The sequence below is a fragment of the Opitutales bacterium genome (genome assembly GCA_013215165.1).
Taxonomy (GTDB): domain Bacteria; phylum Verrucomicrobiota; class Verrucomicrobiia; order Opitutales; family JABSRG01; genus JABSRG01.
In genome coordinates this window covers 1-57671 of record JABSRG010000010.1, presented here as the reverse complement: position 1 = coordinate 57671, position 57671 = coordinate 1, and the positions used below count along the sequence as shown (strand labels likewise).

The following is a 57671-nucleotide window of genomic DNA, read 5'->3' as shown; positions in this document are numbered from 1 at the left end:
TTCCTTCAACATTATGGATCAAGACGACGCTCACGGCCTACTCTCTGCCGTCATCAAGGATCTCGATAAAGACTTTCTGAAAAACAAGAGCAATCCGAAGCCCGCCGTCATCCACAGCTTGATCAGCTATGCGCGCAATACCGGGCAAGACCCAGCCATACTCGCCCAAGAGCGCTACGGACTCTTTTCTCCGCAATTGCCAGGATCCATCAAACTGTTTGCTGAAGCCTATGAAAAACAGAAAAAAGCGGATCAGGTAGCCGATTATGATGACCTCTTGACCGAATGGCTACGGCTCCTCAAGGAGGACGAGACGGCACGGGTGTATTGTCAGAATCAATTTCGCTACGTGCTCGTCGATGAGTATCAAGACACCAACTATCTCCAATCGGCAATCGTAGACACCGTTGCTGGCGAGCACAACATCATGGCCGTTGGAGACGATGCACAATGCATCTACACATGGCGTGGAGCGGATTTTGATAACATCCTCACGTTCCCGCAGCGCCATCCAGAAACACGTATCATCAAGATCGAAACCAACTACCGGAGCACACCGGAGATCCTGAAAATGGCGAATGCCGTACTCGCCAATCAGCCGGCCGGCTCGGGCTATGCCAAAACGCTCGTCCCCGTTCGTGAGGCGAACATGACTCCCGTTATCATGCCTTTCGTGGACACCCAGCAGCAAGCGCGTTGGGTCATTCACCGCCTATCAGCGCTCCATGAGGAAGGACGGTCATTAGGAGATGTTGCCATCCTCTATCGTTCGCATTTCCACGCGATGGAACTTCAAATGGAACTATCCAAGGCAGGCGTCCCCTTCATCATAACCAGCGGCGTGCGCTTCTTCGAACAGGCTCATGTGCGCGATCTCACAGCTCAACTCCGTTTCATTGTAAACCCCCTCGATTACACAGCATTCCTCCGCTTTATCAAACTGTTGCCGAAGGTCGGCGACGTCTCTGCTCGAAAACTTCATACCCTCATTCGCGAACTCGCGGAGAAAAACGAGGTCTCCGGCGCATCAATACTACTCAATAATGCAATCATCGCCAAAGCACCCAAAGATGCTCGCGAGGAGTATATCCAACTGGCGCAGACGCTCACCGATGCGTATCACATGATGCAAGAAGGCGAGGATCCTTCTGCGATCACTGCAGCCATCCATCACGGCTGGTATGCGGACTATCTCATTCGCTCCTATGACAATGCCGACCAGCGTCAGGAAGACCTCGAGTCGCTTGCTCAGTTCGCTCGGCAATATGAGAATATAAACGAACTGCTCGCAGAGCTCGTTTTACTCTCATCAGAAACCGGTGATAAATCGTCAGATGACTCAGATGAAGACAAGGTTCGACTCACAACAATCCACCAAGCAAAGGGCCTGGAATATCCCGTCGTGATCGTCATCGGGTGTGCGGACTCCCTATTTCCGACACGCCGCTCCATCGAAGAAGACAATATGGATGAGGAACGCCGACTTTTTTATGTGGCCCTTACGCGTGCTATGGATGAGTTATACCTTACTTATCCACTCCTCTCTCTCGGTCGCGGTCCGGCTACCCGTCTTGCTCCGTCTCGTTTTATCGAAGAACTTCCGTCCTATACTTTCGAGTTTATCCGTCAACGTCCTACCCGATCACCATGGTAAGATTTATATTCACTGCCTTGTTCATCATCGTGTCAGCCCCTATCCTTCAAGCAAAGGAGCCGATTTCCATCAACCGCGTCTCCCAAGGTTACAAAGAAACTGAGGTTTACAAAACGGTCCGCTCGTATTTTTCGAAAGGTGAGGCGGAACAGCGCAGATACATCGTGCGCACCCAAGAAGAGCACTCTGAAGGCTTCTATTTTATAGCGGAGTTAGAGGGGTCGGTCACCACTCTGCCTGAAGGATCACGCCTCCAGCTCGAAGTCATCACACCCTACTCTGCGGAACCGCGCAGTTATAGCTTCATCCTGCCCAAACACGATAAACACACTTGGGAAATTCACGCCGGACTGACTGGCTCCGATTGGCCAGATGCTGATGCGCGCCCCCTCGCTTGGAAGCTTACGCTTGTCGATCAGGCCGGAACAGAGCTGAGTGAATTTAAGAGCTTTCTCTGGGAGTAAATACAGCGATGAGAATAGGGATCGCCCAGATCAATACAATCGTTGGGGACCTCGCGGGCAACTGCGAGAAAATGACGCAGGCCTACCTAGATCTGGTAGCGCAAGGCGCGGCCATCGTTGTCTTCCCCGAGCTGGTAACCTGTGGCTATCCTCCGCGGGATTTACTGTTTAAATCTCGCTTCATTCAGGATGTAGAGACCTACACAGCACAGTTTCAACAGGTCGTTGGAGACATACCCGCCGCAGTAGGCACGGTAATAAGAAACCGAACAAAGCAGGGTCGTCCCTGCCACAACGCAGTGCTCATGATGCAGAACGGCACGGTCATCAACACCACCTGTAAATCGCTCTTACCCACTTATGATGTCTTCGACGAGGACCGCTATTTTGAGCCGGGCACAGAAAACCCTATAATCACACTCGATGGTAAACGCATCGGAATTACCATTTGCGAAGACATCTGGAAGCACCCTGACATCCCCACGTCGCAGAGATATCAAACCGACCCCGTCCAGAGACTTGCCGATGCTAAGGTCGATTTAATCATCAACTGTTCCGCCAGCCCCTGGCACCTGGCAAAGGATCGCTTCCGGGTCGACTTGGTAAAGGATGCTGCTCAAAAGGCTAGAGCGTCTCTCGTGTATTGTAATGCTGTAGGCGGTAACGATGAGCTCATTTTCGACGGCAAGAGTTTCGTCGTCGACGCCCAAGGCAAATTACTCGGATCCGCTCCCGCTTTCTCGGAAGCACTTACGGTGATCGACACCGAGGAACCTAGCGAAGACTACGGACACGTAACAGCTCCTGACGACATGGAAGATCTCTTAGCAGCACTGACGCTCGGCCTCCTTGATTATGCGCACAAGACCGGTTTTTCGAAAGCGTTGATCGGCCTGAGTGGCGGTATCGATTCCGCACTCACCGCTGCGATCGCCGCGCGCGCATTAGGCCCAGAAAATGTCATTGGCATCAGCCTCCCCTCTTCCATTTCTAGCCAGCACAGCCGAGACGACGCGGCAGCATTGGCGAAAAACCTGGGCATCGAATACCATCCTGTGCCTATCACTGATCTGGTGAAATCGGCTACCACTGCTCTTCAGCCCTTGTTCGCTGGACTGGAAGCGGACGTAACAGAGGAAAATATCCAGGCACGCTCCAGGGGGTTGTTATTGATGGCGATGTCGAATAAGTTCCGCGCCCTGTTGCTCACGACCGGAAACAAGTCAGAACTCGCTGTGGGATACTGCACGCTCTACGGAGATATGTGTGGTGGCCTCGCTGTGATATCCGACGTTCCTAAAACTATCGTGTTTGAGCTGTCGCGCCATGTGAACAGGGAAAGAGAGATCATACCCTGGAATACCATAACCAAGCCCCCGTCGGCAGAATTACGCCCTGATCAAAAAGATGAGGATAGCTTACCGGCTTACGACATCCTTGACGCAATATTAGAGCGCTATGTGGAAAGCGGTTTGAGTACAGAGGAAATCATTGCAGATGGCTACGATACTGAGGTGGTCAAAGACGTGGTCCGAAAAGTCGATTTAAATGAATATAAACGGAAACAGGCAGCCCCGGGGCTTAAAGTAACCCCACTGGCTTTCGGTGTGGGACGACGCATACCGATCGTTCAGAAATACGTTTCGTAGATGAGATTCTCCTATTTCGTCTTTCTATTCACGACCCTCTTTGCCTTCTGTGCTGCGGCGCGCGCGGACATCCGTTCGGCCTTCTACACCACGGAGATTTCCGATTTGAGCTTCCTTGATCGTCCCGTGCCTCACGTCGTAGAGGTTATTTTTGACGAGGTAAAACGCACCCACCCGAATGTAGAGATCCCTGCCGTAACGTTCGCAGAGCCAAGCGACTCTCAAACAAAAATCAGCGTACGGTTACGCCAGACCAATGCTTACTTGGCCATAGAGTTTGTGGCGCGACGAGCTGGCTTGCAGGCTTACTTCCTTCCCGGTCGTATCGAGTTTTTGGGGACATCTGGACGTGCAGCAGCACGACAGCGCGTCGCCGCGGCGATGGAGATGCGGAAACAGCTCATGCGCCATGTAGCTCAAGCAGAAAACGGAGCTATATCGCCTAAACTGCATACGTTCGCGATAAATCAAATCATTAAAAGTGCGGTATTTCGCCCTAGCTTGGGGACACATGAAATCCCGCCAGTTGAATGGTTTGCCCTCATACTTTTAAAACGCCAAGGATTGGGACAGAATCTGTTCGATGACCTATTTAAAAAAGCCTCGGGTGCAGGACGTTGTTATTTGATGGCCCAATTCCCAGAGCTTACAAACGAACGGCATGTTCTGTCTGGCCGCGTCTCGTTTCATCCTGGAGGCAATGAACTGATTAGATTAGTCCCATCAGGAGACGTGTACGAAGAACACATTGCGTCTGGAGGCTTCATTCAATCATTGGCTAGTATAATCCCTTGATCCTTCCCGCACTGGACTTTACTTCACCTCTGGATCACCTACATTTAAATCATGTCATTGGAGCGTAATACTGTCGTCTTCGTCTGCACGGGCAATGTCTGCCGCAGTCCCATGGCTGAACGGCTGCTCGCTCACGCTCTAGACGCAGAGCCTGAGCCACTCAAATCCATCCAGGTGCGCTCGGCAGGGGTGGCCGCCTATCCAGGAGATCCGGCTTCGGAAAATTCTGTAGTCGCCCTCAAGAAAGTGGGGATTCCGCTCGAAGACTTCCGCAGCTCTCCATTGAGCGATCAGCTGATCGATGAGGCCCTGGTTATATTTGGGATGACGGAGAGCCACAAAGCGGCCCTCACACAAGCGCTGGCTAACGTTCCTGATGCCCCCCCCGTCATGCTAATGCGTGAACTTATTTCGGATGTGAACGATGAGTCGGCACAAATCCCAGATCCCTTTGGCGGCCCACTCCCGCTTTATGAAGCCTCTCGTGACAGCATGGTCGAGGCAATTCCGTCGATCATAGATTACTTGCGCCGAAAAACCTAAAACCACACCCTTTAACACGAATTTCCCAATGAGCACCATCATATCGCCACTCACCCTCAATCCAGCTTCCCTCGCCGAAATTGATCCAGAGATTTTCTCTGCAATCGAATCCGAGCGGAGTAGACAGCAAAGCCATATCGAATTAATCGCATCGGAGAATTTCACACTCCCAGCAGTGATCGAAGCGACCGGCAGCATCCTCACCAACAAGTATGCTGAAGGCTATCCTGGTAAGCGCTATTATGGCGGTTGCGAATTTGCGGACCATGTCGAAGACCTCGCGCGTGATCGTGCCAAAGAGCTGTTTGGAGCTGCGTTTGCCAACGTTCAACCACACTCGGGCAGTCAGGCAAATGCGGCCGTCTATCTGGCAGCGATTAAACCGGGCGACAAAATCCTCACCATGCGTCTCGAAGACGGAGGACACCTCACTCATGGACATCCCATGAATTTTTCCGGCAACTTCTACGATGTTGTGCACTACGGTGTGGATCCAGAAACCGGACTGATCGACTACGATCAAATCGAAGCAGTGGCCAAGAAAGAACAGCCCAAGATGATCACAGTCGGGGCTTCGGCGTATTCGCGCATTATCGATTTTGAAAGGATGGGGGAAATCGCCCAAAGTGTCGGCGCGTATCTCCTCGCCGATATCGCTCACATCGCAGGTCTAGTTGCAGCGGGGGAACACCCCTCGCCCATCGATCATGCTGATTTTGTCACTACGACAACCCACAAGACACTGCGTGGACCGCGAGGCGGATTGATTTTATCGCGGGATGAGGAATTAGGAAAAAAAGTCGACACGGCCGCATTCCCTGGAACTCAAGGAGGCCCACTGATGCATGTGATTGCTGCTAAGGCCGTGTGCTTCCTTGAAGCATTAAAACCAGAGTTTAAAGAGTATCAGGCTCAAGTGCGCCTCAACGCAGTGGAGTTAGCACAATCCATGATCAACCGAGGTTACTACGTAGTATCCGGCGGCACCGATAATCACCTTTGCTTGATCGACCTCCGCAAAAACCTGCCTGAACTAACTGGGAGCCTGGCCCAAAAATCTCTGGACAAAGCCCATATCACTCTGAACAAAAATACCGTTCCTGGTGAAGATCGTAGCCCGTTCAAGACCAGCGGTATTCGTATGGGCACGCCTGCGGTAACATCTCGTGGCATGACAGAGGGCGATATGCCCCAGATTGCCGAGGCGATCGATACAGTCCTTAAAGATCCAAAAAATCCTGAGGCAATCGAAGAAGCCAGAAGCATAGCCACCCGCCTCGCATCTTCTTATCCACTCCCTTATTAACCTTGCAAATCAACCGTTGAACAAGCTTAATCTAACAGATCCCTTTCACCCCTCATCACCTCAAAACATCCTATCCATGAAGTCACCCCAAAAACCATCACACCGCCAAGGCTTTACCCTTGTTGAGCTCCTGACTGTTATCGCGGTCATCGGTATCCTTGCTGCGATTTTAATCCCGACCATCGGCGCTGTGCAAGAAACCGCTCAGCAGACACAGTCTGCAAGTAATCTAAAGCAAATAGCCACCTCCTACCAAACCTACTCCACATCTGGTTCACGTGCTCGAAACATCCCATCAGCTGCTGCTCCAGACATACAAAATTGGGCAGCGGTTCTTGCTGCTAATGTGGACCTCAACGATCCAAATTTGTATTTTATTGGTTTCTCAGACGACGTAGCCGCAGACGTAGTCCAGTATACAACGATTGTTGATGCAGCGGGTGCTATTGACGGAAATTTTGCAGCAGCCCCAGTATCTTATTCGGCTGTCGCTGGCCTCAGCCTCACTTCTCCTGCGACACAGACGCCACTCATCTGGACAAAGGGCCTCGAAGCAGGGGGGTTTTGGACAGCCGCGGCCTCTCCCTGGGGTTCAAACACAGGCCACATAGCTTACCTGGATAGTCACGTGACAAAATTTTCTGGAAATAACGAAGAAGTGATTGTGAACCTAGTTTCCCATCCTCGCTCTGCTTCTCCGAGCACTGCCACCACCAATGTTAGTGATGCGGTTAATGCAGGGGCCACGACGGTTATTGTTGAAGGTCCAGCAATCAATTAATCGACCAGCACTCTTTTTCAAAAACAGAAAAGCCCGGCTATATGCCGGGCTTTTCTGTTTTCAAATCCCAGTATTGAAGCAGCCTTAGCTACGTGATCAGTCTGAACGATAACACCACTCCTCAAGCGTCGGTAGATATCGTGGGCTTAGTGGAGCAAATATTCGCTTCGGACGGCTATCTCGTGAGCCGGAACGGTTTAGAATACCGCCCGCAACAGGAGATCATGTCCATCAAGACAGCTCAGTCTTTTACTACTGATACGTCTCTACTCTTCGAAGCAGGAACAGGAACTGGGAAGAGTTTGGCTTATCTAGTTCCTGGGATCATCAAGGCAGTGTCTCAGCAAAGACCCCTGGTTATCTCGTCCCATACCATCGCGCTCCAGGAACAACTGCAAAAGAAAGACCTGGAGCACTGCCGCGCTCTTTTCGAATCGATACCGGAGCTGAAAGCTTTTGCGGGTTTTAAGACCGCACTTCTTGTCGGACGAGGAAACTACTTATGCACCACCCGACTACAACGCGCTATCGAGCAAATCGGTAGCATGGCGGTCGACTCTGAATCGCAAGAGTTACAACGCATCGCGGCCTGGGCACAGTCGTCCAAAACGGGACTGAGGCACGAACTCACTCCGCCCGTTACACCCGACATCTGGGACATGGTAAGCGCCGAGTCGTCCACCTGTTCGCGCACGAATTGCTCACCCGAGGTATGCTTTTACCAAAAAGCAAAAAAAGAAGTGCTCTCCAGCGACATTCGAATCGTCAACCACAGCCTGCTATTCGCTTTGCTCAACGCGGGTATGAGCGCCCCAGCCGATCAAAAAGGCATCCTCTTCGCCGAGGACAGCGTTGTGCTCGACGAAGCACACACCGTCCCCGATATCGCCACCGAGCACTTTGGAAATGCGATCTCTTCTTACGCAGTCAGTCTAGCCCTCAATCGCCTTTATAATCCCACAAAGGATCGTGGCTTCCTAAAGAAACACGGAGACCCGCGCACCCTGGACTTGGCAAGTCATGCCATCCTTGCTGCGGATAATTACTTTAACGAGATCCATGTGCGCTTCCTCGATGAACGCTCTATCGCACGTCTACACGAGCCGCATTGGTCCCCTATCGATGAGCTACTTCCTATAGCTAGACTCGTCGATGCACTCGGCACACTGGAAAACCGCATCCAGGACGAAAGACAAATACCTGAGCTTAAAGATCATCGCAAACGACTATTCAGCCTCTACCAGGGACTTATTGCCTGTAACGAGTTCAAAGCTGACGACCATGTTTATTGGGTCGAGCGCAGCGGCAAGCGGGGGACCAATACCCAAGTGCGCTCCGCACCCATCCACGTGGCTCCCTATCTACGCGACTATCTATTCAATGGAGAAACATCTCTCCTACTCACCAGTGCCACGCTCAGTGCAGGCAAACGCCTAGATCGCTTCGCCTCCAAGGTCGGAGGGGACGGATCCGAATCTCAACGAGTCGACTCGCCATTCGATTACGAAACGAACTGCACTGTTCAGGTGTTTCGGCAGCCTCTGATTGAGCGCAATGACGGCCGCAACGAACGGTCTTTGTCTCAAATCGATACTTTATCTGACCAGATCATTCATTGGGCAGAACAAACGAACGGAGGCGTCCTCGTGCTGTTCACCAGTTACGCGGAGCTCCAAAAGGCTACTCAAAGCTGCGAATTTCCAATTGAGCGCATGGGACGAGAATTATTCGTGCAAGGTAAAGACCTTTCCCGCACCGACATGGTCGCCGCCTTTAAGAATGCCGGGAACGCCGTCATGTTCGGAACGGATTCTTTTTGGACTGGCATCGATATACCTGGCCCGGCCCTCGAACACCTCATCATCACACGTCTACCCTTCGAAAATCCCTCCCACCCTATCCACGAGGCGCGCGTCGAATGGATTCAAAAACAGGGCGGCAACCCTTTCATGGAAATGATCGTTCCGGACGCCCTCATTAAATTTCGTCAGGGCCTCGGACGCCTCATTCGGAACCAAAGTGATACTGGCACCATCACCATCCTTGACAACCGCATCCTCACAAAGCCCTACGGTAAATACTTCCTAGCCGCACTCCCCAAAAAAACCTACGAAGTGTATGGCTAATTCATGAACACAGTCGACGCCTACCTCAATGCTTTGAAGTCTCCTTTTCAGGTGGCGGATGTCCCCGACCTCAGTGGCCTAGCGAAAACAGGCCCAAAAGTCCTTCTCTTCTCACCCCATCCAGATGATGAAGTGATAGTCGGCGCGCTCCCGTTACGCATACGGCGTGAACTCAAGGCCCATGTCATCAATGTCGCCGTAACTCTGGGCAGCGACCCCGAACGGCGCGATGCTCGACGCAATGAGCTGAAACGCGCCTGTGCTATCGTCGACTTCGATTTACATGAATTAGGCTACATCGGCGTCACCAGCGATACGCGGGTGCAGGAGCCGAAAGACGGACGACCCACTACTTGGCAAATCTGGTGCAAAGAGGTCGTAGAGTTGATCTACCTGCACAAACCGAACGCCATTTTCCTCCCACATGAACATGACGGGCATCCTGCACACGAGGGAACATATCGTTTGGTTATGGACGCCCTCAACGCCGTTGAGAATGGCTTGCCAAGACCCCACCTATTCAAAACCGAGTTTTGGCATCCCAACACTTATCCCAACCTCATGATTGAATCGTCGAAGGGTGATCTAGCTCTGCTCTTAAAGGCCCTTGCCGAGCACCGGGGAGAAATCGAGCGAAATCCCTATCACCTGCGCCTTCCAGCGTGGATGATGGATAATACACGACGCGGCGCTGAGCGCGTCCAAATGCATGGGGCCTCGGCTCCGAACTTTGCTTTCAGTACACTGTATCATCATATCTTGCCAGATAGGACATCGGCAAATGCTAAACTGATTGGCCAAAATGACCCCATCGATTCACTCGTGGAAAGTAGCTTAGATTGAGGCCAACTTTAGAGCCAAGAATAGCCACACTTCTCTAGTAGATTTTCGGTGCAAATGAGTTGATGGGCCTACATCGATAGGGAAATGGATTCTGGTCTATCAGAACGTTTCCAACACTTCGGCGAAAAAGAATGTCCGGAGAGTTCACCCCTATATGCTGCGCTTGCTTTAGAGATCGCTAAAGACACGGAGATGTTGGCGCTGGTAGCCGAGTGTTGTCGTCCTGAGCAGCCGCCGGCTAATATGCTCTTCGGTGCTACTCAGTATGTGTTGGCCAAATATCCGGGGAATAAGCTCGCTGAATATTTTCCCTGGCTCAGTAAACCTGCGAAATCGCCTGATGGAGCTTATAGCGCGTTTCGCTCGTTCATTTTTGAGTATCGAGAGTCAGTTGCCACCTGCCTGCAAAACCGTCGGGTTCAGACAAATGAAGTCCGGCGATGTGTTTACCTATTACCCATTTTTCTCAGCGCCACACAGGGCTTCGATAACCGCTCTATCGCTTTGATCGAAATCGGCTGTAGTGCCGGGCTCAACCTTTTCTGGGATCAGTATGCGTATGACTACGGCAATGGCGTCGGTTGGGGAAATACAAGTTCTCCAATCACTCTAGAGTCCAGATTCGAAGGAGAGACACCAGATATATTTAGTAGACCAGCTCCGATGATTTCTCATCGCATCGGCCTGGACCTCAATACCATATCAGCCACTGACGATGACGAGCGGGCCTGGCTGATGGCTCTCGTTTGGCCTGAACTTATCGAGCGTCGTTCGCGGTTAGAGGCTGCGCTCTACTTTACTTCAGAACAGCAATTAGACCTCCGCGAGGGCGATGGGTTCGTAGAAGTGGACGATATCATCACCAGCCTGCCGGATAATGTGATCCCAGCGATTTACCACACACATGTCGCAAATCAAATCAGCCAAGATGCGCGCAAAGCCTTCCTTCAAAAAATTGAAAGAATCGGACGGACACGTGATCTAATCCATATTCACAATAACATTAAACCGGGCCTCAATCTCAGCATTTTCAAAGGCGGTGAGGAACATTCAAGCATGATAGCTCGAGCTCAACCCCATGGAGAATGGGTGAAATGGCTGGGATAAGCCAGATATCGAAGGCGTCACCTATCTATGAACGGCACGATCGATATGCTCGACAGCTTCCTTTGGAGTCGTAACGAACTGCCAATAGTCTAGAAAATCCTCAGCCATAAAGCCCTCCTGGACCGAGTGATCAAATAAGGCCTTAAGGCCGTTATAGTATCCATCCTGGTTCACGACAACGATGGGCTTGTCAATCAAGTCGAGCCGCTTCCAGGTAAATGCTTCCAGGAGTTCTTCGAATGTGCCGCAACCTCCGGGAAGCGCCACGATAGCGTCGCATTGTGCCACCATGGCCGTCTTGCGTTCATGCATGGTATTCACCAGCTCCAAATCCTTGACCTTGGGGTGAGCCCATTCGCGATCGATCATAAAGTTTGGGATCACACCACGCACCTTGCCCCCAGCATTTAAGACTGCATCAGCCAGCGCCCCCATAAGACCGCGCCCACCGCCGCCATACACCAACTCCATCCCTTGCGATACCAATTCATTACCGAGTGCTTCAGCAAATTGGTAGTATTTCTTATCTAGGCTCGGGCTTGCGGCACAGTAAACTGTAACACGAATCGGTGGATTTGCTGCATGCGACATGGCATCGAGTGTGAGCGATTCTTATGCCGTCACAATAAAACCACGCTTCAGTCTTCCAAAAGTTTGCACAGACGCCAGACAGCGCTTCTTCTCGTATAATGCCGCCTTCTTCGCTTTACTCGGACCGCGATTGCGAACGCTGGATGCCTGATACATCTCATTCAAGGAAATCCCAACGCTCGGGAGATCCGAGAACTCCGTTCCAGATTGATCGAGACCGCATAACATTTTCCTACGCATTTCGTCGGCTACAATCAAAGACCCAGGTCTTTCAATCGGGAGACTATGACTTTTACCGCACGCGTCTCACTCACTCGATCGAAGTAGCAAAGATTGGCCGGTCGATTGTGGAACGCATGAATTATGAGCTGGCTGAAACATCTTCGGGTCTCGGCCTGATCGATGTCGATCTGGTTGAAGCTGCATGCCTAGCCCACGACCTGGGGCACCCGCCGTTTGGACATATTGGTGAACGCACACTTAACGCCTGCATGGCACCCCATGGCGGATTTGAGGGCAATGCTCAGACTCTACGCATTCTGACCCACTTAATTTTCGAGAGGCCAGATCGCCCTGTGGGCATGAACCCGACGCGCGCCTTTGTGGATGCGACATTAAAATATAAAACCACATTTTCCTCGCTAGTCCGCACCACAGAGGCGGGGAAAGCCACCTATCCCAAAAATCACTTTATCTATGACGAACAGGAATCGGTCCTAAATTGGGTGCAAGAGACAGGCCCAGGTTTCGAAAAATCCCTCGAATGCCAAATCATGGACTGGGCAGATGATACAGCCTACTCACTCAACGATCTGTCTGATGGCATCCAAGCAGGCTACCTCACGAGCACCCGCATCCATCAATGGATGGAGCAGCAAGAGGATCTCGATGAGGCAGATGTCCAGGATCTCGATAAGCTTCGAGAGCGCATTAACGACGGGACCTACGAACGCCGACATGCTGCCAAAGTGGGACAATTCATCTCCGCTCTAAGTCTCGAAACGGACGATTTGAACGATCGCTCAGCATGGCGTTTGAAAGTAGACGGTGACATTGCTCGCCAGTGCTCGCTCTACAAGCGCATCGCCGTGGATCTAATTTTTCGATCGCCTCAGATACAGCAGAATGAATTTCGCGGCCGGCATTTACTGATTGAGTTGTTTGATGCCGTCATGGATGCCTACTTATCTGAGACACATGACCGACTGAGCATCCTCCCCTCAAGTTGGGACCTACGCATCAGGCAAGCTGACTCCGACACTCTGCGCATCCGCTACATTTGCGACGCCTTATCAGCACTCACGGACGGAGAGGCCATTCGTCTTTATCAGAAATTATTCCGGGCAGACTACGGCTCCTTGAGCGACCTTGCCTAGCTTTCCGAGGGCGGCGATTTTAATGACGCCTTTTCAATTTCGGCCATGTGAGCCTCCATGGCTTCACGAGTTACAATATACTTGGCCGCACAACGCGGACATTGAACCGTTACGGATGGATCTTCCTGGAAAAGCTCTTCCATACCATGCGCGACCACGTTTTCCAAAACCTGGAAAATTCGACGGTCGTTGCATCCGCAAAACCAGCCATAGTCACGCGACTCGATATCGACGAGCGTTTCGGTGGCTTCCAATGCCTCGACATCTTCGTGAGTGAGCGCACTAAACCAGTCTTCTTCGAAATCTGGATGTGCACCCAACATCACAAAACGACTATCAGACAATTGGAAAAAACGCGCGGGTCGCTGTTCGGAGCGTGCATAGTAGGTCTCTGCAGCAATCAATGGATCATGCCCTTCGAATTCCACAAAACTCCGGTGCAGGGGTTTTCCGCGAACCACGAGCTCTTGATAGAAACTGTTGTATGACTCCACCTTTACGTTCTCAATGAATACACGACCCACGACATTCCCATCTTGAGTGTCGCCTCCGAGGAATACATTCAGCAATGGGTCTTGAAAACTAAGTGTCCAAGCGAGCGTCTCATTCCGAGGGTGCGAAGCACAATGTAAGGTGAATGCAGCCAGGCAGCTTTGAAAAATCTCGCGGTGCGACGCGTCTATTTCTTGACCATATTGGCGCAGGTGTCTGTCAAATTCAGAAAACAAGGGCGCAAAATCCGCCTCAGATAACAAGACGTTACGGTAGCGAATAAACCGATTTCTTACGCGAATGCTCTCCTGCTCACTCATGTCCACATTGACCCAAATTTAACCGCTCAAACGTTGAAGACGGTTAAAAGCGCTTATCACTGCATATATACTTGCTGCTTCGGTGTTTGAATCCAGTGCTGCTCCAAAAACGGAACAGTCCGAAGTGCCAGATTTACCGAGGTTTATGTAGCATGCCGCACGGGTTCCGGATCCAACACCCACAGCGTGCTGGCGGTAGTCAAGCAGCTGGAAGTCCTTCCAACCCTGTCGCTCGATGGCATTGACCAATGAACTGATCGGACCGTTCCCTTTACCTGAGATTTTTTGCTGCTCTCCTTTAAAGATTACATCCGCCTCAAAACTCACATCGTCCACATCTGAGCTGCTATGCCTGACGGCATACTGAGTCACACGAAGCGGTTCGCGTATATCGAGATAAGCTTTTTGGAACACTGCATAAATTTCATCAGCATTCAGTTCGCGGCTGAGCGAGTCGGCGCGTAGATTTACTAATTGTCCTACTTCCGGGTGCATTTTCTTCGGCAACTCAAGACCAAACTCTTGTTCCAGAATGAATGCTACGCCGCCTTTCCCGCTCTGGCTATTGATTCGAATAATAGCATCATAGCTGCGCCCAATGTCTTCCGGGTCGATCGGGAGATAAGGGACACGCCACAGATCCTGCTCGTCGACCTGCATGCGATCCATTCCCTTTTTAATCGCATCTTGGTGTGAGCCTGAGAATGCAGTAAAGACGAGATCACCAGCATAAGGATGACGCTCGTGAACAGACATCCGCGTCACCTTCTCATACAAATTACGAATTTTCGGCAGATCTGAAAAATCGAGCCCTGGGTCTACACCCTGGGTATACATATTCAGAGCTACCTGAATAATATCGAGATTCCCAGTCCGCTCCCCGTTGCCAAAGAGCGTACCCTCGACGCGGTCGGCACCAGCCATTAACGCCAACTCTGTCGCTGCAGTCCCCGTGCCCCTGTCATTATGCGTGTGCAGGCTGATAATAGCTCGATCACGGCGCTTCATATGACGACAAAACCACTCAATTTGGTCAGCGTGAACATTGGGAGTCGCCCATTCAACAGTCGCAGGCAAATTTAAAATCGCTGGCCTCTCAGGAGTGGGCTGCCACACATCTAAGACCGCCTCGCATACTTCCAGAGCATACTCCGTTTCGGTGTCAGAAAAGCTCTCTGGACTGTATTGTAAAATTACGGAAGTCCCTTCGAGTCGGGGCAATCGATTTTGAATCCACTGAGCTCCTTGAACAGCGATCGCCTTGATTTCAGATTTGTCCTTATTGAAGGTAATATCTCGCTGGAGTGGATTGGTCGAATTGTAGACGTGGATGATAACACTCTTCGCGCCGATAAGGCTTTCGACGGTGCGTTCGATTAAGTGCTCACGGCATTGAACAAGAACCTGAATGGTTACATCGTCCGGTATGCGCTGCTCTTCTATTAAACGGCGTGTAAAGGCAAATTCTGTGTCGGAAGCAGAAGGAAATCCGATTTCGATTTGCTTAAATCCAACCCCTACTAAGAGATCGAAGAACTCCAGTTTTTCCTCAACACTCATGGGTTGGGCGAGGGCTTGGTTACCATCGCGCAGATCGACGCTGCACCAGATGGGTGCCGAAGATATTTGCTTATCCGGCCAGGTGCGGTCAGATAAGGACACTCCTGAAAATGGGCGATATTTGGAAATGGGATGATGTTGCATCAAAAGGATAATTTACGACTTTTATTTATGGATGTCTAATGACAGCGTCGCACTCGGCTCCGTTTGCAGATCTGCTAACCTATGCCGACGCACACAAAGGGTGGCTGAGATTATTATTTACCCCCGAAAGGGAGTCGAAGCCGTAAAAGCGTGCCAGATGGGGCCGAGTTCGCGTCAGAACTCAGCCTGCCGAAAACCTCCATTGGCTTAGCTCGCGCAAGATAAATCATCAGTCACAGTGTGCTCTGGCACCAATCTTTTTGTCAAGATTCAGATCGAGCCAAAGGTGCCCGTACATACGGGCTGATAAAATGCCGTAAAAGCGGCTGCCATAAAGGCGCTTGACCCTTGAAAGGATATTCAGAATTACATTACTCACACATCACGTAACAATCCTTCAACCCTGCCCTCATATGATCCGATCTCTCTTTGGACACTCAAAGCACGAGGCAAGTCTGGCATCCGCAACATCTAGAGCTACCGCTTGGCGAGAACAGTGCCAGCGCACCGAGTTTGAAAAGCGCGAACTTGAGCACACGGCGATTCGTAACAAGGCGGAGATTGAGGAATTGCGCAAACAAAACGAATATATGCGCAATGCACTAGCAAAACATCACCGCCTCAAGGAAGTCTTCGCGACCACAGATAAAATTCGCCTGGAGGAACTTAGATCAGCGATCAGTAACGCAGAATCTTCTGACACAATTCTTCGAACCATCTTCTATTTGATCAATAAACGCCAGGAATCCTGCGAAATTGCCGAAAATGAAGTCGACGTTTCCAATGGGTTCAAAATGGCTTACAGCAATGGAGGTACTGCAATGCTTCGCAGACTGAAGGAAGATTTCCTTAGCCTCATTGCTGAAGCTGGTTCAGACAGGAAAGAACTTAAAGACACCAGATCTCCTTTCTCGAACCGTCGCGAAAAACGAAAAGCATCTAGCGACGTGGACCAGGCAATTTAGATAAAAACCTTTTCATACCCCTATCCCTGGAGACCACTCGGCGCGCAAAGCCCGGGTGGTCTTTGGTTTTGCGACCCGTAATAATTTGTAGCTGCATAAGCTCTGCCCTTTTCTTCAGACCTTGAAGTATAAGCATGAATTAAGGCTACCCCGACCAAACGAGCAACAGCGACGAGCTTCGAAGGCATTTTGTTCAAACCAGGTAGCATAGTCCGGTATACGTCGGGCACGGATATCAGTTACGTATTGGAAAAATTTATATAAGCAGCGCAGCCGAAGCCACTGATAATTCCGATTGAGAGGTTCGACATAATCCCCCACCCACACCCAACCTCCCGTGCTTAATCCACGTTTAGCTTCTTTCAAAACATGCCGCATGCCTCTGTCATCAAAGCAGTCTAGAAAACAGTGCATAACCACCCCATCAAATGCCTCATCACACTCCCAACCTATGACGTCAGCTTGATCGAACCTCACTCTCGACCCATACCCCATATCAATAATGCGACGCCGTGCCATCGAGATCATACCAGCACTTTGGTCCACAACTCTAAACTGCGCTTGCGGCCAGGCTTCGAGGGCCGCTTTTAGAAAACGCCCATCACCTTCCCCAAAAATCAACACTGAGCGTGAAGCGACCAAATCAGGGTCACCAAGAAAAGCTTCACGCATTTTCCGGAGTTCTCTTCCTGACCAAGCCATCTTGAGTAGGTGGTAGATACGGCCGAGGCGTCCAAACGGATCTCTCATATCAAATCAACAATACTAGACTGATTAAGAAAACGATCAGTACCGCGTCCAACTTCTGCCCATCCAAAGAATGGTTGGAAAGCCGAAGCCGCCGCGCCCAAACCAAGGTGGCCACAACAAAGAGAGCCATACCAAGGATCAAAATTATGGGGACCCAAAAAAGCGAGAAGAGCCACACCACAATCATTAACCACATAATTCTCCATCCGAAACGCTGATTAAAAATAGTGAAACTAAAAGCCGACGGCTCCTCGCGAGCGTTATCTTGATGCCTTTCCAAATACGCCATCACCAAGCAGTCAAAACTGCATAACAGGCCGAACAATAAGGCGGTCCACCATCCTGACATCTCCAACTCCCAAGGGCTCAGCCCTAATGCACCAAGGAAAAATAAGCCTCCGATACACACCTCCTTGCTCCCTCGACGCAGCTTCCCCCTTTGGGCAAAAATCGTATACGCCCCCACCCCTCCAGCGAAACATACACCGAGAGCAAGCTCTTGGGGTGAAAGACATGAAAACGCGATTATTAGATCTACAGTAAACAAAATACACCAAAGGCGAAAAAGCATGAAGCGGTGCCTCACATAAATACCATGCCGCGGCAACGTCATGGAAAACAGAGGCTGTCGCGAAGCATCCAGCCAACGATCACCCATGTAGGCCAATACGACTGTAATTAGGAGCACCCAGCCATATCCCAGATTTGCGGGCACATTCGCTACCCGGCACACCAACAAGTATCCCAAGAGCGCAACACACCCGGCATCGATGCCAAGCGCATGTATCCACCTGGAGAAATAGGACGCCATTTTTTCAGAGATACACCCGACGAGCATGGACTCAATTTTCGATCTGTTGATTTTTACCGACAGAAAGCTTAACTCATTGTCGTGCGTATTATTTTTCCGATATTTTGCAGCCTTTCATTTCTTTTGTTGTGCGCCTGCAGCGATAGCCAATTGGGCGAAAGTGCCGCGCGAGAACGCCTGCGCAATGACTACCTAAAAGCGGTTGCCCAGCAAGACTTCGAGGCAATGGTCGAGCTATATCATTGGGAACACGTCGAACCTAGATACAGGCAGCTGGTCCTCGTTGCTTTGCGTAATGAACTCCCAATGGAAGTACGTGACATTACCTTTCATGATCTTGAGCCCGGCGACGGGATCGATTTCGAATTCCAGGGAGAGCCCTACACTGGCAATCTTACGCCCCAACTCAGGATGGGAGTCGAATTCGAAACAGAAGATTTCTTTTCGACTTCCTATCTACTTGGATTTCACGTTGGACGATACAAGATTATCAATGCAGTCCCACGCAAATCATTGAAAACCAATGACTCCGATAACGCAACCGGTCATAGCCATGATTAGATTTTATCTATTTTTGTCTTTCAACAGTTTGATCACCCGATAAAAACATATCTTCTTTTCGAACGGAGGCCACAGATGAGCCGCCGCAAAACGACTTCGATTTCCGATCAACTAAAAGACCATGAAAATCAAAGCCTACCTAAAGCCGCAATGCGGATGGAGCATGGGTGTCCGTGCGATTTTTGACAAATATCAGCTTCAATACGAAGATCTCGATATTATCAACAACTCTGCGCTTTACCAAGAAATGGTTGAAAAATCAGGTCAGCCTCTCTCTCCATGTGTTGAACTTGATGGCATAATGCTCGCAGATGTGTCTGGAGAGGAAGTTGAGAACTACATGCTCTCAAATAACCTGGTTTCGCCCAACGAAAAAAAACCTTTCGCTCCGACTAATACAAATTGTAGTGGCATGAAGGCAGCCGAGGAAAATTCTAAAACGGTACGTTTCCTCTGAGTCCGAACAAGGGCAATGTGAATGATCCTTGACGTTGCCACCAAATCTGCAGAAAAAACCCGGCTTTTTCGCGGCGGTCTACTGCATCACTTTCGGGATCTTTCGGCCCGCGCCTCCTTCGAAAGCACTCTGCAAGCCTCACTATGGCAAACATTATACCTTCTCCTCTCTACCGCTCTGACTTTGAACATGACGCCTGCGGCGTCGGCTTCATCGCCAACATGCATGGCACCAAAAGCAATGACATACTGAGTCGCGCGGTTGTAGGGCTCAAAAACCTTGCGCACCGGGGTGCCATAGATGCAGATGCCATCACAGGCGATGGAGCGGGCATCCTGACTCAGATTCCTTATTCTATTTTCAGGAAAGAGCTGGAGAAAGTTGGTAAGAATCTATTTCGTGAAGAACATCTCGCCGTCTGCGCAGTATTTCTTCCCTTGGATGATGAATATGGCCAAGCACAAGGCCGTCGTATTATTGAGGAGTCCGTAAAAGCAGAAGGCCTCCACTTCGCGGGATGGCGCGAATGCCCTGTAGACAACTCTTGCTTAGGTAAGAAAGCAGAACTTACCCGCCCCCTTATTATGCACGGCATGATCATGCGTAACGAAGAGGACGACGCGACCTTCGAGCGAAAGCTACTTCTCGCTCAGAAAGCCTCAGCACGACGTGCCGAGGAGGATAAAGTGAAGGATTTCTACATTGTGAGTATGTCTCACAAAACCATCACCTATAAAGGACTACTCAACGCGCCTCAGGTAAGGAAATTTTTTCTCGATTTTCAGGACGAAAGCTACGAAACCGCATTTGCTATTTTCCATCAGCGCTTCGCAACCAATACGTTCCCAGACTGGACCAAGGCACAGCCTTACCGCATGCTCGCTCACAATGGTGAAATTAACACCATTCGTGGCAACCGTAACGCCATGCGGGCGCGTGAATACTCTAGCGAAGTCGGAGTGTGGGGAGACCGTTACAAAGACCTGTCCCCCATGGTGCAGCAAAACATGTCGGACTCCGCAAGCTTCGACAATGCGCTGCAAATTACGACAGCAGCAGGGCGCAGTGCCACCCATGGTGTGTCTATCATGATGCCCTCAGCTTGGGAAAATGATCGATCTCTAGACGACGAAGTGCGTGCTTTTTATAAATACCATGCCGTAATGATGGAGCCGTGGGATGGTCCAGCGGCTATCGTGTTTACTGATGGACGCTACGTCGCCGCCAGTTTGGATCGCAACGGTCTCCGCCCTGCTCGCTATAAGGTATATGAAGACGGCACGGTAATCCTTGCCTCTGAGGTGGGCCTGATTCCCGAATGGGGCTCTGTTCCCGTAAAAGCCGGGCGCCTCGGCCCTGGAAAAATGCTCGCAGTCGACCTCGAAGAAAACCGGTTGGTCGAGGATGATGAAATCAAAGGTAAATTCGCTGCAGATGAAAACTACAGCGAATGGTGCAGCCGATGTATTTCCAACCTCAGCGACATCACGAGCGACTCATTGGTTCACACGGACGTGGATGCGAGCGAAGCAGAACTCGTCCGAAAACGCGTCGCTTTCGGTTATGATATCGAAGAAGAAGAGCGCATCATCATCCCCATGGCAGATACAGGGGCTGAAGGAATCGGATCCATGGGCGATGACACCCCACTCGCTGTCATTTCGCGCAAACCTCGTCTCATATACACCTATTTTAAGCAACTCTTCGCACAGGTAACTAATCCACCTATCGACTCACTCCGTGAGCGTATGGTGATGTCCCTCAAAACCCACCTGGGTGGACGCATCAGTCTCTTCGAGGGCATGGTCAAAAACCATGAGTTTATTGCTCTGGAATCTCCGATCTTACTCGATCACGAGTTCGAGACCATCAGCCAAAATTCTTGCCTTTCGGATAATATAGCGGTTCTCAATGCAACCTTCCCCGTCTCAGAGGGAGAATCGGGCCTTGAGGTCGCTTTACTCGCTCTGCGCGGTGCAGCCCGAAAGGTAGTTGCCGAGAAACAGATTAAAGTGATCGTAGTGAGTGACCGGCACACCGATTCAGATCACGCTGCGATCCCGACTCTACTCGCTGTCGGCGCTGTCCATTCTGAACTCGTTCTAGCCGGCAAACGCATCAGCTGCGATATCATCGCAGAGACAGCGGAGGTTCGCGACGTCCACCAGACCGCAACTGTCCTCGGATTTGGGGCCAACGCGATTTATCCTTATTTAGCTCTGGACTTGATTCGCTCGCTGTCAAAGGCCGATAAACTGGACGCCTCAGTCTCAATCGAGCAAGCCCAGTTGAATTACCGTTACGCGATCGATAAAGGCATCCTCAAAATCATGTCCAAAATGGGCATCAGCACTTTATTTAGCTATCAAGGCGCAGGAATATTTGAGGCGGTCGGTATCAGCCAAAAGGTAATTGATGACTGTTTTTCTGGAACCGCCTGCCCTATCGACGGAATTGGCTATGCTGAGATTGCTTCTGAGGCTATCCGCCGACACACCGCCGGATTTGAGGTAACTGACGAAAATCCAGCAATCACCAGTGATGGATACTTCAGCGTCGTAAAAAAAGGGGAAGGCGAATTCCACGGCTGGAATCCCAAAGTCGTATCTGGAATGAATCGCTTTAACCGTAAGGGAGGCGACTATGAGGCTTTTCAACCTTACAAAGACGCGGCTGACGACCACCAACCCGTCTCTGTAAAAGACCTGCTCAAAATCAACTATCCCGAGCAAGGTGTAGACATCGATAAGGTAGAACCCATCGACGATATCCGTAGCCGCTTCACCACTGCGGGGATGAGTCTTGGAGCTCTCTCTCCCGAGATGCACGAGTCTCTCGCTATAGCGATGAATAGCATCGGTGGTAAGTCGAACTCGGGCGAAGGCGGTGAAGATCCTAAGCGATTTTCACCCTACGACAATGGTGATAATGCCAATAGTGCAATCAAGCAGGTGGCTTCTGGCCGCTTTGGCGTCTCAGCCGAGTACTTGGCGAATGCTCGTGAAATCGAAATCAAGATCGCTCAAGGTGCAAAGCCCGGTGAGGGGGGCCAGCTCCCTGGCCACAAGGTCTCGCCCCTTATTGCATCGCTGCGCTATTCGGTTCCCGGCGTAACACTTATCTCGCCCCCTCCTCACCACGACATTTACTCGATTGAAGACTTGGCTCAGTTGATCTTTGACCTCAAAGAGGTCAACCCACGCGCTAAGGTCTGTGTTAAACTTGTATCCAGCTCAGGTGTGGGCACGATTGCGGCTGGAGTTGCGAAAGCCTACTCCGATGTGATTTTGATCTCAGGTCACGATGGTGGAACAGGAGCCTCCCCTCTTTCTTCGATCAAGCATGCAGGATCAGCATGGGAAATTGGCCTCGCTGAGACGCACCAAACGCTCATGATGAACGACCTGCGTGGCCGTGTCACACTGCGCACAGATGGCGGCATGAAGACCGGACGCGACATCGTCATCGCTGCCCTCTTAGGAGCTGAAGAATTCAATTTCGGCACCTCAGCGCTGATAGCGGGTGGCTGTGCCATGTTCCGCGTCTGTCACCTCAATAGCTGCCCAGTCGGTGTTGCAACTCAACGCGACGATCTGCGGGCTAAATTCCGAGGCAAACCCGAGTATATCGTCAATTACTTCAATGCTGTAGCGGAAGATGTGCGCCGTATTCTTGCTAAACTTGGAGCGCGCACGCTCAACGACATCATCGGCCGCACTGAATTTCTCGAACAAATCGAGGATCCGGAAAATCCGAAAACTTCGAAAATCGATTTCAAGGGACTCCTTCACAACCCAGACCCGGTGGGTGAAATGCCACGCTATCATACACGTGAGCGCAATGATCGCTTTGGGAGTGATGGCTCCTTGGATGATCGTGTCATGCAGGAAGCTAAGGAAAGCATCGTTCACATGAAAAAGCCCTTCCGCGGTTCTTTCAAAGTGAATAACATCTCGCGCAATGTGGGCACCCATCTTGCCGGAGAGATTGCTTACCTCCACGGTAACAAGGGCATGAAATCTGGCACTATCACGCTAGATCTCAAAGGTAGTGCAGGACAAAGCTTTGGCACCTTCTTAGTCCAGGGTCTCCGCCTCAATTTGACGGGTGAGGCTAATGACTACGTCGGAAAGGGTATGAACGGTGGAGAGATCATCATCCGCCCGAAAGCCGAAGATAATATCGTCTGGTCAGAGAACGTCATCATCGGAAATACCTGCCTCTATGGAGCCACCGGCGGACATTTGTTTGCAGCTGGCACAGCCGGTGAACGCTTCGGTGTGCGCAACTCAGGCGGCACCGCTGTCGTTGAAGGTGTCGGTGATCACGGCTGCGAATATATGACTGGCGGCACAATAATTATTCTTGGCGAAACCGGACGCAACTTCGGTGCTGGAATGAGCGGTGGCCTCGCCTTCATCTATGACGAGAACGACGCTATGGCAGAGCGCATCAATCCTGAGATGGTTGAACTCAAATCCATCGAAGATGTCGATGAGAGCATTGCCTTGAAGGCAATCACTAAACGGCATGCAGAGCTGACTGGTAGTCCCAAAGCGAAGGATATCATAAACAATTGGGAACGATCATTGGGCTTATTTAAGCGGGTCACACCTTTCGCCGCAGCTGACGTCACGCCTCCAGTCTTCCGGGTGGAAGAAGGACTCAACGCTATAACGGTTTAACAAATCTGCCGGAGCACCGTTGCTCCGGCTTTTTTGCATCTATGGACTACGCTCGCTCCCGGAACATTTTCGAACGCGCAGAGCAGGTCATCCCAGGAGGCATTTATGGCCATGTGAGCCCCGCTGCAGTGCTGCCAGGCCGCAGTCCCTATTTCGCAGCACGCGGCGAAGGGCCCTATTATTGGGACGCAGATGGAAACCGATACATCGATTTTGTATGTGGCTATGGCCCCATGGTCTTGGGTTATCACCACCCGGGAGTAGAAGCTGCAGCAGCAGAGCAACGTAGCCAAGGGGCAGTTTTCAACCACCCCACCGAGACGAGTATCCAGCTCGCCGAAAAACTAGTGAGTTTAATCGACTTCGCAGACTGGGCTGTCTTCGCGCGCAATGGCTCAGATGTTACCACCTGGGCCACCATGGTTGCCCGGGAGCACACGCAGAAACGAAAGATCATAAAAGTAGGTGATGCCTATCATGGCGTCGATCCCTGGTGTACCCCAGGGACAGGGGGGCTCATTGAGGAAGATCGTTCGCAGATTGTGAACATCCGCTGGAATGATCTTGAATCGGTCCAAAAAGCTTTCGCTGAGAATCAAAACGATATAGCAGCGGTGATCCTCACCCCGTATCACCACCCAGTATTCGCACACCAAGTCTTTGGCGAATCTGCATTCTTCCAAGGCATTCGCACACTCTGTGACGCGGAGAATGCTCTCCTCATACTCGATGACATCCGGGCAGGTTTTCGGACGAGCATTAACGGCTCCCATTCAGTGTTCGGTATCCAGCCCGATATGGCCTGTTACTGCAAAGCGCTCGCTAACGGCTATCCGATATCCGCTGCTGTCGGAACATCTGCCCTCAAAGAAGCTGCATCGCGCGTATTTCTGACGGGTAGCTACTGGAACGATGCTGTAGCGCATGCCGCCTGCCTTGCCTGCCTCCAAATACTCGAGGAAGCAGGTGTTCCTGAACACCTCGATAGAATCGGCACACTATGGACTGGCGAATTGTCAAGACTCGCGTCAGATTGCGGCATATCCTTAAAAACATCGGGCCCAATGGCAGCTCCCTATGTGAGTGTCGATGATGATCCGAACCTGACGCATACCCAGAGTCTCTTTGGAGAATTGATCAATGCAGGTCTTTTCATGCATCCACATCACAACGGATTTATGTCATTTGCCCACACAGATTCCGTGGTCGACGAAGCCCTGGAAATCGCATCGGCTGTATTCAAAAATTACACTCCATAACCCATGCGTATCCTAGCAGTCGCTGCCTTCCTTTTATTCGCCTCCATCTCCTTTGCGCGCATTGAGTTGGGGGTCGATGTCCTCCAGCAGACAGGCTTCGATGTACTCTCTGGCCAACGCGTGGGCCTATTGACGCACCCGGCTGGTGTAAATCGTTTTGGCACGCCGACGGTCGACGTGTTGCGACGTGCGCCGATGGTAGAATTAGTCGCTCTGTTTGGTTCCGAGCATGGCATCTATGGCAATGAGGAGGCGAGTCAGCCCGTGGACGACAAGATCGACTCGCGCACCGGGTTACCTGTCTACTCGCTTTATGGCAAATACCGAAAACCGACGCCCAAGATGCTCGCAAACATCGATACCCTGGTCATCGACCTCCAGGATATCGGCGTGCGTTCTTACACCTATGTGAGTTGTATGCGTTTGGCGCTTGAGGCCTGTTTTGAAGAGGGAAAGAGCGTAGTAATCCTAGATCGACCTAACCCCTTGGGCGGCTTGAAAGTCGACGGTCCATCGATGGATGAGGAATGGCGCAGCTATGTGGGCACATTTCCCACTCCTTATGTTCATGGCATGACGATAGGAGAGCTAGCCCGCATGGCTGTGGCAACACCGAGCTGGCTTGATTTGACACCAGAGCAAATACGAGCGGGTGAACTCATAATAGTTCCCATGCGCGGCTGGAATCGCTCCATGCTCTGGCCCGACACAGGACTCGAATTTGTCGCCACCTCACCGAACATTCCAGACGTATCAGCGGTTCTCGGTTATTCAATGACTGGCTTGGGCGCGCAGCTGGGTAATTTTTCACATGGTATCGGCACCCCCTACCCCTTCCGCTTCCTGCGCTTTAAAGGTAAATCACCAGAAGAGATACAAGGGGCATTGAATAGAGAACAGCTTCCCGGACTATCGTTTCCAATTATTGAGACACGCACCCAAGCAGGCATAGTCATCCGCGGTGTGTATGCGCGCGTGGATAATTGGGCGGTGCTTAATCCCACCCAGATCAGTTTCGCGATGATGAAACTTACCGGCTTGTGGCAGCCAGAGGCATTTCAAAATGCGAAGGATCTGGATATTGGCTTATTCAATAAGCACGTCGGTTCATCTGCTTGGTGGGACGAAATTTTTAATCGCACGCGACAGCCCAACGTGGACAAGTTTCTGCGCGCTTGGGAGACTCGTGCGCTTGCATTTCAAAAACAGTCTAAGCCCTATTGGCTCTACCCGTAATCCGGTCTTATATTATGAAAGCACTCCTCCTAGAAGATGTAGGCGGTAATCCAGTTATAAAAACTGTGAATATGCCTGAGTTGATAGCGGGCAACATCCGCATCTGCATCAAAGCCGCGGCCTTGAACCATAGAGATGTCTGGATTCAGAAAGGACTCTACCCCGCTATGAAACTCCCTATGATTCTCGGCTCGGACGGAGCCGGTGTAGTCGATGAGATTGGCGACGGCGTGGATTCTAGATGGGTGGGAAAAAACGTGGTGATCAATCCCTCCTTCGAATGGGGCACCAATTCCAAGGCTCAAGGCAATGATTTTAAAATCCTGGGTATGCCGCGACCAGGGACCTTTGCCGAGTACATCGTGGTTCCACAAGAGCAGGTGATAGAAGCACCCGAGCATCTGAATTTTAACCAAGCTGCTTCGCTCCCTCTTGCTGGGCTCACGGCTTACCGCGCACTGTTCACGCGCGCAGATCTCCAAGCCGGGGAAAAAGTTCTTATCACTGGAATCGGTGGCGGTGTCGCTCTTTTTGCGATGCAATTCGCCTCAGCTGCCGGGTGCCGTGTCTGGGGCACCTCATCTTCTCATCAGAAAATAAAAAGCGCCAAGAAATTGGGTCTCGAAGGTGGCTATAACTATCAAGACGAAAGTTGGTCAATCGAAGCCTTCGCTGAGACAGGAGGATTTGATGTGATCATTGACGGCGCGGCAGGAAAACAATACGGCGAGCTCATCGACGCAGCAGCCCCCGGTGGGCGTATCGTCCACTATGGAGGCACTGCTGGGGAGCCAGACAACCTACCCATCCGCAAAATGTTTTGGAAGCAACTCAACATTCTCGGCACCACGATGGGAACTGCTGAAGATTTCGCGCATATGATTCACTTTGTATCTGAAAAACAAATCGCGCCCATCATTGATTCGGCAATTCCTCTATCTAATGCCGCAGATGCTTTTGCTCGCATGGACTCCGGTGAACAATTCGGAAAACTTGTCTTGTCGGTATAGAGATTTAGACGGTTTCAGCACCCCGAATCTGCCGCAGCGCTTCGTAGGTGGCGATTCCTGCAGCGGTCGCTAGATTCAAGCTGCGCAAAGCATCCCCCCATTGAGGGATCTTTAGGCGATCGACACCTGGCTCATTATGTAGCCAATCGGGTGCCCCATGCCCTTCGTTGCCAAAGATGAGCCCATCCTCATCAGAAAATTGTGCATCCCAATAGCTGCGTGCCCCCTGAGTTGTGAATAAAAACAGATTACCCTTGGGCCCCTTGTCACTATCTATAAACGCTCGCCAGTCTACATGCTCGAAGACATCTAAACGCGTCCAATAGTCCATGCCAGCCCGTTTGAGGCTGCGGTCACTAATTTCGAATCCGAGTGGATGGATCAGATGGAGCCGCGTTTCCGTGATCGCACACATACGACCGATGTTTCCGGTGTTCTGAGGAATTTCTGGCTGGAAGAGTATGATTTGCAGCATGATCGTATCTGAGAGTATGTCGCGGAATCGCGCCCTGCTTCAAGAGTTGACACTTGCCAAAAATATTCGGCCAAGCCTATCTCGTTTAGATGAGCTCAGACCGTCCTGTTGTCCTCACTTGCGCCCAACCTACCAACACGCTGACGCTTGGTAATTACCTAGGTGCCTTGGGCCAATGGGCGAGAATGATCAATAACTGCGATTGCTATTTCGGCCTGGTCGATCTGCACGCGATCACAGCTGATTACAATCCAGCCGATCTCCGTAAAAACACCTTTGATTGCGCCGCACAATACATCGCCTGTGGCCTAAATCCTGAGAAAAGCCATCTGTTTGTTCAGTCTCACGTAACCGGGCACACAGAATTAGCATGGGTCTTAGGCTCACTGACTCCTATTGGGGAACTCCAGCGCATGACACAGTTCAAGGAAAAGGCCGCAAAACTTGGCTTTCAATCCACCGAAGATTCAGAGAATGAATTAAAATTTACGCACGATGGCGCACGCGCTCAGGCTTCGGTTAACTCAGGCTTGCTTTACTATCCTGTGCTAATGGCTTCCGATATACTCCTCTACAATGCCGATGTAGTTCCCACTGGAGAAGACCAGAAACAACATCTCGAACTATGCCGAGATCTAGCACGTCGATTCAACCACCGCTATAGCGACACATTTACCATCCCAGAACCGCGCATCGCTAAAGAAGGTGCGCGTATTATGTCCCTCCAGGAGCCGACAAAAAAGATGAGTAAGTCAGATTCGGATGCTCTCGCTACAGTCTTCATCACCGACGAACCCAAGCTTATTCAGAAAAAGATTATGAGCGCTGTGACTGACTCGGGCTCAGATGTCCGTGCAGCTCCTGACAAACCAGGCATCACGAACTTGATGACTATCCTGAGTGTCTGCTCCAAGCAGAGTATGGAGAGCATAGAAACTGAATTTGCATCAAAGGGATATGGGGAATTCAAAAAGTCTGTAGCTGAGGCAGTCATAGCAACGTTGGATCCGATTCAGACGAAGTATCACGAGTTTCATGCGGACAAGACCTACATCCAGCAAGTGCTGAAGAAAGGTGCAGAAACAGCTCAAAAGCGTGCCTATAAAACACTGGCAAAGGTATACCGCAAAACTGGATTCATGGAACGCGTCCGCTAGAATCTTTAATTGAATGAATCATATCGAATCAGCACCTGAAGCATCGTGGACACGCCTCCGCAAATGGCCGTTCGTGGTTGCCGATGTGGTGCTGCTCGCCGCTGCCATCACCCTTCCTCTTTTCGCGGAGCAACCTCTCAGCCCCGGGGTTGTAGCTACATCTCTCTCGGCCTTGTTTATGGGCTGTCTTCTCTTAATCCTACCCTTTGCGATCGAATATGTCGTCAGGCTACGCTCAGAAGTCACTCGAAAGAATTTACAGCTTGCTACACTCCGCAGTGCGATTGAGTCGAATACCAGTAAATGGGAAAGCTTCACAAAAGAGGCTCAGAAGCTCTTTAATTCTACTCATCTAAATATTTCTGGCTATGAGGGGGTGCTCCAGCGATACGATAGCCGCTTTGGACAGCTAGAAGGAGCGATTCAGCAACTGAAAGATACGAGCGATGCCTATGTCGGAAGAGCGGATAAAGTCGAAGAAAGTGATTCTCTCTCCATCGAGACTCTTGAAGTCCAATTGGCGGAGATTAGCACCACGCTTCGCTCGCTCCAGGAGAACAACGGAAGTCAGGATCTTCAAGATCAGCCCGACTCAAAACTCACAGAGCGCATGCTCAGTTTAGAGCAGACTGTCGCTCAACTAGTCACTTCGCTAAAACCGCTTATTGAACCGTTAGAAGATCCAGACTTTGAGTGGTCTGATCCATCTGGTAAGCACGATTCGATGCTCGGAAAGGCTCTTGAGTCCAATTCAGCTTCCATCAGTCCGTCTGTTTTTGGCCTTGGAGACCCTGACCTACCCGATGCGGGCGATTCTGAACTGCAAGAGTTTGATGATCCAGATGTAGAAATACCCGAAGGTCTAGAGTCTGAGATCGATGACGAGGACTGGTTGATAGACGATGGCGATGAAGAAATAGATGTTGTAGATAGTTCCGAGCCAGATGAAGAGAACACCACGATTCCATTCCCAGTTCAGCAGTCGAACACCTCACCTCTCGTGGCAGAACCTGACCTAGAATCCAGCGAGCTTCCACAACACGCGTCAATAACTGCCAACATCCTCATGGGTATCGGCGACCAACTTATGATTCGTGGCAATGGCCCAGGGCTCTCGGATAAGCACGGCACACCCATGGAGCTCGTAGAGATCGGAGCCTATCGGTGGCAGTCTGATTTGGTAAACGAAGCGATCACCGTAGAGCTTTGGCTCAACGACGAGACGCCCGCTTTAGGCGGGGCGATCACTCTGCAGCCCGGTGAAACTGTAGACCTGACTCCCTATTTTCCGTAGCTTTCAGACACTGAGGAATTTTCACACCTGTATCTCTTCCAAACAGAATGGACCGCGCACAGCTGAAGGAAACCCATCCTGGCACTTTATTCATTGATGAGCTGGAGCCAGAAGCAATGGGTACACTGCTCGAGGAGCTCCTCGGACTTGAGTCTGTTAGCAGCTGCAGTATCACCCAGCTCGGTGACGGGAATATGAATCTTACTCGTCGCGTTCACATCGATGGCAAAGACTATGCCGTTAAACAGAGTGTGCCGTGGGTGGCTAAATACCCCCAAATCGATGCACCATGGGACCGCACCATCCGCGAAGCATCATTCTATCAAGCGTGCATCTCGAATAAAGCCGTGCGCTCACGTATGCCGCGTTTACTGGCAACGGATCTTGCGCGACGCATACTTGTATTTCAGTTCATCCCCAAAGCTACTGATGGGTCTGCCATATACGATCCTGAGGAAGTAATGGACCATGGCTTAGGAGAACAACTCGGACACTTCTTGGCTGCACTGCACCACACTCCAATCGATCCGAAAGTCTCTCCGATGCTCACAAACAGAGATATGCGCACGCTAAATTTTGAGCATATTTTTGATCTCCCCTTTCGGCCCGATATCGATCTAGAGCTCGATGCTCATTGCCCCGGTCTTCAAGATCTGGCTCGTCGTATTAAATCCGATGGACGTCTCCACCGCAAAGCAACTCAGCTGGGAAACGAGCTCTATCTGTCGGACGGGGCACAGTTGATCCACGGAGACTTCTTTCCAGGGAGCTGGCTTTTCACCGGTGACAAGGTCTGGATCATCGATGCCGAATTTGCTTTCCTAGGAAATGGGATTTTTGACCTCGCAGTCGCGAAAGCGCATCTGGAGTTGGCGGGAAAAAATGAACTATTCGGGCATCTCCTTGCTGGATATCTGAACGAAACAATCGAAACCCCAGATGAGAAGACACTCGAGACTCTATCAGCGATTGAAGTCCTACGACGTCTCATCGGTGTCGCCCAACTCGACTTAGACTATGATCTGAAACAACGGAGCAATATAGTGGAAGAAGCTGCGGAAAAAATTTGGTCCTACTAGCTCATGACAAATCTCTTCAGCGGCAAGTAATGATCCAATACGCTACGAAGTCGTGACAGCCTAACGGGCTTGGTAATATAATCACGCATTCCAGCTTCAATAGCTCTAGCCCTGTCATCATGAAAAGCGCTCGCGCTCACGCCAACAATTGGAGTCGGGTTCGTAATTTGGCACTCCTGGAAAAAGCTCAAAATCTTAACCGTAGCATCCAGGCCATTCATTATCGGCATCTGACAATCCATTAAAATCAAATCAAAGCAGTCCTGATCCAATATATCTAGGCACTCATATCCATTGTCAGCCGCGACCACCTCATGGACGCCCAAAGAATTCAATAAACGCACCATGACATGTTGGTTATCCTGGTTATCCTCTACGACAAGAACACGACCTCGATATTCCGAGATTACCTTTGATTGCTCATTAACGGACGGCATGACCTCCGATCTCGAGACTTTGCCACACGCCCGAATAAACCGCCTCAGGCTGAGTGGCTCAGGAATCCAATCATAGTTCACATGTTCCCATTTCGGAGGCTTGATGCCACCTACTTTGATAACTCTGCGACCCACAGCGCTACTGAGTGAAAAGACTTCTGGTAATCCTTCACCGCTAGATGGACCTGAACCACAGTTACCTAAAACTAAAAAATCAAAGCCAGGCAACCTGTTGGCTGCCTCATACTGATCTACAGATTCGAAGACAACGGCATCTCCCCGTATCGCTTCGATCGCCTTTCTTAGTGCTTCACGCCGCTGGCTACTTGACTCAATAATACAAACTTTTGCTCCGCGGATATCATTATCGCCTCCGAGCGACCATATCGGGCTCAATTCCCCCAATTCAGAAGGTTCATGAAGCGGAATGGACAATACAAAACAAGCGCCCTCTCCAACGCGGCTCTCAACTTCGATCCTTCCGCCCATTTTTGCCGCAAGCTTTTGTGAAATCGCTAAACCAAGACCAACTCCGTCAAACTCGCGTGACATTGAAACATCGACCTGAGAAAAAGGTTTGAATAAGCAATCTATCTTATCTTGAGGAATACCGATACCTGTATCTCGGACGGATACTTTCCATTCGCCATCCTCCAGACCAAGCTCAATGCAAACATGCCCTGCCGAGCTAAACTTAATAGCATTGCCAATCAGGTGCGCAATGATCTGCTTTATCCGGACTGGGTCTCCTCTAGTCAGGAAACTTGATGAAATTTCGAGATGAACGTTTAGTTCGAGCCCTTTATTCGATGCCTCTAGGTAACGCTCCTCAACCACCTGTTCAACACAATCTAAGATACAGAAGGTTCGACTTTCCAGTTCCAACTGTTCTGCTTCGATTTTGGTGTAATCCAAGACATCATTGATCGTCGATAGAAGCACCTCTCCGCTCATCAAAATCATACGAACAAACTCCATTTGCTCTGGAGACAAACTACTGCTTTCCAAGAGCTCAGTCGAACCGATGATTCCATTGAGTGGTGTACGAATCTCGTGACTCATTATCGCCAAAAAAGCATCTTTTGCCCTATTGGCTGCCTCGGCATCCTCCTTAGCTTCGATGAGTGCCTTTTCCGCCAGTTTACGTTCGTGGATATCCTGAAAAGCTCCCAATGCACGAACGGGTTTCCCATCCAGGAGTTCAAACTCCCCAACTGACCGCACCCAACGCACATTTCCCTTTGCGGTTACAATTTGGCACTCAATGTCAAAGGCTTCTCCCTGCTCGATGCCGCGACTAAAAACCTTTTTCAAAAGCTGTCGACTTTCGCCTTCGCGATAAAAGCCTACTGCTAGCTCGGCAGTCGGCACGAACCCCCCATCGACCTCATGGATCTGCTTCGTAACATCACTCCAAGTGATACGTCCCGATGACAAATCCATCTGCCAAGCACCCACGCGCGCGACCGTGTTTGTTCGATCCAAAAGGTATTTCTGCGTTTCCAATTGCTTGGTAGCCATATTGAGACGTTCATTCATCTCTAATTGAGCCATCTCGGTTACCTTCTCGTCCGAAATGCCATTCATCGTCCCCACAATCCGTGCAGGCTTACCATTATCGCCCCATTCAACAACTTGGCCACGAAAATGAACCCATAGATGAGCGCCAGATTTCGTGCGCATGCGGTGATGGTTATCATAAGAATCCGACGAGCCTTGCAGGATTCGCTCAATCGCATCGATATGTCGACGGCGATCCTCTGGATGCAAACAATTCGACCAATCCTGCAAATTCCCAACTTCTTTGCTAGCATCGTGGTCGAGCAACGCCCTCCAATAAGCAGGAAATGAGACCGTATTATAGACAGCATCCCAATCCCAAACCTCAGCCCCAGAGCGCTCTAACGCCGATCTCCAGCGCGATCCGTCCATTACGTTATCAGGAGCTGATGAGTCCACATAACACTAAAAGGAAAGCGATGCGGTCTTATCAAGGTTTAATGACGTTTTTATTGTTAGGTTTTTTGCGGAGAGAAACCATAAAAAAGGCCGTCCGAAAACTGGACGGCCTTTGATAGGTCCCTGAGTGTAGGGATTAGAAGTTATATTTGAACGAAAGACGTGCTTCGACACCTGGGTTCTTTGTGAGAATAGTGTTTGCCGCGAAGATCGGATCGGAACCAGCGAAGTTGTCTTCATCAGTTACGTTATCCACGGTAAGCATAATCTCATAGTCTTCTGCTTTGTAAAAAGCATTCAGGTTCACTACTGCTGAAGATGGCAGAGTCAAAGTGCGATCGTAGTTCTGAAAGTAGCTGTCCTGATAGACAACACCACCAGAAATTCCGAAACCATCAAAGAAGAGATTCTCATACACTGCAAACAGCTTGAAAGTGGTCTCAGGCGAACCACTTGAGATCAAATCCGGGTTACCACTTGGAGCGCCTCCTTCTGGTGTAAATCCACCAAAAGCATCAGCAAATTGGTTGAGGAGGCTGCCTGCATTGAGAGCCAGTCCGATCTCATCATCACCGGCACCAGTTGGGTCGGTAAGTCCAAATGGCATCGTGCGGAAACCAAGCGGTGTCAGCAGGCGAGTTTCACGCGCAGTGAATGAACCTATGAGAGTGAGATCTTCTGTTGCTTGATAGGTGACCTCGAACTCGAACCCTTCAGAATCGTATACATCCGAAGTCGCTGTTCGGTCATTGAATGATGACTGCTCCCACTTGAAGAAGGCAAGATTTGCAAAAAGGCGCCCCTCAAGAGCTTGAACCTTGAAACCCACCTCCTGTAATTCGCCTTGGCCAAAGTTGCCAGCATCCAATACTGCTCCACCTTGAACGGGGATGTATGTCAAAGACTCCTGAGCTACGTAATAAAAGCTCAGCCAGTCACCAAACGTTACGACTGGATTGACCGACCATGAAAACTCAGTACCAGAATCAGACCCTGTGTTTGGCGCAATATCCGTGGGTCCAGACGGCACAGATGTATCAAGGTCAAACTCATCATAGCGCATGCTGGCCAGGATGTTGATGTTGTCCCCAAAGCCAAGGTTACCCAAAGCAAACGCACCCGTCTGTGTTAACTCAGATTCAACAGCGTGTCCGCCAGGAGCGCCGGCACCGAAGCCCCCTCCCCAGAAATTGTTGCCAGAAGCCGGGTCGACTTGGGCACCGGCGAGAATGATTGAATTAGCAGAAATTTCGTCACGAGTGATATCGCGACGAGAGAAAGGCTCAGTCCAGAAGTCTTGGAGCTGTTGAGCCTCAGTGTATCTCACCTGGGCACCATAAGTGAGGTCCAGGGACATATTCTCTCCATCCCATTGATGCTCGAAAGAAACGCGTGCATCAATGACATCTTGCTCCGTTTGGATCGCATAGCCGTAAGATGAGAGCTTGTCGGTTTCGATCGATTCAAACAACACATCGAAGTGGATCTTGCTGTCAGGACTTACTGTATGCTCTAAATCGGCGAACAAGATAATGTCTTCTGAGTCCGCAAAATCAGTTGGATCAGAGAGAACGGTGCTGCCCTCAATATTCTCGGTGAATACAGTTCCACCGGCGGCAAAATAATCTGCAGTGTAGAGATAGCCAGAGGTCGATTGAACGACATTGCCAGGGAGACCATCGTAAATTGTAGCACGTGTCGCGGGATCACTCAGATCGAGTAGAGCCCCCATTTGCGCAGCTGTCAGTGAAGACCCAGCAATCACCTCCTCGGGAATGAGGAGTGAGCGGAACCATTGATTCTGCTCCGGAGTTCCGAGAAAATCGAAAACGGTTCCATCGATTAAACCACGATCCGCCACACCAATATCCTCACGGACCAAGCTGAGAGGTTCGCCGATTACGTATTCGCCGTTATCGATCAAATTTTGAGAAGGACGATTCCATCCAGCATTCTCGTTTGACTTGTAGTTAAAATACTCACCCCCGATGAAGAGCATGGTGTCTTTTGAGAGCTGAATTTTTGCAGAAGCGTAGATCGAAAGGAAATCATTATCCACATCGTCATAATAACTCCCTGCATCCTGTGCAGTCACAGAGACCCGGTAAGCCGCAGGTGTGGAGTCGCCGAGCAGGATCGGTCCACCCACATCTAACTGAGCCTTGTAAAAATCATTGGTCCCAATTTGGAGCTCAATGGATCCGCGAAACTCGTAAAAGTAAGGAGCTTTGGGAACCATATTGACATAACCACCCACGTGGGCAGGCATGAGGTGCGCTGGTGCCGGACCTTTAACGATCTCCATCGCGTCGAGAGCTCCAAACGATGTGGGCATTTCGTTCCGCTGGAATGCGCGCAGCATACCATTGTAATAGATACCACCTTGCCATCCGCGAATCACCGGCGCACCAGCGATACCATAAAAATTCACACGCTCAGTCGATGCACCAAATTTTGCGAGATCGTTGAAGTCAGCTATCCCGAACTGATCAAGTAATTCGGGACTAAGAACTGATACAGCTCGAGGTGTCTCGAATAGGCTCATCCCCTCCATGAACGCTCCACTGACCACCTGATCGGTAGGCAAAAGAGAATCCACAGGTTCATTAGCAGTCTGTTCCGCAATAAACGCCTCCAAGACCGGAAGGTCTTCCTCAGCCTCTTGTGCAGACAGGAAGCTTGAGGTCGCCGCTGCTGCGGCAAACACCATTGGCTTCCAGGATTTTGAGTGTAGTTGTGTAGTTTGCATCATATTGTTTGTGGTCGATCGATTGATCAAAAGACCACCCCAAGCAGATGCCATACCACAGGGGTACTCCGGCCGATCAAGAGTAAGCTGGACCGCAAATCGGTTTACGACTTACTTCCGAACGGTTATATCGATTAGTAGATCCCCACTCGCGGCGGCAACGGATCTGAACAGGCAGCAATACGGTCACTCAATTTAAGCAACAGCTGACTCTTGGTTTCTGCAGCTTGGGGGTCTTCCCATAAGTTTGTAAACTCTTTCGGATCGTGTTGCAGGTCATAGAGCTCGCCCTCTCCAGTCTCATGGGTAACCACCAGCTTGTGTGTTTCAGTACGCACCATACTGAGTGAAACAGGAGGCTTAGGGTTAGAATTACGATATTCGCAATACACTGAATCGCGTATATGATCCCCATCCTGATCTCCCATGAGAACGGGTAGTAACGACTGGCCCTGCATCCCTGGATTTCTCGGCTCACCGGCTGCCTCGAGCAATGTGGGAGCAATATCGGTCGCTTCAACCAAGCCCTTTGCCCGATAGCCCTCACGGATTTTACCCGGCCATGAAATAATCAAGGGCACCTTAATTGCGCCTTCGTATAAAAACGGTCCTTTTACGTAGCGCCCATGGTCTCCTAGCATCTCACCATGGTCGGAAGTGAAAATAACAATCGTGTTTTCTGCCTCTCCTGATTTTTCAAGGGCCTCCAAAAGTCTGCCGACCTGACGATCAATGACATCACACATCGCCCAATAAGCGGCCCGACACAGGCGATTTTCTTTATCTGAACGATTTAGGGACGAAACTTTGGTCCCTTTCTTACCGGCGGGCTTTTGGTGTGAAGGCTTATTTTCCAACTCACCTTCTCTGTAGTCAGGCAGAGGTATGTCATCCAGGATATCAAGATACCGCTCTAGAGCGTCTTCAGGCGGATCGAGTTGGAAGTGCGGATCAAAAATATTCACTGAAAACAACCAGGGATGGGGACGCGCACTGTAACCATTTATAAATTGGATCGCTTTTTCCACACACCAAGTCGTCTGGTGCAGATCTTCAGGGAGACCCTTTACTAAAAGTGGAGAATGCTCGGACTCTTCGTAGCTCAAAAACTGGCCCTTGTCCCGAAGCCATTGAGTGTAGGCGCTACTCGGATCGTCGACACGGGATGAATGATCCCAATGAAAAACATCATAGCCGTAATCAATTCGTTTCTCCACGCCTTTAAAAAAATGAGCGGAGTCGTATCGCCACCATTCTTCGCCTAACTTGAGGCGCGCGTCACAATTGCTTAGATGAAGCTTACCTGACAATCCACACACGTAGTCGGCCTGATCACGGAGCATCTTTGGCAGCGTAACAATGTCTTCTGGACACTCTTGACCATTGCGCGTCAAGCGAGTCGTTGATGGATAACGCCCAGTGAGAAAAGAACCGCGACTTGGGCTACAGAGCGGATTTTGAACAAATGCATTTTCGAACAGCACGCCTTGTTGGGCTAAGCGGTCAATATTTGGGGTGCGCACAAACGTGTTTCCATAACAGCCCAATGTGTCCCATCGTTGAGAATCCGTGCATATCCACAAAATATTGGGCTTTTTCCCTTTTCCTTTCAATTCCATAAAGTCATGAAAATGAGCAGCATATGAATTGCAATCATTATTTGATCACTACTGATCAATCTCGCTCACGGGTTCGCCGCAGGGATTGTCGTTCTGGACACCCATGCTCATGGCCATTTCGGTGATCAATCAGCCTGATCGACAAAAAAAGCTACAGCCGCGTAAACGACTGGAGCCTCAATAAAACTAATAGGTTCAACAATTAGCTGGCATTACATCATGCCGCCCATGCCACCCATGCCGCCCATGTCTCCACCTGGAGCCGCAGGCTTTTCCTCTTCAGGAATATCGGTGATCATGCACTCAGTGGTGAGGAGCAGGCCAGAAACAGAAGCCGCATTTTGCAGCGCAGAGCGCGTTACCTTTGCAGGGTCTACAACACCAGCCTTAACGAGGTCTTCATAAGTGTCCGTAGCGACATTGTAGCCTTCGCTGCCATCCTTCTTGAGGACTTCGGATACTACGAGTGATCCTTCAACTCCGGCGTTTTCACACAGCTGACGCAGAGGAGACTCGATCGCGCTGCGCACGATTTGAGCACCGAGCTTTTCGTCACCTTCGAGAGCTTCGACTACTTCGTCGATGGCAAAGGCAGAACGGAGGAGGGCTACACCCCCACCAGGAAGGATACCTTCCTCTACAGCAGCGCGTGTCGCGTGCAGAGCGTCTTCTACGCGTGCCTTCTTCTCTTTCATTTCAGGCTCAGTCGCAGCACCCACGTTGATGACGGCAACGCCACCAGCAAGCTTTGCCAAGCGCTCTTGGAGCTTTTCACGATCATAGTCAGAAGATGTCTCTTCGATCTGCTTGCGGATCTGCTTTACACGACCTTGGATGTCAGACGCTGAACCCGCACCTTCGACGATGACGGTGTTTTCCTTGTCGATAACTGCACGCTTGGCAACGCCGAGGTCAGAGATGTCGAGGTTTTCCAGCTTGATGCCGAGGTCTTCGGTGATGCAACGACCGCCCGTCAGGATAGCAATATCTTCGAGCATGGCTTTGCGGCGATCGCCGAAGCCAGGAGCCTTGACTGCGCAGACATTCAATGTGCCACGGATCTTATTCACGACGAGAGCTGCTAGAGCTTCACCTTCGATGTCTTCAGCGATTACGAGGAGAGGCTTTCCAGCCTTTGCGACGGTTTGAAGGATAGGAAGAATGTCGTTAAGAGCAGAGATCTTCTTCTCGTGGATCAGGATGTATGCGTCTTCGAGCACGGCTTCCATAGACTCCGCATTGGTCGTGAAGTATGGAGAGAGGTAACCCTTGTCGAACTGCATACCTTCAACGACTTCAAGAGTCGTTTCGATAGACTTGGCTTCTTCAACAGTGATAGTGCCGTCCTTGCCAACTTTGTCCATCGCGTCAGCAATGATCTCACCGATCTCAGTGTCCCAGTTTGCAGAAACTGTAGCAACCTGACGGACTTCCTCACGCTCAGATACTGCCTTTGAAGCAGAGGCGAAATAACCAACGGCCGCTGCTGCTGCCTTATCGATACCACGCTTTAGGTATACTGGATTTGCACCTGCAGAGACATACTTCAAGCCGCGGCGGTAGACACCTTCAGCCAGAACGGTCGCTGTGGTGGTTCCGTCACCTGCAGAGTCAGAAGTCTTTGAAGCCACTTCGCGCACCATTTGTGCACCCATGTTTTCATAAGGATCTTCCAGTTCGATTTCTTTAGCAACAGTGACACCATCCTTAGTGACATTTGGGCTACCGAACTTCTTGTCGATAAGGACATTGCGCCCCTTAGGTCCGAGTGTGGTCTTAACAGCCTTAGCGAGTTGCTCTACACCTGAGAGCACCTTCTTGCGAGCTACTTCGTCGAAGATAATTTGTTTAGCCATAATTTTGTTATGTGTGTTTTAAAGTTGTGGGGTTGAGAGAGAATTATCCAACGATGGCGATGATATCGTCTTCGCGTAGAACGGTGTATTCGATACCTTCTACTTTGACTTTGCTGCCACCATATTGGCTGACGAGCACTTTGTCTCCAACGCTGACTTCGAAGGGGACTTCAGAGCCATCGTCGTTTTTGCGACCTGTTCCAAGCGAGACTACCTCAGCTTCCTGAGACTTTTCCTTGGCAGCGTCGGGAATGATGATCCCTCCGCGGATTTGCTCGTCTTCCTCGATTGCTTTTACGAGGACGCGGTCACCGAGTGGTTTGATGTTAACAGCGACTGTTGTCATATGTGTATGTGGGTTGGTTTATGGGTTGAATGTATGAAAAAACCCAGAGGTTCGACGGCATCAACCGCTTCCCCCCTGGGTTTAAAGTCTATTTCTTGTCCTCGTCGACGACTTCGAAGTCTGCATCGACGACGTCGCCCTCTGCCTGCTTCGGCTCAGACTGCGCTGACGCGGCAGCTTCGGGTCCCGGCTGAGCATCTCCGGCGGTATCTGGAGCTGGAGCAGCTTGAGCAAGCTTTTGGAGCGCCGCCATGATGGCGTCGTTCGCGGTCTTGATCTCGTCTGCCGAAGCGTCTGATTTCTCGAGAACTTTCTTGGCCTCATCAATCACACCTTGGATCTCGCCCTTCACCTCTTCCGGGGCTTTATCTCCGAGCTCATCAAGTTGCTTCTGAGTCTGATAGACCATGTTGTCCAATTGGTTGCGAGACTCAACAGACTCCTTGGCTTGCTTGTCCTCTTCGGCATGCATCTCTGCCTCCTTTTTAAGTCGCTCGACCTCGTCCTTGTCTAGACCTGAAGAATTGCTGATTGTGATCTTTTGATCCTTACCGGTTTCTTGATCTTTTGCGGTGACGTGAAGGATGCCGTTAGAGTCGATGTCGAAAATCACCTCGATCTGAGGCAAGCCACGTGGTGCAGGCTTGATACCGTCGAGACGGAAATTACCCAAGGTCTTATTATCCTTAGCCATGGAACGCTCACCCTGGAGGACTTTGATGTCGACCGCAGTTTGATTGTCCGCATAAGTCGAGAAGACTTGGCTCTTCTTAGTTGGGATCGTCGTATTGCGATCGATCATCGGTGTCGAGACGCCACCCGCAGTCTCAATACCGAGGGTCAAAGGTGTCACATCAAGAAGGAGGACATCGCCCACCCCTTCATCTCCAGCGAGAACAGCACCTTGTATGGCAGCACCGATGGCAACCACTTCGTCGGGGTTGACGCCTTTATGCGGATCTTTGCCAGTCAGCTCGCGAGCAATCTCGGTTACCTTCGGAGAACGGGTCATGCCACCGACCAAAACAAGTTCATCGATGTCAGAAGCTGAAACCTCAGAATCCTCCATACATTTACGGACAGGCACTTTGGTGCGCTCGTAAAGTGTATCGGTGATTTGCTCGAGCTTTGGACGACTCAGCTGAACGTTGAGGTGTTTCGGCCCTGTCTGGTCTGCTGTAATGAAAGGAAGATTGATATCAGTTGATTGAGCCGAAGAGAGCGCGATCTTAGCTTTCTCTGCTTCCTCTTTGAGGCGTTGCAAAGCCATCGGGTCTTGGCGCAGGTCGATCTCATTTTCCTTCTTAAATTCAGCAACAAGCCAATTGATGATGGCTTCGTCCCAATTATCACCACCGAGGTGTGTGTCGCCATTGGTCGCCTTCACTTCGAAGACACCGTCAGCGATATCTAAGATAGAGACGTCAAAGGTCCCACCTCCAAGGTCATACACCGCAATCGTGCTTTCACCCTTCTTATCTAAACCGTAGGCAAGAGAAGCCGCAGTCGGCTCGTTGATGATACGGAGCACTTCAAGACCCGCAATAGCACCAGCATCTTTAGTGGCTTGGCGCTGAGCATCGTTAAAATAGGCAGGGACCGTGATAACAGCCTGAGTCACTGTTTCGCCAAGATAATCTTCGGCATCGGACTTCAATTTACCCAGGATCATCGATGAAATCTGCTCAGGCGCAAAAGACTGCGTCTCATCACCTACTTGGCATTCAATGTAAGCATCGCCATTTTTTCCGTCTACGATTTTGTAAGGGAGGTTGGATGCCTCCTCCTGAACCTCAGTACTTTTACGACCGATGAGGCGCTTTGCTGAAAAAATGGTGTTGTGGGGATTAGTGACCGCTTGGCGTTTAGCCGATTGGCCCACCAGACGCTCGCCTGACTTGGAGAAAGCGACTACGGACGGAGTCGTGCGTGCACCCTCTGAATTTGGGATTACGGTGACCTCGCCACTTTCCATGACAGCCATGCACGAATTTGTCGTTCCTAAATCGATACCTATGATTTTGCTCATTCGCCACGCTGAGTGCATTCATTTTGCCAACGAACACGATGGACTCATAATTTTTTAAATAAAAACGACTTACAAATTTCATAAAATTTGAGAACGCTGTCGCCTGCCTGAATTCAGGGAATAAAGCGGGACAGAGTGAGCCACCATGTCACACCGCACACTGTGACACTGTCTTCACTTCTGAGGATGTCACACCTATCTCGTCCGTCATCAATCCTCCAAAGATATAATCTCCGCGTTTACAAACAGGGGCGGTTTTGATTCAGTCCCGATTTATGAAAGCACTGATAGCTACTGTGATCGCCATCCTGGCTTTTCCACTTTCGCTCACACTGCTTTTTATCGGCTCACAGGTCCCCACTCATTTCACGGGAATTGCTCCAATACTATTGGAGTTTGTCGGAGAGGGCCGTCCAACCTCAAAAACTTATACGAATAGCTGGATCGATCGTGATAAAAGCGGTGTAGCTCGAACGCTGAGTTTGGGTCTTGGATTAAAGTCCACATCTTTGGATCTGAACAGCCCCGAATATCGCGTGTTGGGGGGAGGCGAACCGTATATGGCCTCTTTGATCAAAGCGGCTGATTTCAATCCGACCGACTCCCATCCACGCTACGGGGTTGCAGGCGTAATCATGAAAAACAGCGTCCGCGACACGCTCCTACGTATGCTTCAAGAGTCGCGTAATCGCTGGGTTGCTGAAATCCTTAGAGCACGCTCATTGAACGGCATGCCAAGATTTGCACCCGTCAACTCGGCAGCAGGAGCACCGCTTGAGGGCGCGATCCTAACCATAGCACTGCTCATCCAAGCCGATGCGCTTCCGACTACGCTCACCGAAGAATTGGGCTCCATGATTGAACAGGCCATTGAGAAGCAATCCAACCAGGCCTTAATCGAGCTTGACAGTGTATTTCTAAACATCGCCTCTCTGGCAAAGCGCTTGGACTGGGCGACCCTACGCGAAATGATCAGGCGCGCAGAAACCTGGAATGACATGGAATGGCTAGCAAGCACGTCGTTAAACCACGTTTCCGATGGACGCTCGGCATACCAACCTTTCGCGATCTGGCTAATGGCAGATCAACCTAGTGAGTATATAGCCTATGTGAATCGCTGGGGCGATCGTGCCTGGGAGGCTTTCGATACGGCAGGCTCTGTCAGTCCGGCAGCCGTTGATTTTTTGATAGAAGAATTTGTCCCTATTCATGAAAAACCAGAATGGCTCGCAGACATATATCCCGGTCTTGGGCGTAAGATAGAGCATTTCTTCTTAACTACCTTTTCGATTGATTCAGTGACGCTACGATGGGCCAAAGGTAGCCTCTTTGCTCTAGCGGGCGTTCTCGTCGCAGGGTCTCTGTTCATTTTCTCGGCGGCATTAGGACAACACGACCAGATACGGGGAAAAAGCATTGCAGGCTCTATTGCCAGCGGTGCCCTAGTCTGTCTCAGTAGCTGGATCTTAACGGAACCGTCCTTGCTTGCTCAAATGGAACATGACGCCGATGCCGTTCATCTCAACTTCTCAAACAGTGCTATCATCGCCAACATCAGCCCTCCTGTCATGAATTCTGGAGCAATTGATCAAGTCACCCTCCTCGTCCTTGGAGTCTTCTTGTTGATTCAACTCATCGTGTATGTCGTTTGCCTCGTCCGAGTGAGTGACATCAACCGCCAACCCCTAACGTCTGAGCTGAAAATAGACTTACTAAATAATGAGGAGAACCTCTTCGATCTCGGACTCTACATCGGCTTGAGCGGCACGGTGCTCTCTCTCATTCTCATATCACTGGGTATTGTTGAAGCGAGCCTTATGGCTGCGTATGCCTCGACTCTGTTTGGTATTTTATTCGTTGCGGTTTTGAAAGTATTCCACGTCCGGCCTATGAAACGGCGGCTTTTGATGGAACGCGGCTGACCCGGGCACACGCGTAATGAATCGAAGTATCCTCCTCGTCATCTGTGACTTCCTGCTCCTGAGCATGTTGGCCCTCGCTCGCTTCGATCAGTCCGAACCCGTAGAAACAGTCATAGACGACAACACCCAAGTAGCGGAAGAAAGCGCGACCGCAGAACTCTTAGAGCTGCTCGAAATGAGCTTGGAGGAGACTCAAAATAACACCGAATCCCTTGAGGAGAGCCTGCGCAGCAGACAAGAAGAGCTGGCGCAGCAAGCAGAGGCTCTCGCTGCTTCACAAGAAGCGATCACAGCAAAAGAAGCTGAGCTGGAACAAGCCCGCGCCTTGGCCGAGCAAGCAGCCTTAGCTCGCAAAGCAGCTATCGTCGAAGTAGAACGCGCGGAGACACAACTTGAGCAATCCGAGCAAATCGCCACCCAGTTGCGCTCAGAATTGAATGCGAACCAAGAGAGCAACCTGATTACCCTAGAGCGTCTCCGCCAGGCCGAAACATCTTTGCTAGATCAACAGGAGGCACTAGCCGAACTAGAACGTGAAAAAGCTGCTATGGCCGAGCGCGAACAAGCCACACGAGACAACTTACTTGAAACTCAGGCTGAACTCAGAGTAACCGCCGCAGAAAAACAGCTCCTGACTACCAACCTAGAGAACACCCAAATTCAATTGGAGACAGCACAGATCGAAAAACGACAGCTACAGAAGCAGACCGAGCGACTCACCGAAAATGTGGGCGCACTCGCTCAATCATCCCAGCAAATTAAAGAAGAAATCCAGCAGAGCCAACCGCTCTCACCCGCCAATATTTTTAACCGCTACCAAGAGAACCGACTCGCGCTAAAGTGGTCTTCCGTATTCACAGGCGTCTTCGGCACCCGCAGCCGAGATGAGGAAACCATCGCACTACGTCTCCAAACTGATGAGGGTGTCTTTGCTTTATTTAACGCTCAAGGCACGCCCCTTGATCCTTCGAGTAATCGAGGCATGCCGCTCACTCTCGAGCTCACCATCGAAAGCCGCAACGGCGATAGCTATACCCCGACGATGGTCGAATTTTTGGTAATCGACCCACGCATCATCAGAATTCGCCTTCCTGATACCTATGCTGTTCCCCGGCAAACAGGAGCAGTACGCCTCTCGCCCGATCCATTCCGCTTTGACAAAGCAACCCTTGTCCATCCGCCCAACGGCTACTACGGAGAATCTCCCTACCGCGTATCTGCACAGACGAGTCAAGTGCTTGAAATGAACTCACGCATTCTATCCAGCCTCTTTGGAGACTTTGATCCAAAGCGCGGAGACATGGTGTTTTCCATGGCGGGCAACCTCAACGGTTTCATGCTCAACGAACGATCCGCAGTCCGTCTCGAAAGCCTCGCTACAAGAGACGTGCTTGAGCTCGGTAAAAACTACTCATTTCAACGAGCAGAAATGCTCTTAAACGCTCAGAAAGAACGCTACCGCGGTCTGCCGACGAGCCTGCGCTAATTTCTGTCTCTTATGAGCAAGCTCTCTATCATTGTCCCCATTTTTGGAGCCTTCCGAGAAACCCGTGACCTCCTCCTGACATTAAGAGCCACCACGCGCCACAAAGACCCAGAGATTATTTTCGTCGACGACGCGACCCCCGACCCAAGGATGAAAGCCTGGTTGATCGACGTGGGGCAAACCGGCATCCGCCTACTGCGACACGACACCAATCAAGGCTTCGGACAGAGCTGTGCGACCGGCGTTGAGGCAGCAATCCACGACTGCATCGTTTTTCTAAATAGCGACCTGCTCCTTACCCATGGATGGCTCGAACCCTTGGTCGACGCTTTTGAATCGGATGATGATCTTGCTATTTTGGGAAACACCCAGATCGCGCACAGCGACGGACGAGTGGACCACTTAGGCAAATATTTCGACGAAGACGGGATTCCACGACACCTCGACAAGCGTTTACTACCAGACTGGCATCAAAGACACAGCAGTCCATCATCCCTGCCCTGCCCCACCATCACCGCCGCTTGCTGGATGCTGGAGAAATCGACCTTTGAACAACTCAATGGCTTCGATGAAGTGTTTGTGAATGGCTTCGAAGACGACGATTTCTGCCTGCGGGCTGATAGAGACTTGGGTGCTAAAACAGCATGCTCATCGTCAAGCATTGTCTATCATCACATCAGCCAAAGCCCCGGTAGAAAAGACAGCGAAGACGCGAATACGGCACACTTCATCGAGCGCTGGAGCGACTACACCAAGCAATGGCACAAAGACCACTTCGATTCCTGGTTGGAGGAAGCCCGTGCACGTATTTCTGAAAAACACCATGTCTTTACGTTAGAGAAAAACTTGCAGCGTTCATGAAAGGCTCACAGCTACACACTTTTACCCTTTGAGTGAGCCAGCCCTATGAAATTAAGGATATTTGAAGAAAACGACACCGAGGCAGTCATCGCGCTTTGGAATGAATGCGACCTGGTATGACCTTGGAATGACCCTTATAGAGATATTCAGCGAAAACTTTCTGAGCGGCCTGAGTTGTTCTTGGTGATGGAACAGAATGGGGAAATCATCGCGAGTGCTATGGCTGGTTATGATGGCCACCGGGGCTGGGTATATTACCTGGCCGTAGCGACCCCATTTCGGCGGCAAGGGATTGCCAGACGATTGATGCAAGCCTGTGAAGAGCGATTGATTGCCATAGGTTGCCCGAAAATCCAACTCATGGTTCGAAAGGATAATGAGGAGGTCATCGAGTTCTACGAGAATCTCGGCTATGCAGATGCATCTGTGGCGACATTGGGCAAACGGCTGATCCAGGACACATCAACTTCGCTATAGTTGCTTGCGAATCGCAGCGAGATGGGTGATGCCTTTATTCTCCCATTATCGAGAAACGCCTGCATGCACCGCACACACATCATCCAACTTCTAGAAGCCTACGAGCCCTTTCGCGATGAAGACCGTGAATCCTGTCAACGCACGCTCGAATTCGTAAAGGCGACACCCGATTGTTTTGAGCGCACCACCCTTCCCGGACACATTACAGGGAGTTGCTGGTTACTGGATCCCTCTCATCAGCACATTCTTCTAACACATCACCGCAAGCTCGACAAATGGCTTCAGCTCGGCGGCCATGTTGATGGAGAGTCCGACGTGATGGAGGCGGCGCTGCGCGAAGCTTACGAGGAGAGCGGCTTGCAAGAAATTCAGCCATTGGACGCAGCGATCTATGACATCGACATCCACAATTTTCCAGAAAAAGGCGCTATGCCAGCTCACCTTCACTTCGATATTCGTTTTGCCTTTGAGGCAATCGGATCGACCGCATTTTCTGTAAGCGAGGAGTCGCTGGACCTGCGCTGGGTGCCCATAGCAAAGGTTTCAGAAATGAATGCAGATCAGTCTGTGGTGCGCATGGCTGACAAATGGATGGCACGCCCGACCCATGCATAGTCTTGCCGAACAACCTCGGGCAGCGCTCCACACGCTCGGATGCCGTCTGAACCAATACGAAACGAAGCTGATCCGAGACAAACTCGAACTGGCGGGCTTTCGCATCGTCCCCTTTGATCAACCCGCAGATTTGGGCGTTATCAATACTTGCACGGTGACGAATCAAGCGGACGGTAAATCGCGGGCAGAGATTCGTAAGTTTATCCGGCGCAACCCCAAAGCGCGCACCGTTGTGGTCGGATGCTACTCCCAAATGGGTTACAAGGCTATTTCACAGATCGAGGGAGTGGATGTCATCATCGGCAATCAGGACAAACTCAACGTGCTCGATTATCTACCCGAGGAAAAGGCTGAGACACCCATCATCGTGCGGGACCGGATCGATAGGACCGACTTCACGATAAACTATGTCGGCGATTTACCCTTCACGCAGCGCGCCAACCTAAAGGTCCAAGACGGGTGTGATTTCGTGTGCTCATTTTGCATCATACCTCAGGCCAGAGGCCGAGCCCGCGCCCGAGACTTTGCTAATGTATTGGAGGAAGCCAGAGCGCTCGTCGAACGTGGCGTGGGTGAGCTCGTCATTACGGGTGTAAATATTGGCACCTACGAAAACTCCGGCAAAAGCTTCCTCGATCTAATGGATGCCCTCGACGCAATACCGGGTGTCAATCGCATCCGTATCAGCTCCATCGAGCCCACCACGATTCCCGAAAAACTCTTTGATCGCATGAACGACCCGGCGCATGCAGTCCTTCCTTATTTACACATTCCCCTACAGTCAGGAAGTGATGCGGTACTCACACACATGCGGCGGCGCTATTCGCTCCAGGAGTATGTAGATTTTATCAACATGGCAGAGTCGCGCGTAAGAGATCTTTGCATCGGCACAGACATCCTCGTTGGCTACCCGACTGAAACAGAGGCACATTTTGAGGAGACCTGTCAGACATTTCTCAATAATCCTTTCGCCTACTGCCACGTCTTTACTTTTTCGGAACGGGATGGCACTCGAGCCGGGCCCATTCCTCAGAGCGAGCAAGTCCCCACCCAAGAGCGTAATCGAAGATCAGCACACTTGAGAAGACTCAGCGCGAAAAAGCGACACGACTACTATAGCGCTCATGTAGGCCAAACGCTGCCAGTGCTCTTTGAGAACCCGCGCGAGGACACATGGCCAGGCTATACGGATAATTATATCCGCGTTGTCGCCAAAGACAGCCGTGACCTCAAAAACAAAATGGCACAAGTCCGCCTTGAGGGCGTCTCCGCCGATTTTGTTGAAGGCACGGTGGTAGCATTACTCTGAATAATTGGGCATAAAACACATATCCAAAAGAGCATGACAAAGCATCATGCCTTTACCGCCTTGACGCGTAGCCGTTATGAGGTCAAGACGCGCTGCTAGACGTTGTTTCAAGCAAAACTTAGCGACGTCTGAACAACAAACAAACACGCTACAGCTATGATATCCTCACTGCCAACCCTAAGCCGTCGCATCGGCCTATCTATCGCGGTTGCCCTCTTGGGCACATCGATTCTGGCAGCTCAAGACATACTTGTCATGAGCAACGGTGACACCCTCACCGGTAAATATGTCCAGACCACGGATGGAAAAATCGAATTTGAGTCCGATATGCTCGGGACGATTATGGTTCCTGAAGACAAGGCCACGGTTAAGACCGCGGAGGCAGTCGCTGAGGAGACAGCTGCTCCTCAGGCTGAACCTGCGACCATGCAATCCGCAATCACGGGCCAAGCCGCACCGGAAAAGCCAAAGGGTTGGCTACGCTCTTTGACACGTATGCCCGATAATATGGCGGGAAGTGTCACCCTCGGCATCTCAAGCCTAGAAGGAACGGCTGACGCCGAAAATTACGCATTCGCATTTACGCTGGGACAGACACTCGAAACTCAGGAATGGCAGATCTATTCCAACTATAATTACGGCGAATCCAACGACGTGAAGAACACTGACAATCAGCGCCACGGGGGTTGGTATAAATGGTATTTCGCCGGTGATGGTCGTTGGTTCCTTCATCTGCAGGCAAGCTGGCATCAAGACCGCATTCAGCGCCTCGAAGCTTAAATCGATGGCATTGCGGGAATCGGCTATTATTTCCTACGGACGCCTAAGTATCAATGGCAGTTCAGTCTGGGACTCAATTACGAGGAGCGTGAATACCTCGACCTGTCTGGTATTTCCATTCCCAGTGAAGATTCGACCAAAATTGGCTTCTTCGAGCAGTTCACTGCACAGCCACTCCCTTTCATCAACATTACCCACACCTTCTATTATGCAGTAGATGTGGATGACCAAGACATCTACGATTACATCTTGAGCTTCGGCATTTCTACTCCGATCACTCAAAATACATCCATTGGGCTAAAATATGATCGTCAGTATAACTCTTCAGTTCCGGACATTTTCCAGGCTTTTGGAATTGAGGAAGAAACTACGACCATAGCGGTTCAACTCGGCTATACCTTCTAAGAATTTACTATCTACAACCCCCGTAATCAAAAGAGTGTCATCGGAAGCGATGACGCTCTTTTTTGGAGTGATGCGCATGGATGAGTTTAGTTGATTTCGTCGTCTGAGCTAGTTTCGATCATGGATCACGACGAAGCGTGCCACTCCTATAATTCAGAAAACTGAGAAATCAGATAAGATATTTTACTCGGATTGCAATCGTACGCGTTGCAGGCCATTGGCGCGGCAGATGTCGATGATCCGAGTCAAGTCTTTGATGGAAATCTCCTCGTCCATCGCCAATAAGACAGGCGTTTCGGAATTGATTCCGGCCTGGGCCGTGACTGCGGCAATGAGGAATTCCTCAGTAACAGGTTCATTATTCAAATAAATCTGTTCCTCTAGATCCATCTGAATGATCATCGTATCCGTCACCGTATTCTCCCCGGCAGTCTCAATGTTCGGAAGAGAAATGTTGAGGGCTCTCAGATCTCCAAACTGCATCGAGAGGAGGAAGAAAAATAACAACACCATAAGTACGTCTACCATAGGCACTAGGTTGATCTGACTCGATCGACGGCGACGCGGCCGCAAACTCGTTTCCAGGCCCATGCTTAGCTGTCTTCCGGTTGCTTTTCACGTTGGTTCGCCAAATCAATGAGGCGCTCGACACCCACTTCCAGTCGGGCCGACAAAATATCTATGCGCCGGTGCAGGAAAGCATTGCCGATCAGCGCGGGTATGGCGACCGAAAGACCAAGGATCGTGGTAGTCAACGCTAGCGCGACTCCCTGAACAAAGCCCGTCGGATCGGGCAAACCAGTATCCACATTTACGTTTTCAAATACACGCACCAGTCCTGTTACTGTTCCCAAAAGCCCAAGAAGGGGCGCCGCCCCAATAACGACATCTAGGACAAACATCCCGCGTTCCATGCGCGCGACTTCCAGCCGCGCATAGGCCTTGATCCCTTCGGCATCTGGCTTGTTCGTGCGGAAAAAACTGGCAATTCTCCCTGAGACAGTGAGTGTTTCACTCGGGATCGACTCCAAATTTCCGTCGATGTAATGTTGCACCACGTTCCTCTGGATAATCCTCCCTGGCCTGAGAGCCAACAGACGCTCAAGTATGATGTAGATGGCGAGGACTGAACAGAGTCCGAGGGGCCAGGCAAAGATACCTGCATTTTCAATCAGTTCTTTCATGGAAAGGTTGTCTAGTAAGTAGACACGTCGCGTTCAGTAGTCAGCCAGTTACAAGAAGTGTTCAAATCAATTTCCAGTTTATAAAACCGGACGATTCAATAGGCAGCATAATCTGGGTTAAAGTAGGGGAACCCCCTTCTCTCCGAAAAACCGCCGTTACATCATAAAAAATAGCGACACTCCCTTTTTGCGAGTGGAGACCAAATTACCAGTATCCCCTTCTGAATCTTAGAAAGCCGATCGAGCGTCAGACTACAACGTCTTATCGTTGAATGCCGTAGCTTTCTTTTTGACATGACAATGAAGCCTTTTTTGCCTGCGATTTAGCGAAACTACTGAAGAAATCTATGGATACGGAAGACACTTTTACCTACCGCGTTGTTATCAATCACGAGGAACAATACTCGATTTGGCCAGACTTCAAAGAGATCCCGAACGGATGGAAGGCTGTGGGCCCCACTGGAGATAAGGCGACCTGCTTGGCATATATAAAAGAGAATTGGACCGATATGCGCCCACTTAGCCTACGTAAAGCGATGGCCGAGCAGGGAGCTTAATTTCGGCCATAGACTTCCTTTGGATATGTCACCTGTAGATAAGTGGCTAGCCATTCCGCAGCCGGTAACTAACGCCCGGCTCAATCTGCTCACCCTACCCTATGCAGGTTCTGGGGCCACCATATTCTACAAATGGGCCAAGCCGCTAGCAGTGCATGGCATCCAACTCGCGCCGATCATGCTCCCGGGACACGAAAGCCGGTTGGGCGAACCGCTTTATCGTGATGTCAAACGTTTGGCGAACGATTTGGCTGAGGCCTTGGCACCCGTAGCGAGCAAGCCGTGGGCACTCTACGGACATAGCATGGGCGCTGTCATTGCCTATGAATTTCTCTGCGCCTTGAGGGACCAGGGACTCCCCGGCCCTCAACACCTGTTTGTCTCGGGGCGCAACGCGCCGAATTTCCCTTGGAAACTCGGTGACATGGATGCGCTGAGCGACGCGGAATTTATTGAGAAAATAAATCACATGTTTGGGGCTATCCCGGACTCAGTGAAAAACTCACCAGAGCTCCTCGAGATCTTCGTTCCCATCCTCAAAGCAGACTTCGCTCTGTTGGAGAAATACGATTTTGAGGCGTCTACAGCACTGGAATGTCCCATCAGTGTGCTGGACGGGATCGATGACGATTGGACTCAATCTGAAAAAATCCATGCTTGGAAGAACTTCACGACCCAGTCTTTTGACTATCAGGTATTCGAAGGAGATCACTTCTTCATACAGTCGATGACCGACGAAGTCATTCAACACATGGTAGCTCGCCTCTCTGCATCAACACTCAGCCCCTAATCCGAGACTGACCCGATGGAGCAGCCGATCTTTATCCTCTGCCACCCGAAATCTGGCTCCACACTGTTGCGCATTATTATGAACGCGCATCCCGAAATAGCCTGCCCACCCGAGGCTCATCTATTGATCTACGGGGTCGCGATGCACCAGACGCTCAGTGTTACCGAACGAAACGCACTACCTGAGGCGTCTCTCGATGATTTCAATGAAGAGATCATCAGCCAAGTAAGAGAATCACTCAACACCATCATGGGGCGACATACCCAACGCAGTGGCAAACGCATATGGTGCGACAAGTCGGTGACATCCCTCTATGACACCGATTTTCTGAAAAAACTGTTTCCGGATGCCAAATTCGTCGTGCTCTACCGGCACTGCATGGACTTCATTCACTCTGCGCTCGAAGTCGCTCGCTACGGATGGGAAGAGATCGGAATCAAGGTGAACGATTCAGCCAATCATGTCGATAGCCTCGCACATTTTTGGGAGATAGAAACATCCAAGCTGCTTGATTTTCATGAGGAATACAGTGAGCAAACCCACATACTCTGCTATGAAAGGCTGGTCACTGAGCCCCAGCATGTGCTCCCTCAATTGTTCGAGTTCTTAGGGCTCGAATTTCCAGATAATATTATCGAGGCAACATTTTCCAACGACCACCAGTTTGGAGCCGGGGACGCAAAGGTACAATTCACCACCGGAATCGAGACCGAAAATCTCGGAAAAGGGCGCTTTGTCCCACGTGACAAAATAGAGCGTACCACCGAACGAAAAGTGAATGCGCTGCTAGGCCAACTCGATTACGAGACTATAGACGCACATTGGAATAGTCGGTCGCTTCCCATGGCAGCTAGAATCGATCAGCCGGGATCCGAAGAAGCAAAGGTCGTTGGTCAGGAGCTCGAGAGGTTATTTGGCCAAATGCTCCCTATCCGCCTTTCTGCTTTTAGCCAAAACGGAAGCCGTCAGGCGCGGACGGTAAAGCTGTCCATCCTCGATTGCACCGATCAGTCTTATATCTTGGATTTTCACTCAGGGAAGTGTATGGCAGTCGCTGCCGACGAACCTGCCGACACATCATTAAGTTTTCGTTACTCTACGTTAAGAGAGATTATCGAAGGAAAGACCAATCCGGGTAAAGCGGTGTCCGACGGAAAGATCATCATGAGCGGAGACGTGGAAGCGGCAGGCCTGGTGCCTCAATTATTCGAACACTGAGCCATGGATCGTGCAAACACTTGGTGGCAACGCTCCGACCTGCGTTATGTCGATGGAACGTTGCACTTGTCATACCTAGACCTCACTCAGATATGTAGCGTCGATTCGACACCCCAGTATGTATATTCGGGAGAGCGCATCCTTTCTAACCTCGCTCGTCTTGATAGAACGCTCAGTCAGCACGAGATCGATCATCGCATTTTCTATGCGATGAAGAGTAACCGTTTCCCTGATATACTCCGCCTGTTAAAGCACAGCGAACAGTGCGGCATTGATGCTTGCTCCCCTGGAGAGGTAGAACGGGCGCTGGAGTGCGGCTTTGACCCAAGCGAGATATCCTTCACTGCCACCGCCCTCTCCGAACGCGATCTCGATTATATTTCCAGTCTACCCGAATTGACCATTAATCTCGATTCACTCAGCGCTCTGCGACGCTGGGGTCAACGGTGCCCCGGAACAGGCGTCGGCCTACGGATCAATCCAGAAACCAGTATCGGCTATCGAGACAACGAGCAGCTTCAATATGCCAGTGAAGAAGAAACTAAATTCGGCATATATGCCAGTCAATGGGAGGAGGCCCTGGAGATTGCTGATTCTTTCGGGCTCAAGATCAATGGGATCCACTGTCATGCTGGGTGCGGGTTCACCGATCTTTCTCGCCTGCCCGAAGTCTTGAAGCGCGTGCTCAACTTTGCAGAGCAGGTTTCTGATCTGGCATACGTCAATCTGGGAGGTGGTTTGGGAATCCCATTAGACAGCGTTGATGCATCACTTGATTTGGATGCCTGGGCTCAATTGATCAAACCATTCCATGACGCTGTCAACTGCCCCATATACTTCGAACCGGGTGACTATATTGTTAAAGACAGTGGAGTCCTTTTGGCTACCGTAACTATGGTGGAACGCAAGAAGGAGACCCTCTTCGTTGGCCTCGACACTGGATTCAATGCCCACATGGAACCCGCATTCTACCATTTACCCCTAGAACCCATCCCACTGATCGAGCCCTCGATTCCAGGATCTAGCTGGGAACGTGTCACCCTTTCCGGGAATATAAATGAAGCCCTAGACATCTTCTACAGGGACATTCCATTACCCCCGATTCGAGAAGGAGAGCAACTTGCCCTAATCAATGCTGGCGGCTACGGGGCAAGCATGGCCTCCCAACACTGCCTACGTTCCATACCAACCGAACGATTAATTTCCTCACCCTAGTGGAAAACGGATTGAGCCGGTCTAGGCCTAAAAGATAAGGCCGTTCGACTCTCAGCTATAGCGGACAAGCTAAACATATTTCTTTGATGATAGGATCTTTTTGCTAATGCAACTCAATATCATCAAGGAATTTGATTTTTTTAAATCTACGACGAACGGCCTCAAACACGGTTAAAAGTCATCCCATAGGCACTCAAATTTTCACTGACCCACGGATCACTCGGATCTACACAGGTCGGCTTCGGAAACTTGGTGATCTAATACCAACCCACCAGTCTACCCCCCGGCTTCAACAGTGAAGCCCAACATCCAAAAAATTAGCGTCCATTCGCGGACCAAAAATGAAGTTTGTCAGATGATCGAGAAAACCATACACTGCTCAGCCGTTCGTCTTTAACCAATCTCGTGTTTCGCGCTTTAGACGTTTGAGCTTTTTTTCAAGCTTACCCAATGCCTTACGCTCCATTTGGTCGATAAAGAGGACCCCGTTGAGGTGATCGACTTCATGCTGGATACACCGAGCCAGAATGCCTTCACACTCGAGCACATGAGGATTGCCATCGATATCTTGATAGCTGACCCGAACGCGATCCGGCCGCTTTACAACCCCACGCATATCGGGAAATGAAAGGCAGCCTTCGTCGTAGTCTGAGTGAGTCATTGGAATCTCTTCCACCTGTGGGTTCGCCAAGGCCATCGGCATGAACATATCAAAGGGAATGCGCTTCCCATCCAACTCATAGAAATACTCGGGAGGATTTTCCGGGAAGTGAACATCGACTACGCAAAACTGAAGGGCTTTTCCGATTTGCTGAGCTGCCAGGCCAATCCCATCCGCCGCGTGCATCGTCTCTACCATATCATCAGCCAACTGCTTCAACTTTGGACCAAATTCGGTGACCTTCTCGCCTTTCTCCCGCAGGACCGGCTCTCCATATTGAGTGATTCTCAATTCCATCGCAAAAACCATTACCGTAGCCAGAAGCACAGGGAATCAACAAACTATAAATGTCGCACCCGATCCTATTGATTTAATTTCGTTACCGGCGTCCGGTGAGAATTCCACATCAGAGTAAAATGTTCTCTTGGATTTTTCCAAATTAAGTTAATGGCTGCGTTTGGGCTGAGGTAAGTCTAAAAATACCTGATCACGTTTTGTCGCATTTCTTTGATCTCCTCAGCCCCTAGGCGATCCAAAAGCATCAAGCTCTCATGGAGGCCATCGATACCATGAAAAGCGATACAATTGACTTGGTGCCGCAAGGGTGGATCGAAGTAGTTTGGGTATTCGAGAAGGGGTATGGTGCCGACCGACATGGATTCAACCACGTTATGACTCATAGGCATGTGCACACCTGGGGCAGCGACGAAAAACTCAGCGCGGGCGAGCGTCTGTAGCCACTGTTCATTCGCAACGGGGTGCTTCTTAAAATCCACTGTGGTGAAACCTTTTTTTACTCCTTGAGTCGGGGTATTCGGATCAACGAAGTGCGTAAGCTTAGGTCCATAGAATCCCTTGATGGATGAGATAAGTGCGACACGCGTCAACGTACCATGCGGTCCTAAGAACTCCGTTTTGTCGTATTTCTTTGGATCGCAGTTCCCTGCAAAAAAGAGTCTCCATGAACGCTGCTGGTCGCGAGCTTTGTTTACAGACCCAAAACCTCCATTCATCAAGTTCTCGGGGTGAATGCGGTAAGGCATCGCGACTTCGTCCCCTCGCTTGGGTTGCCGCGCTTCGTAATTGAGCTCAATCAGCTTTTTAGCTTTGATATTGAGTCGCGATGGATGATCGCGGATCCAAATATCTACTTTTAATAATCTAAGATTTTTGGGAATGATTGAGAAAATGGGGTCGACGAGCAGTACTTTCTTGTAGCGTTTGTTCCTGAATGACGCGAGAAAGTGGTGATTGGGTGCTACAACAATCTCGAATCCTGACATCTTAAAATAGTAGAATATCAAGGCGACATCTCGGCCTGCATCCGAGTCTGCAAGCGTCCTCTTTAGATCAATCAGAACAGTGGGCGACTCATTCTTGCGCGTAAAAACAAGTCGTCTCTTGAGCCTGGATACAAAGATCCAAGCTCTGGGGCTCACACGCTGCCTCAAAATACGCTGATACACTTCGAGCTGTTTGAATATTTTTCTGAACTGCATGTAGACAGCGGTTATTTCGACTTCACCGAGGCGTGCATTTCAAGCAACACTCTGGACTATTAGGCCATATCAAAAGCAATATAACAACTCAGGCCGCAACAAGCTCCAATAGAAAAAGCTAATTCTACAAGGTCTAGGTCGTGCAGCCGATCGCTCGACTGCACTCCTACAGACCCGTGCGAGCGCGATTAACGCACACGGTTCCTC

General features: G+C 50.5%; 48 protein-coding genes and 1 pseudogene (1 of these 49 running past the window's edge). 33 read left to right on the top strand and 16 right to left on the bottom strand.

Annotated features, from left to right (window positions below):
- The 10 genes from HRU10_03230 to HRU10_03185 form a co-directional block, all read left to right on the top strand.
- On the top strand, positions 1-1654 hold the 3' portion of the coding sequence (locus HRU10_03230; protein NRA26244.1) for an ATP-dependent helicase. Its footprint begins 374 nt before the window's first position; 1654 of the gene's 2028 nt are visible here — the last part of the coding sequence; the start codon falls outside the window, past its left edge; it ends in the stop codon at positions 1652-1654.
- The gene (locus tag HRU10_03225; protein ID NRA26243.1) at positions 1648-2118 is read left to right on the top strand and encodes a hypothetical protein; all 471 of its coding nucleotides are present in this window, start codon (positions 1648-1650) and stop codon (positions 2116-2118) included. The genes HRU10_03230 and HRU10_03225 overlap by 7 nt, the downstream gene beginning before the upstream one ends.
- Positions 2119-2126: 8 nt before the next feature.
- Entirely contained in the window at positions 2127-3767 is a 1641-nt protein-coding gene (locus HRU10_03220; protein ID NRA26242.1) for an NAD+ synthase, read from the top strand.
- The gene (locus HRU10_03215) at positions 3768-4562 is read left to right on the top strand and encodes a hypothetical protein (GenBank protein ID NRA26241.1); all 795 of its coding nucleotides are present in this window, start codon (positions 3768-3770) and stop codon (positions 4560-4562) included.
- Between the two features lie 51 nt (positions 4563-4613).
- Complete coding sequence (locus HRU10_03210; GenBank protein ID NRA26240.1) at positions 4614-5105, top strand: low molecular weight protein arginine phosphatase; 492 nt, start codon at positions 4614-4616, stop codon at positions 5103-5105.
- 28 nt (positions 5106-5133) lie between these two features.
- Complete coding sequence (locus tag HRU10_03205; GenBank protein NRA26239.1) at positions 5134-6411, top strand: serine hydroxymethyltransferase; 1278 nt, start codon at positions 5134-5136, stop codon at positions 6409-6411.
- A 76-nt stretch (positions 6412-6487) separates the two neighbouring features.
- On the top strand, positions 6488-7192 hold the full coding sequence (locus tag HRU10_03200) for a type II secretion system protein (protein ID NRA26238.1): 705 nt from the start codon (positions 6488-6490) through the stop codon (positions 7190-7192).
- 92 nt (positions 7193-7284) lie between these two features.
- Positions 7285-9318 carry an ATP-dependent DNA helicase gene (locus tag HRU10_03195; GenBank protein NRA26237.1) on the top strand — a complete coding sequence of 678 codons (2034 nt, stop codon included), beginning with the start codon at positions 7285-7287 and terminating at the stop codon, positions 9316-9318.
- A gap of 3 nt (positions 9319-9321) precedes the next feature.
- The gene (locus HRU10_03190) at positions 9322-10161 is read left to right on the top strand and encodes a PIG-L family deacetylase (GenBank protein ID NRA26236.1); all 840 of its coding nucleotides are present in this window, start codon (positions 9322-9324) and stop codon (positions 10159-10161) included.
- Positions 10162-10245: 84 nt separating this feature from the next.
- The gene (locus HRU10_03185; protein NRA26235.1) at positions 10246-11268 is read left to right on the top strand and encodes a DUF2332 domain-containing protein; all 1023 of its coding nucleotides are present in this window, start codon (positions 10246-10248) and stop codon (positions 11266-11268) included.
- Positions 11269-11289: 21 nt separating this feature from the next.
- Here the strand turns inward: HRU10_03185 and HRU10_03180 are convergent, their stop codons facing one another.
- Positions 11290-11859 (bottom strand): TIGR00730 family Rossman fold protein, encoded by a 570-nt coding sequence (locus HRU10_03180; GenBank protein ID NRA26234.1) that lies wholly within the window; start codon positions 11857-11859, stop codon positions 11290-11292.
- Positions 11860-12002: 143 nt separating this feature from the next.
- Here HRU10_03180 and dgt point away from each other — a divergent pair, with 143 nt between their 5' ends.
- Positions 12003-13235 (top strand): dNTP triphosphohydrolase, encoded by a 1233-nt coding sequence (gene dgt, locus HRU10_03175; protein NRA26233.1) that lies wholly within the window; start codon positions 12003-12005, stop codon positions 13233-13235.
- Here the strand turns inward: dgt and HRU10_03170 are convergent.
- Positions 13232-14047, bottom strand: a complete 816-nt coding sequence (locus HRU10_03170) for an Hsp33 family molecular chaperone HslO (GenBank protein NRA26232.1) — start codon at positions 14045-14047, stop codon at positions 13232-13234. The genes dgt and HRU10_03170 overlap by 4 nt on opposite strands.
- A gap of 18 nt (positions 14048-14065) precedes the next feature.
- Positions 14066-15751 (bottom strand): 2-isopropylmalate synthase, encoded by a 1686-nt coding sequence (gene leuA, locus HRU10_03165; GenBank protein ID NRA26231.1) that lies wholly within the window; start codon positions 15749-15751, stop codon positions 14066-14068.
- Positions 15752-16164: 413 nt separating this feature from the next.
- On the opposite strand from leuA, the gene HRU10_03160 reads away from it, so the two are divergent.
- Positions 16165-16716, top strand: coding sequence for a hypothetical protein (locus tag HRU10_03160; protein NRA26230.1), 552 nt, complete (start codon positions 16165-16167; stop codon positions 16714-16716).
- Positions 16717-16830: 114 nt separating this feature from the next.
- Here the strand turns inward: HRU10_03160 and HRU10_03155 are convergent, their stop codons facing one another.
- Positions 16831-17466: a class I SAM-dependent methyltransferase gene (locus HRU10_03155; GenBank protein NRA26229.1), complete on the bottom strand. Its 636-nt coding sequence runs from the start codon at positions 17464-17466 to the stop codon at positions 16831-16833.
- A 1-nt stretch (position 17467) separates the two neighbouring features.
- On the bottom strand, positions 17468-18277 hold the full coding sequence (locus HRU10_03150) for a hypothetical protein (protein NRA26228.1): 810 nt from the start codon (positions 18275-18277) through the stop codon (positions 17468-17470).
- An 81-nt stretch (positions 18278-18358) separates the two neighbouring features.
- Here HRU10_03150 and HRU10_03145 point away from each other — a divergent pair, with 81 nt between their 5' ends.
- The 6 genes from HRU10_03145 to HRU10_03120 all read left to right on the top strand — a co-directional run bounded on the left by HRU10_03145 (position 18359) and on the right by HRU10_03120 (position 27485).
- On the top strand, positions 18359-18838 hold the full coding sequence (locus HRU10_03145) for a hypothetical protein (protein NRA26227.1): 480 nt from the start codon (positions 18359-18361) through the stop codon (positions 18836-18838).
- Positions 18839-18959: 121 nt separating this feature from the next.
- Complete coding sequence (locus HRU10_03140) at positions 18960-19295, top strand: glutaredoxin (GenBank protein ID NRA26226.1); 336 nt, start codon at positions 18960-18962, stop codon at positions 19293-19295.
- Positions 19296-19438: 143 nt separating this feature from the next.
- Positions 19439-23980 carry a glutamate synthase large subunit gene (gene gltB, locus HRU10_03135; protein ID NRA26225.1) on the top strand — a complete coding sequence of 1514 codons (4542 nt, stop codon included), beginning with the start codon at positions 19439-19441 and terminating at the stop codon, positions 23978-23980.
- A 41-nt stretch (positions 23981-24021) separates the two neighbouring features.
- Positions 24022-25239 carry an aminotransferase class III-fold pyridoxal phosphate-dependent enzyme gene (locus HRU10_03130; GenBank protein NRA26224.1) on the top strand — a complete coding sequence of 406 codons (1218 nt, stop codon included), beginning with the start codon at positions 24022-24024 and terminating at the stop codon, positions 25237-25239.
- Positions 25240-25242: 3 nt separating this feature from the next.
- Positions 25243-26475 (top strand): DUF1343 domain-containing protein, encoded by a 1233-nt coding sequence (locus HRU10_03125; GenBank protein NRA26223.1) that lies wholly within the window; start codon positions 25243-25245, stop codon positions 26473-26475.
- A 14-nt stretch (positions 26476-26489) separates the two neighbouring features.
- A complete protein-coding gene (locus HRU10_03120; protein ID NRA26222.1) occupies positions 26490-27485 on the top strand; it encodes a zinc-binding dehydrogenase in 996 nt (331 codons plus the stop codon).
- Between the two features lie 4 nt (positions 27486-27489).
- On the opposite strand, the gene HRU10_03115 is transcribed toward HRU10_03120, so the two are convergent.
- On the bottom strand, positions 27490-27960 hold the full coding sequence (locus tag HRU10_03115; protein NRA26221.1) for a tRNA (cytidine(34)-2'-O)-methyltransferase: 471 nt from the start codon (positions 27958-27960) through the stop codon (positions 27490-27492).
- Between the two features lie 89 nt (positions 27961-28049).
- On the opposite strand from HRU10_03115, the gene trpS reads away from it, so the two are divergent.
- Genes trpS through HRU10_03100 form a run of 3 tightly spaced genes read left to right on the top strand, consistent with a single transcriptional unit; the run spans position 28050 to position 31490 of the window.
- The gene (gene trpS, locus HRU10_03110; protein ID NRA26220.1) at positions 28050-29117 is read left to right on the top strand and encodes a tryptophan--tRNA ligase; all 1068 of its coding nucleotides are present in this window, start codon (positions 28050-28052) and stop codon (positions 29115-29117) included.
- Positions 29118-29130: 13 nt separating this feature from the next.
- On the top strand, positions 29131-30411 hold the full coding sequence (locus tag HRU10_03105) for a hypothetical protein (GenBank protein NRA26219.1): 1281 nt from the start codon (positions 29131-29133) through the stop codon (positions 30409-30411).
- Positions 30412-30458: 47 nt separating this feature from the next.
- The gene (locus HRU10_03100) at positions 30459-31490 is read left to right on the top strand and encodes a phosphotransferase (protein NRA26218.1); all 1032 of its coding nucleotides are present in this window, start codon (positions 30459-30461) and stop codon (positions 31488-31490) included.
- Here the strand turns inward: HRU10_03100 and HRU10_03095 are convergent.
- From HRU10_03095 to dnaK, 6 genes are all read right to left on the bottom strand, one after another.
- Positions 31487-33859, bottom strand: coding sequence for a response regulator (locus tag HRU10_03095; GenBank protein ID NRA26217.1), 2373 nt, complete (start codon positions 33857-33859; stop codon positions 31487-31489). The genes HRU10_03100 and HRU10_03095 overlap by 4 nt on opposite strands.
- Before the next feature lie 163 nt (positions 33860-34022).
- On the bottom strand, positions 34023-36638 hold the full coding sequence (locus tag HRU10_03090) for a hypothetical protein (GenBank protein NRA26216.1): 2616 nt from the start codon (positions 36636-36638) through the stop codon (positions 34023-34025).
- 131 nt (positions 36639-36769) lie between these two features.
- The gene (locus HRU10_03085) at positions 36770-38254 is read right to left on the bottom strand and encodes a sulfatase-like hydrolase/transferase (GenBank protein NRA26215.1); all 1485 of its coding nucleotides are present in this window, start codon (positions 38252-38254) and stop codon (positions 36770-36772) included.
- A gap of 212 nt (positions 38255-38466) precedes the next feature.
- A complete protein-coding gene (groL, locus tag HRU10_03080) occupies positions 38467-40113 on the bottom strand; it encodes a chaperonin GroEL (protein ID NRA26214.1) in 1647 nt (548 codons plus the stop codon).
- Positions 40114-40153: 40 nt separating this feature from the next.
- Complete coding sequence (locus HRU10_03075) at positions 40154-40456, bottom strand: co-chaperone GroES (protein NRA26213.1); 303 nt, start codon at positions 40454-40456, stop codon at positions 40154-40156.
- Positions 40457-40544: 88 nt separating this feature from the next.
- On the bottom strand, positions 40545-42485 hold the full coding sequence (gene dnaK, locus HRU10_03070) for a molecular chaperone DnaK (GenBank protein ID NRA26212.1): 1941 nt from the start codon (positions 42483-42485) through the stop codon (positions 40545-40547).
- A 275-nt stretch (positions 42486-42760) separates the two neighbouring features.
- Here dnaK and HRU10_03065 point away from each other — a divergent pair, with 275 nt between their 5' ends.
- From HRU10_03065 to HRU10_03030, 8 genes and pseudogenes are all read left to right on the top strand, one after another.
- The gene (locus HRU10_03065; protein NRA26211.1) at positions 42761-44407 is read left to right on the top strand and encodes a hypothetical protein; all 1647 of its coding nucleotides are present in this window, start codon (positions 42761-42763) and stop codon (positions 44405-44407) included.
- Between the two features lie 16 nt (positions 44408-44423).
- The gene (locus HRU10_03060) at positions 44424-45893 is read left to right on the top strand and encodes a hypothetical protein (protein NRA26210.1); all 1470 of its coding nucleotides are present in this window, start codon (positions 44424-44426) and stop codon (positions 45891-45893) included.
- A 12-nt stretch (positions 45894-45905) separates the two neighbouring features.
- A complete protein-coding gene (locus tag HRU10_03055; protein ID NRA26209.1) occupies positions 45906-46754 on the top strand; it encodes a glycosyltransferase in 849 nt (282 codons plus the stop codon).
- Positions 46755-46799: 45 nt separating this feature from the next.
- Positions 46800-47231 (top strand): annotated as a pseudogene (locus HRU10_03050) (GNAT family acetyltransferase).
- 63 nt (positions 47232-47294) lie between these two features.
- Complete coding sequence (locus tag HRU10_03045; protein ID NRA26208.1) at positions 47295-47846, top strand: NUDIX hydrolase; 552 nt, start codon at positions 47295-47297, stop codon at positions 47844-47846.
- Complete coding sequence (gene mtaB / locus HRU10_03040) at positions 47839-49155, top strand: tRNA (N(6)-L-threonylcarbamoyladenosine(37)-C(2))-methylthiotransferase MtaB (GenBank protein NRA26207.1); 1317 nt, start codon at positions 47839-47841, stop codon at positions 49153-49155. The genes HRU10_03045 and mtaB overlap by 8 nt, the downstream gene beginning before the upstream one ends.
- Positions 49156-49311: 156 nt before the next feature.
- Positions 49312-49935, top strand: a complete 624-nt coding sequence (locus tag HRU10_03035; GenBank protein NRA26206.1) for a DUF481 domain-containing protein — start codon at positions 49312-49314, stop codon at positions 49933-49935.
- Complete coding sequence (locus tag HRU10_03030) at positions 49936-50340, top strand: DUF481 domain-containing protein (GenBank protein ID NRA26205.1); 405 nt, start codon at positions 49936-49938, stop codon at positions 50338-50340.
- Between the two features lie 183 nt (positions 50341-50523).
- Here the strand turns inward: HRU10_03030 and HRU10_03025 are convergent, their stop codons facing one another.
- Together HRU10_03025 and HRU10_03020 are read right to left on the bottom strand one after the other, a co-directional pair.
- On the bottom strand, positions 50524-50868 hold the full coding sequence (locus HRU10_03025; protein NRA26204.1) for a biopolymer transporter ExbD: 345 nt from the start codon (positions 50866-50868) through the stop codon (positions 50524-50526).
- 65 nt (positions 50869-50933) lie between these two features.
- Entirely contained in the window at positions 50934-51524 is a 591-nt protein-coding gene (locus HRU10_03020; protein NRA26203.1) for a MotA/TolQ/ExbB proton channel family protein, read from the bottom strand.
- A gap of 347 nt (positions 51525-51871) precedes the next feature.
- On the opposite strand from HRU10_03020, the gene HRU10_03015 reads away from it, so the two are divergent.
- From HRU10_03015 to HRU10_03000, 4 genes are read left to right on the top strand one after another with little or no spacing between them, the layout of a single operon-like run.
- Positions 51872-52081: an MbtH family NRPS accessory protein gene (locus tag HRU10_03015; GenBank protein NRA26202.1), complete on the top strand. Its 210-nt coding sequence runs from the start codon at positions 51872-51874 to the stop codon at positions 52079-52081.
- A 25-nt stretch (positions 52082-52106) separates the two neighbouring features.
- On the top strand, positions 52107-52871 hold the full coding sequence (locus HRU10_03010; protein ID NRA26201.1) for a thioesterase: 765 nt from the start codon (positions 52107-52109) through the stop codon (positions 52869-52871).
- 15 nt (positions 52872-52886) lie between these two features.
- Positions 52887-54089, top strand: a complete 1203-nt coding sequence (locus tag HRU10_03005; protein NRA26200.1) for a sulfotransferase — start codon at positions 52887-52889, stop codon at positions 54087-54089.
- Between the two features lie 3 nt (positions 54090-54092).
- The gene (locus tag HRU10_03000; GenBank protein ID NRA26199.1) at positions 54093-55304 is read left to right on the top strand and encodes a diaminopimelate decarboxylase; all 1212 of its coding nucleotides are present in this window, start codon (positions 54093-54095) and stop codon (positions 55302-55304) included.
- A 379-nt stretch (positions 55305-55683) separates the two neighbouring features.
- Here the strand turns inward: HRU10_03000 and HRU10_02995 are convergent, their stop codons facing one another.
- The gene (locus HRU10_02995; GenBank protein NRA26198.1) at positions 55684-56262 is read right to left on the bottom strand and encodes a peptide deformylase; all 579 of its coding nucleotides are present in this window, start codon (positions 56260-56262) and stop codon (positions 55684-55686) included.
- Between the two features lie 176 nt (positions 56263-56438).
- On the bottom strand, positions 56439-57464 hold the full coding sequence (locus HRU10_02990; GenBank protein ID NRA26197.1) for a hypothetical protein: 1026 nt from the start codon (positions 57462-57464) through the stop codon (positions 56439-56441).
- Between the last annotated feature and the right edge of the window lie 207 nt (positions 57465-57671).

Coding starts and splice junctions, on each gene's coding strand:
- HRU10_03225 (NRA26243.1), top strand. CDS start 1,648: ATGGTAAGATTTATATTCACTGCCTTGTTCATCATCGTGTCAGCCCCT.
- HRU10_03220 (NRA26242.1), top strand. CDS start 2,127: ATGAGAATAGGGATCGCCCAGATCAATACAATCGTTGGGGACCTCGCG.
- HRU10_03215 (NRA26241.1), top strand. CDS start 3,768: ATGAGATTCTCCTATTTCGTCTTTCTATTCACGACCCTCTTTGCCTTC.
- HRU10_03210 (NRA26240.1), top strand. CDS start 4,614: ATGTCATTGGAGCGTAATACTGTCGTCTTCGTCTGCACGGGCAATGTC.
- HRU10_03205 (NRA26239.1), top strand. CDS start 5,134: ATGAGCACCATCATATCGCCACTCACCCTCAATCCAGCTTCCCTCGCC.
- HRU10_03200 (NRA26238.1), top strand. CDS start 6,488: ATGAAGTCACCCCAAAAACCATCACACCGCCAAGGCTTTACCCTTGTT.
- HRU10_03190 (NRA26236.1), top strand. CDS start 9,322: ATGAACACAGTCGACGCCTACCTCAATGCTTTGAAGTCTCCTTTTCAG.
- HRU10_03185 (NRA26235.1), top strand. CDS start 10,246: ATGGATTCTGGTCTATCAGAACGTTTCCAACACTTCGGCGAAAAAGAA.
- HRU10_03180 (NRA26234.1), bottom strand. CDS start 11,859: ATGTCGCATGCAGCAAATCCACCGATTCGTGTTACAGTTTACTGTGCC.
- dgt (NRA26233.1), top strand. CDS start 12,003: ATGCCTGATACATCTCATTCAAGGAAATCCCAACGCTCGGGAGATCCG.
- HRU10_03170 (NRA26232.1), bottom strand. CDS start 14,047: ATGAGTGAGCAGGAGAGCATTCGCGTAAGAAATCGGTTTATTCGCTAC.
- leuA (NRA26231.1), bottom strand. CDS start 15,751: ATGCAACATCATCCCATTTCCAAATATCGCCCATTTTCAGGAGTGTCC.
- HRU10_03160 (NRA26230.1), top strand. CDS start 16,165: ATGATCCGATCTCTCTTTGGACACTCAAAGCACGAGGCAAGTCTGGCA.
- HRU10_03155 (NRA26229.1), bottom strand. CDS start 17,466: ATGAGAGATCCGTTTGGACGCCTCGGCCGTATCTACCACCTACTCAAG.
- HRU10_03150 (NRA26228.1), bottom strand. CDS start 18,277: ATGGCGTCCTATTTCTCCAGGTGGATACATGCGCTTGGCATCGATGCC.
- HRU10_03140 (NRA26226.1), top strand. CDS start 18,960: ATGAAAATCAAAGCCTACCTAAAGCCGCAATGCGGATGGAGCATGGGT.
- gltB (NRA26225.1), top strand. CDS start 19,439: ATGGCAAACATTATACCTTCTCCTCTCTACCGCTCTGACTTTGAACAT.
- HRU10_03130 (NRA26224.1), top strand. CDS start 24,022: ATGGACTACGCTCGCTCCCGGAACATTTTCGAACGCGCAGAGCAGGTC.
- HRU10_03125 (NRA26223.1), top strand. CDS start 25,243: ATGCGTATCCTAGCAGTCGCTGCCTTCCTTTTATTCGCCTCCATCTCC.
- HRU10_03120 (NRA26222.1), top strand. CDS start 26,490: ATGAAAGCACTCCTCCTAGAAGATGTAGGCGGTAATCCAGTTATAAAA.
- HRU10_03115 (NRA26221.1), bottom strand. CDS start 27,960: ATGCTGCAAATCATACTCTTCCAGCCAGAAATTCCTCAGAACACCGGA.
- trpS (NRA26220.1), top strand. CDS start 28,050: ATGAGCTCAGACCGTCCTGTTGTCCTCACTTGCGCCCAACCTACCAAC.
- HRU10_03105 (NRA26219.1), top strand. CDS start 29,131: ATGAATCATATCGAATCAGCACCTGAAGCATCGTGGACACGCCTCCGC.
- HRU10_03100 (NRA26218.1), top strand. CDS start 30,459: ATGGACCGCGCACAGCTGAAGGAAACCCATCCTGGCACTTTATTCATT.
- HRU10_03095 (NRA26217.1), bottom strand. CDS start 33,859: ATGGACGGATCGCGCTGGAGATCGGCGTTAGAGCGCTCTGGGGCTGAG.
- HRU10_03090 (NRA26216.1), bottom strand. CDS start 36,638: ATGATGCAAACTACACAACTACACTCAAAATCCTGGAAGCCAATGGTG.
- HRU10_03085 (NRA26215.1), bottom strand. CDS start 38,254: ATGGAATTGAAAGGAAAAGGGAAAAAGCCCAATATTTTGTGGATATGC.
- HRU10_03075 (NRA26213.1), bottom strand. CDS start 40,456: ATGACAACAGTCGCTGTTAACATCAAACCACTCGGTGACCGCGTCCTC.
- dnaK (NRA26212.1), bottom strand. CDS start 42,485: ATGAGCAAAATCATAGGTATCGATTTAGGAACGACAAATTCGTGCATG.
- HRU10_03065 (NRA26211.1), top strand. CDS start 42,761: ATGAAAGCACTGATAGCTACTGTGATCGCCATCCTGGCTTTTCCACTT.
- HRU10_03060 (NRA26210.1), top strand. CDS start 44,424: ATGAATCGAAGTATCCTCCTCGTCATCTGTGACTTCCTGCTCCTGAGC.
- HRU10_03055 (NRA26209.1), top strand. CDS start 45,906: ATGAGCAAGCTCTCTATCATTGTCCCCATTTTTGGAGCCTTCCGAGAA.
- HRU10_03045 (NRA26208.1), top strand. CDS start 47,295: ATGCACCGCACACACATCATCCAACTTCTAGAAGCCTACGAGCCCTTT.
- mtaB (NRA26207.1), top strand. CDS start 47,839: ATGCATAGTCTTGCCGAACAACCTCGGGCAGCGCTCCACACGCTCGGA.
- HRU10_03035 (NRA26206.1), top strand. CDS start 49,312: ATGATATCCTCACTGCCAACCCTAAGCCGTCGCATCGGCCTATCTATC.
- HRU10_03025 (NRA26204.1), bottom strand. CDS start 50,868: ATGGTAGACGTACTTATGGTGTTGTTATTTTTCTTCCTCCTCTCGATG.
- HRU10_03020 (NRA26203.1), bottom strand. CDS start 51,524: ATGAAAGAACTGATTGAAAATGCAGGTATCTTTGCCTGGCCCCTCGGA.
- HRU10_03015 (NRA26202.1), top strand. CDS start 51,872: ATGGATACGGAAGACACTTTTACCTACCGCGTTGTTATCAATCACGAG.
- HRU10_03010 (NRA26201.1), top strand. CDS start 52,107: ATGTCACCTGTAGATAAGTGGCTAGCCATTCCGCAGCCGGTAACTAAC.
- HRU10_03005 (NRA26200.1), top strand. CDS start 52,887: ATGGAGCAGCCGATCTTTATCCTCTGCCACCCGAAATCTGGCTCCACA.
- HRU10_03000 (NRA26199.1), top strand. CDS start 54,093: ATGGATCGTGCAAACACTTGGTGGCAACGCTCCGACCTGCGTTATGTC.
- HRU10_02995 (NRA26198.1), bottom strand. CDS start 56,262: ATGGAATTGAGAATCACTCAATATGGAGAGCCGGTCCTGCGGGAGAAA.
- HRU10_02990 (NRA26197.1), bottom strand. CDS start 57,464: ATGCAGTTCAGAAAAATATTCAAACAGCTCGAAGTGTATCAGCGTATT.